58 protein-coding genes and 1 tRNA gene (2 of these 59 only partly in view) are annotated in these 56555 nt (G+C 67.5%); 22 read left to right on the top strand and 37 right to left on the bottom strand.

Annotated features, from left to right (window positions below):
* Window positions 1-454 carry the 5' portion of a VOC family protein gene (locus ACAG21_RS03695; RefSeq protein WP_370494650.1) on the bottom strand. It extends 5 nt beyond the left edge of the window, so the window shows 454 of its 459 coding nt (coding positions 1-454); the start codon lies at window positions 452-454; the stop codon falls past the left edge of the window.
* A gap of 54 nt (window positions 455-508) precedes the next feature.
* Between ACAG21_RS03695 and ACAG21_RS03690 the strand changes: the two genes are divergently transcribed.
* The 4 genes from ACAG21_RS03690 to ACAG21_RS03675 are packed head-to-tail and all read left to right on the top strand — an operon-like array spanning window position 509 to window position 5288.
* Complete coding sequence (locus ACAG21_RS03690; protein ID WP_370494649.1) at window positions 509-1480, top strand: alpha/beta fold hydrolase; 972 nt, start codon at window positions 509-511, stop codon at window positions 1478-1480.
* The gene (locus tag ACAG21_RS03685) at window positions 1477-2664 is read left to right on the top strand and encodes an LLM class flavin-dependent oxidoreductase (RefSeq protein WP_370494648.1); all 1188 of its coding nucleotides are present in this window, start codon (window positions 1477-1479) and stop codon (window positions 2662-2664) included. The genes ACAG21_RS03690 and ACAG21_RS03685 overlap by 4 nt, the downstream gene beginning before the upstream one ends.
* The gene (locus ACAG21_RS03680; protein ID WP_370494647.1) at window positions 2664-3677 is read left to right on the top strand and encodes a zinc-binding dehydrogenase; all 1014 of its coding nucleotides are present in this window, start codon (window positions 2664-2666) and stop codon (window positions 3675-3677) included. The genes ACAG21_RS03685 and ACAG21_RS03680 overlap by 1 nt, the downstream gene beginning before the upstream one ends.
* A 60-nt stretch (window positions 3678-3737) precedes the next feature.
* Complete coding sequence (locus ACAG21_RS03675; protein ID WP_370494646.1) at window positions 3738-5288, top strand: HNH endonuclease signature motif containing protein; 1551 nt, start codon at window positions 3738-3740, stop codon at window positions 5286-5288.
* A 19-nt stretch (window positions 5289-5307) separates the two neighbouring features.
* Here the strand turns inward: ACAG21_RS03675 and ACAG21_RS03670 are convergent, their stop codons facing one another.
* Entirely contained in the window at window positions 5308-6555 is a 1248-nt protein-coding gene (locus tag ACAG21_RS03670) for a PPE family protein (RefSeq protein WP_370494645.1), read from the bottom strand.
* A gap of 8 nt (window positions 6556-6563) precedes the next feature.
* A complete protein-coding gene (locus ACAG21_RS03665) occupies window positions 6564-6863 on the bottom strand; it encodes a PE family protein (protein ID WP_370494644.1) in 300 nt (99 codons plus the stop codon).
* Window positions 6864-7227: 364 nt separating this feature from the next.
* On the opposite strand from ACAG21_RS03665, the gene ACAG21_RS03660 reads away from it, so the two are divergent.
* Complete coding sequence (locus ACAG21_RS03660; protein ID WP_370494643.1) at window positions 7228-7968, top strand: SIMPL domain-containing protein; 741 nt, start codon at window positions 7228-7230, stop codon at window positions 7966-7968.
* On the opposite strand, the gene hpt is transcribed toward ACAG21_RS03660, so the two are convergent.
* The 4 genes from hpt to dacB are packed head-to-tail and all read right to left on the bottom strand — an operon-like array spanning window position 7969 to window position 12000.
* Window positions 7969-8622: a hypoxanthine phosphoribosyltransferase gene (gene hpt / locus ACAG21_RS03655; protein WP_096290360.1), complete on the bottom strand. Its 654-nt coding sequence runs from the start codon at window positions 8620-8622 to the stop codon at window positions 7969-7971.
* Window positions 8623-8633: 11 nt separating this feature from the next.
* Entirely contained in the window at window positions 8634-9593 is a 960-nt protein-coding gene (gene tilS / locus ACAG21_RS03650) for a tRNA lysidine(34) synthetase TilS (RefSeq protein ID WP_370494642.1), read from the bottom strand.
* Window positions 9572-10618, bottom strand: a complete 1047-nt coding sequence (locus tag ACAG21_RS03645; RefSeq protein ID WP_370494641.1) for a zinc-dependent metalloprotease — start codon at window positions 10616-10618, stop codon at window positions 9572-9574. The genes tilS and ACAG21_RS03645 overlap by 22 nt, the downstream gene beginning before the upstream one ends.
* The gene (gene dacB / locus ACAG21_RS03640) at window positions 10615-12000 is read right to left on the bottom strand and encodes a D-alanyl-D-alanine carboxypeptidase/D-alanyl-D-alanine-endopeptidase (protein ID WP_096290362.1); all 1386 of its coding nucleotides are present in this window, start codon (window positions 11998-12000) and stop codon (window positions 10615-10617) included. Before dacB ends, ACAG21_RS03645 begins: the two co-directional genes overlap by 4 nt.
* A gap of 126 nt (window positions 12001-12126) precedes the next feature.
* On the opposite strand from dacB, the gene ACAG21_RS03635 reads away from it, so the two are divergent.
* A complete protein-coding gene (locus tag ACAG21_RS03635) occupies window positions 12127-12615 on the top strand; it encodes an inorganic diphosphatase (RefSeq protein WP_370494640.1) in 489 nt (162 codons plus the stop codon).
* Window positions 12616-12673: 58 nt separating this feature from the next.
* On the top strand, window positions 12674-13366 hold the full coding sequence (locus ACAG21_RS03630; protein WP_370494639.1) for a hypothetical protein: 693 nt from the start codon (window positions 12674-12676) through the stop codon (window positions 13364-13366).
* 5 nt (window positions 13367-13371) lie between these two features.
* Here the strand turns inward: ACAG21_RS03630 and ACAG21_RS03625 are convergent, their stop codons facing one another.
* Window positions 13372-14445 (bottom strand): DUF475 domain-containing protein, encoded by a 1074-nt coding sequence (locus ACAG21_RS03625; RefSeq protein ID WP_096290365.1) that lies wholly within the window; start codon window positions 14443-14445, stop codon window positions 13372-13374.
* Window positions 14446-14582: 137 nt separating this feature from the next.
* On the opposite strand from ACAG21_RS03625, the gene ACAG21_RS03620 reads away from it, so the two are divergent.
* The 3 genes from ACAG21_RS03620 to ACAG21_RS03610 are packed head-to-tail and all read left to right on the top strand — an operon-like array spanning window position 14583 to window position 16931.
* Window positions 14583-15878: a hypothetical protein gene (locus ACAG21_RS03620; RefSeq protein ID WP_370494638.1), complete on the top strand. Its 1296-nt coding sequence runs from the start codon at window positions 14583-14585 to the stop codon at window positions 15876-15878.
* 13 nt (window positions 15879-15891) lie between these two features.
* A complete protein-coding gene (locus ACAG21_RS03615) occupies window positions 15892-16593 on the top strand; it encodes a glycosyltransferase family 2 protein (protein ID WP_370494637.1) in 702 nt (233 codons plus the stop codon).
* The gene (locus ACAG21_RS03610) at window positions 16590-16931 is read left to right on the top strand and encodes a DUF2304 domain-containing protein (RefSeq protein WP_370494636.1); all 342 of its coding nucleotides are present in this window, start codon (window positions 16590-16592) and stop codon (window positions 16929-16931) included. The genes ACAG21_RS03615 and ACAG21_RS03610 overlap by 4 nt, the downstream gene beginning before the upstream one ends.
* Here ACAG21_RS03610 and ACAG21_RS03605 read toward each other — a convergent pair.
* Entirely contained in the window at window positions 16928-17872 is a 945-nt protein-coding gene (locus tag ACAG21_RS03605; RefSeq protein WP_370494635.1) for a GDP-mannose 4,6-dehydratase, read from the bottom strand. The two genes, ACAG21_RS03610 and ACAG21_RS03605, sit on opposite strands and share 4 nt — an antisense overlap.
* 32 nt (window positions 17873-17904) lie before the next feature.
* Here ACAG21_RS03605 and ACAG21_RS03600 point away from each other — a divergent pair, with 32 nt between their 5' ends.
* Window positions 17905-19695 (top strand): hypothetical protein, encoded by a 1791-nt coding sequence (locus tag ACAG21_RS03600; RefSeq protein WP_370494634.1) that lies wholly within the window; start codon window positions 17905-17907, stop codon window positions 19693-19695.
* On the opposite strand, the gene ACAG21_RS03595 is transcribed toward ACAG21_RS03600, so the two are convergent.
* From ACAG21_RS03595 to ACAG21_RS03580, 4 genes are all read right to left on the bottom strand, one after another.
* Window positions 19696-20058: a DUF3060 domain-containing protein gene (locus ACAG21_RS03595; RefSeq protein ID WP_370494633.1), complete on the bottom strand. Its 363-nt coding sequence runs from the start codon at window positions 20056-20058 to the stop codon at window positions 19696-19698.
* 79 nt (window positions 20059-20137) lie between these two features.
* On the bottom strand, window positions 20138-20371 hold the full coding sequence (locus ACAG21_RS03590) for a hypothetical protein (protein ID WP_370494632.1): 234 nt from the start codon (window positions 20369-20371) through the stop codon (window positions 20138-20140).
* 120 nt (window positions 20372-20491) lie between these two features.
* A tRNA-Thr gene (locus ACAG21_RS03585) sits at window positions 20492-20567 on the bottom strand.
* 65 nt (window positions 20568-20632) lie between these two features.
* The gene (locus ACAG21_RS03580) at window positions 20633-21850 is read right to left on the bottom strand and encodes a DNA polymerase III subunit delta' (RefSeq protein WP_370494631.1); all 1218 of its coding nucleotides are present in this window, start codon (window positions 21848-21850) and stop codon (window positions 20633-20635) included.
* Window positions 21851-21939: 89 nt separating this feature from the next.
* Between ACAG21_RS03580 and ACAG21_RS03575 the strand changes: the two genes are divergently transcribed.
* Window positions 21940-23622 carry an adenylate/guanylate cyclase domain-containing protein gene (locus ACAG21_RS03575; RefSeq protein ID WP_370495026.1) on the top strand — a complete coding sequence of 561 codons (1683 nt, stop codon included), beginning with the start codon at window positions 21940-21942 and terminating at the stop codon, window positions 23620-23622.
* Between the two features lie 7 nt (window positions 23623-23629).
* Here ACAG21_RS03575 and topA read toward each other — a convergent pair whose 3' ends face one another.
* The 3 genes from topA to cspA form a co-directional block, all read right to left on the bottom strand.
* Entirely contained in the window at window positions 23630-26443 is a 2814-nt protein-coding gene (topA, locus tag ACAG21_RS03570) for a type I DNA topoisomerase (RefSeq protein WP_370494630.1), read from the bottom strand.
* A 215-nt stretch (window positions 26444-26658) separates the two neighbouring features.
* Window positions 26659-27258 carry a hypothetical protein gene (locus ACAG21_RS03565; protein ID WP_370494629.1) on the bottom strand — a complete coding sequence of 200 codons (600 nt, stop codon included), beginning with the start codon at window positions 27256-27258 and terminating at the stop codon, window positions 26659-26661.
* Between the two features lie 178 nt (window positions 27259-27436).
* Window positions 27437-27640, bottom strand: a complete 204-nt coding sequence (gene cspA, locus ACAG21_RS03560; RefSeq protein ID WP_007166602.1) for a cold shock protein CspA — start codon at window positions 27638-27640, stop codon at window positions 27437-27439.
* Between the two features lie 248 nt (window positions 27641-27888).
* On the opposite strand from cspA, the gene ACAG21_RS03555 reads away from it, so the two are divergent.
* On the top strand, window positions 27889-30216 hold the full coding sequence (locus ACAG21_RS03555; protein ID WP_370494628.1) for a DEAD/DEAH box helicase: 2328 nt from the start codon (window positions 27889-27891) through the stop codon (window positions 30214-30216).
* A 312-nt stretch (window positions 30217-30528) separates the two neighbouring features.
* Window positions 30529-31566: a PAS domain-containing protein gene (locus tag ACAG21_RS03550; protein ID WP_370494627.1), complete on the top strand. Its 1038-nt coding sequence runs from the start codon at window positions 30529-30531 to the stop codon at window positions 31564-31566.
* A 1-nt stretch (window position 31567) separates the two neighbouring features.
* Here ACAG21_RS03550 and ACAG21_RS03545 read toward each other — a convergent pair whose 3' ends face one another.
* Genes ACAG21_RS03545 through ssd form a run of 7 tightly spaced genes read right to left on the bottom strand, consistent with a single transcriptional unit; the run spans window position 31568 to window position 36046 of the window.
* Window positions 31568-31864, bottom strand: a complete 297-nt coding sequence (locus ACAG21_RS03545) for an Rv3654c family TadE-like protein (protein ID WP_370494626.1) — start codon at window positions 31862-31864, stop codon at window positions 31568-31570.
* A 31-nt stretch (window positions 31865-31895) separates the two neighbouring features.
* Window positions 31896-32198 carry a TadE family type IV pilus minor pilin gene (locus ACAG21_RS03540; RefSeq protein WP_370494625.1) on the bottom strand — a complete coding sequence of 101 codons (303 nt, stop codon included), beginning with the start codon at window positions 32196-32198 and terminating at the stop codon, window positions 31896-31898.
* A 23-nt stretch (window positions 32199-32221) separates the two neighbouring features.
* Window positions 32222-32413, bottom strand: a complete 192-nt coding sequence (locus ACAG21_RS03535) for a DUF4244 domain-containing protein (protein WP_370495025.1) — start codon at window positions 32411-32413, stop codon at window positions 32222-32224.
* Between the two features lie 36 nt (window positions 32414-32449).
* Window positions 32450-33043, bottom strand: a complete 594-nt coding sequence (locus ACAG21_RS03530) for a type II secretion system F family protein (RefSeq protein WP_370494624.1) — start codon at window positions 33041-33043, stop codon at window positions 32450-32452.
* Window positions 33040-33840, bottom strand: coding sequence for a type II secretion system F family protein (locus tag ACAG21_RS03525; RefSeq protein ID WP_370494623.1), 801 nt, complete (start codon window positions 33838-33840; stop codon window positions 33040-33042). The genes ACAG21_RS03530 and ACAG21_RS03525 overlap by 4 nt, the downstream gene beginning before the upstream one ends.
* The gene (locus ACAG21_RS03520) at window positions 33837-35000 is read right to left on the bottom strand and encodes a TadA family conjugal transfer-associated ATPase (protein ID WP_370494622.1); all 1164 of its coding nucleotides are present in this window, start codon (window positions 34998-35000) and stop codon (window positions 33837-33839) included. The genes ACAG21_RS03525 and ACAG21_RS03520 overlap by 4 nt, the downstream gene beginning before the upstream one ends.
* Window positions 34997-36046, bottom strand: a complete 1050-nt coding sequence (ssd, locus tag ACAG21_RS03515) for a septum site-determining protein Ssd (protein WP_370495024.1) — start codon at window positions 36044-36046, stop codon at window positions 34997-34999. Before ssd ends, ACAG21_RS03520 begins: the two co-directional genes overlap by 4 nt.
* A gap of 492 nt (window positions 36047-36538) precedes the next feature.
* On the opposite strand from ssd, the gene ACAG21_RS03510 reads away from it, so the two are divergent.
* Complete coding sequence (locus ACAG21_RS03510; protein ID WP_370494621.1) at window positions 36539-37396, top strand: HAD-IB family hydrolase; 858 nt, start codon at window positions 36539-36541, stop codon at window positions 37394-37396.
* Between the two features lie 431 nt (window positions 37397-37827).
* Here the strand turns inward: ACAG21_RS03510 and ACAG21_RS03505 are convergent, their stop codons facing one another.
* Genes ACAG21_RS03505 through ACAG21_RS03485 form a run of 5 tightly spaced genes read right to left on the bottom strand, consistent with a single transcriptional unit; the run spans window position 37828 to window position 43616 of the window.
* A complete protein-coding gene (locus ACAG21_RS03505) occupies window positions 37828-38589 on the bottom strand; it encodes an oxidoreductase (RefSeq protein WP_370494620.1) in 762 nt (253 codons plus the stop codon).
* 11 nt (window positions 38590-38600) lie between these two features.
* A complete protein-coding gene (locus ACAG21_RS03500) occupies window positions 38601-40217 on the bottom strand; it encodes a dipeptide ABC transporter ATP-binding protein (RefSeq protein ID WP_370494619.1) in 1617 nt (538 codons plus the stop codon).
* Window positions 40214-41077, bottom strand: coding sequence for an ABC transporter permease (locus tag ACAG21_RS03495; RefSeq protein ID WP_370494618.1), 864 nt, complete (start codon window positions 41075-41077; stop codon window positions 40214-40216). Before ACAG21_RS03495 ends, ACAG21_RS03500 begins: the two co-directional genes overlap by 4 nt.
* On the bottom strand, window positions 41070-41996 hold the full coding sequence (locus ACAG21_RS03490; protein WP_370494617.1) for an ABC transporter permease: 927 nt from the start codon (window positions 41994-41996) through the stop codon (window positions 41070-41072). The genes ACAG21_RS03495 and ACAG21_RS03490 overlap by 8 nt, the downstream gene beginning before the upstream one ends.
* A gap of 3 nt (window positions 41997-41999) precedes the next feature.
* Window positions 42000-43616: an ABC transporter substrate-binding protein gene (locus tag ACAG21_RS03485; RefSeq protein WP_370494616.1), complete on the bottom strand. Its 1617-nt coding sequence runs from the start codon at window positions 43614-43616 to the stop codon at window positions 42000-42002.
* 90 nt (window positions 43617-43706) lie between these two features.
* Here ACAG21_RS03485 and ACAG21_RS03480 point away from each other — a divergent pair, with 90 nt between their 5' ends.
* A complete protein-coding gene (locus tag ACAG21_RS03480; RefSeq protein ID WP_370494615.1) occupies window positions 43707-44477 on the top strand; it encodes a hypothetical protein in 771 nt (256 codons plus the stop codon).
* 3 nt (window positions 44478-44480) lie between these two features.
* Here ACAG21_RS03480 and ACAG21_RS03475 read toward each other — a convergent pair whose 3' ends face one another.
* Entirely contained in the window at window positions 44481-45026 is a 546-nt protein-coding gene (locus ACAG21_RS03475) for a DUF4232 domain-containing protein (protein WP_370494614.1), read from the bottom strand.
* 137 nt (window positions 45027-45163) lie between these two features.
* On the opposite strand from ACAG21_RS03475, the gene acs reads away from it, so the two are divergent.
* On the top strand, window positions 45164-47125 hold the full coding sequence (gene acs / locus ACAG21_RS03470) for an acetate--CoA ligase (protein ID WP_370494613.1): 1962 nt from the start codon (window positions 45164-45166) through the stop codon (window positions 47123-47125).
* Window position 47126: 1 nt separating this feature from the next.
* Here acs and ACAG21_RS03465 read toward each other — a convergent pair whose 3' ends face one another.
* Window positions 47127-47825: a S1 family peptidase gene (locus ACAG21_RS03465; RefSeq protein ID WP_370494612.1), complete on the bottom strand. Its 699-nt coding sequence runs from the start codon at window positions 47823-47825 to the stop codon at window positions 47127-47129.
* 257 nt (window positions 47826-48082) lie between these two features.
* On the opposite strand from ACAG21_RS03465, the gene ACAG21_RS03460 reads away from it, so the two are divergent.
* Both ACAG21_RS03460 and ACAG21_RS03455 read left to right on the top strand, forming a co-directional pair.
* Window positions 48083-48625, top strand: a complete 543-nt coding sequence (locus tag ACAG21_RS03460; protein WP_370494611.1) for a phage holin family protein — start codon at window positions 48083-48085, stop codon at window positions 48623-48625.
* Window positions 48626-49576 (top strand): alpha/beta fold hydrolase, encoded by a 951-nt coding sequence (locus tag ACAG21_RS03455; protein WP_370494610.1) that lies wholly within the window; start codon window positions 48626-48628, stop codon window positions 49574-49576.
* Here the strand turns inward: ACAG21_RS03455 and marP are convergent, their stop codons facing one another.
* From marP to nth, 4 genes are read right to left on the bottom strand one after another with little or no spacing between them, the layout of a single operon-like run.
* Window positions 49577-50770 (bottom strand): acid resistance serine protease MarP, encoded by a 1194-nt coding sequence (gene marP / locus ACAG21_RS03450; RefSeq protein WP_370495023.1) that lies wholly within the window; start codon window positions 50768-50770, stop codon window positions 49577-49579. It abuts the gene before it with no gap.
* Between the two features lie 5 nt (window positions 50771-50775).
* On the bottom strand, window positions 50776-51558 hold the full coding sequence (locus ACAG21_RS03445) for a CoA pyrophosphatase (RefSeq protein ID WP_370494609.1): 783 nt from the start codon (window positions 51556-51558) through the stop codon (window positions 50776-50778).
* A 55-nt stretch (window positions 51559-51613) separates the two neighbouring features.
* Window positions 51614-52252: a TlpA family protein disulfide reductase gene (locus tag ACAG21_RS03440; protein WP_370494608.1), complete on the bottom strand. Its 639-nt coding sequence runs from the start codon at window positions 52250-52252 to the stop codon at window positions 51614-51616.
* Between the two features lie 13 nt (window positions 52253-52265).
* Entirely contained in the window at window positions 52266-52946 is a 681-nt protein-coding gene (nth, locus tag ACAG21_RS03435) for an endonuclease III (protein WP_370494607.1), read from the bottom strand.
* A 173-nt stretch (window positions 52947-53119) separates the two neighbouring features.
* Between nth and ACAG21_RS03430 the strand changes: the two genes are divergently transcribed.
* Entirely contained in the window at window positions 53120-53506 is a 387-nt protein-coding gene (locus ACAG21_RS03430; RefSeq protein WP_370494606.1) for a hypothetical protein, read from the top strand.
* Between the two features lie 84 nt (window positions 53507-53590).
* Window positions 53591-54265 carry a cAMP-activated global transcriptional regulator CRP gene (crp, locus tag ACAG21_RS03425; protein ID WP_036465140.1) on the top strand — a complete coding sequence of 225 codons (675 nt, stop codon included), beginning with the start codon at window positions 53591-53593 and terminating at the stop codon, window positions 54263-54265.
* 151 nt (window positions 54266-54416) lie between these two features.
* On the opposite strand, the gene ACAG21_RS03420 is transcribed toward crp, so the two are convergent.
* Genes ACAG21_RS03420 through ACAG21_RS03410 form a run of 3 tightly spaced genes read right to left on the bottom strand, consistent with a single transcriptional unit; the run spans window position 54417 to window position 55849 of the window.
* Complete coding sequence (locus tag ACAG21_RS03420; protein WP_370494605.1) at window positions 54417-55211, bottom strand: MBL fold metallo-hydrolase; 795 nt, start codon at window positions 55209-55211, stop codon at window positions 54417-54419.
* 5 nt (window positions 55212-55216) lie between these two features.
* Window positions 55217-55672 (bottom strand): RidA family protein, encoded by a 456-nt coding sequence (locus tag ACAG21_RS03415; protein ID WP_370494604.1) that lies wholly within the window; start codon window positions 55670-55672, stop codon window positions 55217-55219.
* A 15-nt stretch (window positions 55673-55687) separates the two neighbouring features.
* Window positions 55688-55849: a DUF4177 domain-containing protein gene (locus ACAG21_RS03410; protein ID WP_090607515.1), complete on the bottom strand. Its 162-nt coding sequence runs from the start codon at window positions 55847-55849 to the stop codon at window positions 55688-55690.
* 109 nt (window positions 55850-55958) lie between these two features.
* Between ACAG21_RS03410 and ACAG21_RS03405 the strand changes: the two genes are divergently transcribed.
* Window positions 55959-56555, top strand: partial view of an ArsA-related P-loop ATPase gene (locus ACAG21_RS03405; RefSeq protein ID WP_370494603.1) — the 5' portion only. Its footprint extends 426 nt past the window's final position; only the first 597 of its 1023 coding nucleotides appear in the window; its start codon is at window positions 55959-55961; its stop codon lies beyond the right edge, outside the window.

The following is a 56555-nucleotide window of genomic DNA, read 5'->3' as shown; positions in this document are numbered from 1 at the left end:
CGTAATAGCGGGCCTCGATCACATTGCCGTCCGGATCGGAGAAGTAGTAGATGTGCGGCGCCCATCCCCGGGCTCCGTAGCTGCGGTCGAGGCGGGCGCCGGTGTCCACTCCGGCGGCCCGCAGCCGCCGATCCAGGGCCTCGTATTCCGGCAGCGACATCGCCAGGCAGAGGTGGTTGACCGGGTGACCGGCGCTGCCGGCGACCTTGGTCAGGACCTCGGTGGCTTCGATGCCGACCGCCGGCATCAGGTCGATGATCGAGTCCTCGCACACCCGCACGCTCGGAAACGGCGCTTCGCCGGCAGCGAACTCGTCGAAGCGCACCGGCGCCAGTCCGATCACGTTGGTGTAGAAGTCCATCGATGCGTGAACATTTTTCGTCCACAACACAATGTGGTCCAGCCGCCTCACGCCTATAAGGCAACCAGAACCGGCCGCGAAATGAACGGCCATTTTCAACCCCGCTGAATACTTCTCAGGCCAGAGGGGTTGTGATTTGGTGTGTTGGTGCCCACATCAACCGAACGGTTAGTAGAGACCAACGGGGTGCAGCTGCGAGTCGTCGAAGCCGGCGACCGCGGCGCGCCGGCAGTGGTCTTGGCTCACGGCTTCCCCGAACTGGCCTACTCCTGGCGACATCAGATTCCGGTGCTCGCCGAAGCCGGCTATCACGTGCTCGCACCCGACCAACGCGGGTATGGCGGCTCTTCTCGCCCCGATGCGATCGAGGCCTACAACATCCGTGAGCTGACGACCGACATCGTCGGCCTGCTCGACGACGTCGGTGCCGAGCGGGCCGTCTGGATCGGCCACGACTGGGGCGCCCCCGTGGTGTGGCATGCGCCGCTGCTGCACCCCGACCGGGTCGCGGCCGTCGCCGCGCTGAGCGTGCCGGCCACGCCGCGGTCGCACGTGGCGCCGACACAGGCCTGGCGCAAGATATTCGGCGAGAACTTCTTCTACATCCTCTACTTCCAGGAACCTGGCGTCGCCGACGCCGAACTCAACAGCGATCCCGCCCGCGTGATGCGCCGGATGATGGGCGGCGGCCTGCGCACCGACGGTGACAAGGCCGCGGGGATGCGGATGGTGGCACCGGGCCCGGAGGGCTTCATCGATCGCCTTCCCGAGCCCGATGAGTTGCCGGATTGGATCAGCCAGGACGAACTCGATCACTACATCGCCGAGTTTTCCCGCACGGGATTCACCGGTGGCTTGAACTGGTATCGCAATTTCGACCGCAACTGGGAGCTCACCGCCGACCTCGCCGACGCGAAGATCTCGGTGCCGTGCCTTTTCATCGGTGGCACAGCCGATCCCGTGCTCGCCTTCACCCGCGCCGACCGCGCGGCCGAGATCGTCTCCGGGCCCTACCAACAGCTGATGATCGAGGGCGCCGGACACTGGCTGCAACAAGAGCGGCCCGATGAGGTCAACACCGCATTGCTGGAATTTCTCACCGGATTGGAGCTGCGGTGAACGCACCCCTTCGTTTCGGCGTCTTCATCACGCCGTTTCACCCGATCGGCCAATCACCCACGGTCGCACTGGAATACGACATGGAGCGTGTCGTCGCCCTGGACCGCCTGGGATTCGACGAGGCCTGGTTCGGCGAACACCACTCGGGTGGCTACGAATTGATCGCCTGCCCAGAGGTGTTCATCGCGGCCGCCGCGGAGCGGACCAAGCACATCCGGCTGGGCACCGGTGTGGTCTCGCTGCCCTACCACCATCCGCTGATGGTGGCCGACCGCTGGGTGCTGCTGGATCACCTGACCCGCGGCCGGGTGATGTTCGGCACCGGGCCCGGGGCACTGCCGTCGGACGCCTACATGATGGGCATCGATCCGGTCGATCAGCGGCACATGATGCAGGAGTCGCTCGAGGCGATCCTGGCGCTGTTCCGTGCCGGGCCCACCGAGCGCATCGATCGTCACACCGACTGGTTCACGTTGCGAGACGCTCAGCTGCACATCCGTCCTTACACCTGGCCTTATCCCGAAATATCCACGGCGGCAATGATTTCGCCATCCGGCCCGCGCCTGGCCGGCGCGCTCGGCACATCACTGTTGTCGCTGTCAATGTCGGTGCCCGGCGGTTTCGCCGCCCTGGAGACCACCTGGGACGTGGTGCGCGAGCAGGCCGCCAAAGTCGGGCGGGACGAACCGAATCGGACCGATTGGCGGGTGCTGTCCATCATGCACATCGCGGACACCCGCGAACAGGCGATCAATGACTGCACTTATGGGCTACAGGATTTCGCGAACTACTTCGGCGCCGCGGGATTCGTGCCGCTGGCCAACACCGTGGAGGGTACGCAGACTCCCTACGAGTTCGTCGAAGACTATGCGGCCAAAGGGAATTGCTGCATCGGCACACCCGAAGATGCGATCGCGCACATCGAGGACCTGCTGGATCGATCGGGCGGCTTCGGGACGCTGCTGATGCTCGGTCATGACTGGGCCTCGCCCGAGGCGACCTACCACTGCTATGACCTGATGGCCCGCAAGGTGATTCCTCATTTCAAGGGGCAGCTGGCGGCATCGCGAGCCTCGCACGACTGGGCCAAAGACCATCGCGACCAATTGATCGGCCGTGCCGGTGAGGCCGTCGTGAAGGCCATCACCGAGCACGTCGGCGAGCACGAAGGCGCGGCGAACTGATGCGCGCCTCGGTGTTGCGCGACGGCCGGATGGTCTATCGAGACGACGTCGCCGACCCGATACCCGAATCCGGTCAGGTGCTGGTGGCGGTCAAGGCCTGCGGAATCTGCGGCTCAGACTTGCATTTCGCCAAGCACGGCGAGCGGGTCATGGAAATGACCGAGCGCGTCGCAGGCGGTGCCGGCGGCATGAACGTCGACCTCAAGCACGACGTCTTCATGGGCCACGAATTCAGCGCCGAGGTGCTCGAGGCCGGACCCGACACCGACACGCATCCACCCGGCACCCTTGTCACGTCGATTCCAGTGTTGTTGTCCGCCAGGGGTGTAGAACCCATCGTCTACAGCAACCACACCATTGGCGCTTACGCCGAACGGATGCTGCTCTCCGCTCCGCTGCTGCTGCCGATCCCCAACGGCCTGAACCTCAAACATGCCGCCCTGACCGAGCCGATGGCGGTGGGACTACACGCCGTCAACAAGTCGAATATCGAGCCGGGTGAGACCGCGCTGGTGCTGGGCTGCGGCCCGATCGGCATCGCGATCATCGCGTCCCTGCGGGCGCGCGGCGTGGAAAATATTGTGGCATCTGATTTTTCGGTGAAGCGGCGAGAGCTTGCCACCGCAATGGGTGCACATCAGACCCTGGACGCCGCGCAGGGTTCGCCATTCGACACGGTCAAAGCCGCGGTGGTGTTCGAGGCGATCGGTGTGCCCGGGATCATCGACGACGTCGTGTTGCGGTCGCGCCCGGGCACCCGGCTGGTCGTAGCCGGAGTGTGCATGGAGGCCGACACCTTCCATCCTTTCTTCGCTATCGCCAAAGAAATCAACGTGCAATTCTGTTTGGCCTATGGTCCCGAGGAATTCGCCGAGTCGCTGCGCTCACTGGCCGAGGGCGAAATCGATGTCAGCCCGTTGATCACCGGCGAGGTGGGCCTGGACGGGGTCGGCGCCGCCTTCGACGACCTCGCCGATCCCGAGCGGCATTGCAAGATTCTCGTCACGCCTTAGGCACTCGGGTGACGCGCCAACCCGGCTGATTTGTCGGACGTCACGGCTACGATCGAATGTATGTTCGAAACAATGGTCGATCCGGCCGCTTTGATCGAGGTCGTCGAGTCCGCGCACCGGCAGGAGTCCATGTTGGTGGCCCGCCGGCTGGCGGCCGTCGCTGCCTTACTGCGGCATCGGGTGGCCGGCACCGAACAAAGCGAGCCGCGCCCGGGTTATGCCGTGGTCGACGGGTTCGAGCAGACCGCGGCCGAGGTGGCCGCCGCTATGAACCTTTCTCCCATGGCGGCCAGTTACTTGGTGTCGGATGCCGACGCCCTGCACACCCGACTGCCCCAGATCGCAGCTCTACTGGCTGAAGGGCAAACCGATTGGCGCACTGTGCGATTGATCATCAGACGCACCGATCTGGTCACCGACGCTGAGCTGACCGCCCGGCTTGACCAGGCGCTGGCCACCCGTATCCGCAACTGGCACAGCTGGTCGAGGCAGCGCATCGTCAATGCGGTCGACGCCACGGTCCGGGCGGCGGATCCCGATGCCGCCCGGCAACGACGCGAGAACGCCGAAAAGGATCGCCACATCGCGATCGCGCCGCTGGCCAACGGGATGGCCGACATCTACGGCACCGTCGATGCGGCGGCCGCGACGGCCTTTGATCGCCGGCTGTCCCAACTCGCCGGGCAGGTGTGCACCGCCGATCCGCGCACACTCGATCAACGCCGCGCCGACGCGTTGGCCGCGCTGACCCAGGGACGCCCCCTGGCATGCCGCTGCGGGCAGCAGGGCTGCCCCGCCACCGGCAACGACAGCCAGCCGCAATCGGGTGGTGTGCGGCTGGTCATCAACGTCATCGCCAGCGAACACACCGTGTCGGCCGACGGTGATCAGCCGGGCTACCTCGAGGGGTACGGCATCATCGACGCCGAGCAGGTTCGTCAATTAGCCAGCGCCGCAGCACAACTGGTCGCCGACCCAGCCACCAGCCCACTGGAGGCGCTGCGCTATCAACCCAGCGCGGCATTGGAACGCTTTGTTCGGTGCCGGGATCTGACGTGCCGCTTCCCCGGATGTAGCCGTCCCGCGGTGGTCTGCGATCTCGACCACACCATTGCGTTCAACCACCGCGATCCAGCCGCCGGCGGGCCCACGGTAGCAGAAAATCTCAAATGCCTATGCCGCCAACACCATCGACTCAAAACCTTCCACACGGGCTGGCGTGACCGCCAACTCGCCGACGGCACCATCATCTGGACCTCGCCCACCGGACGCATCTACCGGACTTACCCCGCAGGCCAAGACCTCTTCCCACAACCACAACGACCCGCATGCGCCACACCCACGACACAACCGCGACGTGACAGACGCAAGCGCCGACGCGCCCGAATCAACCAGGCCCGCAGGCACAACCAGCGTCAAGCCGCCCGCAACGAGGAAATCGCCGCACGCAAATTCCGCAACCACATGCGCGACGCACTATTCGCATTCAAGGGCACACCCAGCACCAGCCCCTTCTGCACATGGATCAATGATCCTCACGAGCCAGAGGAATTACCCCCTGGGTGGACCACCACAGCCCCACCGCCCCTGCCCGATGACCCACCCTTCTAATAACCTTCTAGGCCCGGCATCACCCTCCGGCCGGAGGGTGAGCGATCACCATGGGCTTGAAACCGTAACGGGGAGGCGCAAAGTGGGCTGCCGCGGCCCGCCCGGCCCCGGTCCCCATCAGCGGCATCCCCCCGACGGCATTGGTCCCGGGTTGCACCGCCGCCGCGGCAGCACCAGCGCCGTTCAGCGTCACCACGGCGGGGTTTGCCACTGGCGTGGCTCCGACCCAAGAGGCCGGCACCGACATGCCCCCCACCGACGCCGCCCGACCCACCGATCCCGCAGCATTACCCAAGGCTCCTGAAAGCGCATGCGGTACAGCCTCAACAGCCCGCGCCGCACCCTCCGCCGCGTGGGCGGCCCCCTCGGTGGCAGCCTTGGCGGCCTGGGGCGCGAAGCCCTGAGCGAGACCCTGGATGTCCTTGAACGAGGTGGTGAACAGCCGCGTCGGCGAGATCAACCGGATGAACGCGTCGAACGGCGAGCTGGCATCCAGCACCTGCGACCCGGTCAGGCCCTCGAAAAGATCGCCCAGCGGGCCGCTCAGCTGCAGCCCATCCCCTTCGGAGTTCATGCCGATCCCGCCGAAATTGAATCCCGGAGCCGCCTGGGCATTACTCGGCGACCCGGCCAGCGCCGACAACGTCTGGGGCACCGCGTTGAGCCCCTGCGTGCTACTGCCCGCGCTGTTGCCCGCCGCTTGAGCCACCGCCGCGGACTGGCCGGCTTGCCCGGCCGGGTTGGTCGCGGGCGCTGCCGGCCGGGGCGGCGGCAGGGTCGACGCCGCGGCTGACGCTCCCGCATAGCCGTACATCGCGGCCGCATCCTGCGCCCACATCTCGCCGTACTGCGTCTCGGTGGCCGCAATCGCCGCAGTGTTCTGGCCGAGGAAGTTCGTCGCCAGCAATTCCATCAGCAACGTCCGGTTCGCCGCGACCACCGCCGGCGGCACCGTTTCGGCGAAAGCCGCCTCGAAGGCCCCGGCGGCCGCCACGGCCTGGCTGCCGGCCAGTTCGGCCTGTCCGGCCGTGTTCTGCAGCCACTCGACTTGCGGTACGGCCGCGGTCAGCATCGACGCGGCGGACGGACCCTCCCATGGCCCATCGGTCAGGCTGGTAATCAGCGACCCATAGCCGGCCGCTGCGGCATACAGCTCGGCCGCCAACCCTTCCCAGGCCGCCGCGGCGGCCAGCAGGGGCCCGGAACCGGGCCCCGCATACATCAGCGTGGAGTTGATCTCCGGCGGTAGCTGCGCGAAATCCAACATCTCTTCGCCTAACCGACCGCGGTGGCGTTGGCGATTTCGGTGGCGGCATACGAACCGGCGCTGATGCCCAGCGTCGTCGCCAACTGCTCCCGGACCACCGCAGCTTCGGCGCTCACGGCCTGGAAAAGCTGCGCGTGCGAAGCAAACTGTGCCGCAGTCAAAATCGACACCACATCGGCCGCCGCCGGGACCACGCCCGTCGTCGTTGTCCCCGCGGCCGAACTTCCTTCTCGCACCGCTGCATTGACGCTGTGCAGCTCAGCTGCAACCGCATCCAGCACATCCGGCTGCGCCCTCAGATAAAACACATCTCCCCCTCAAAAACCGTTGATTCTCAGTAACTTTCAGTAGCCGAAGGTCGGCCCCCTGAATCGGACGCCTGGAAACGCTAGACGCGGCACCTTCGGCAATGACAGCCCTGGACTAGCCAATTCATTACGGAGTCGAGGATTGTTCACAATGCCAACGTCATACGCAGGGCACATTTGTTTTTTGCATGAAAGGGTTTGCAAACCAATATGATTGGAGATCTGTATGAGTTTCTCCATACCCGCCCGGGCCGGGGTTATCCTTGCGCGAAAACGATTCGAGGGCCGCAGCTTCGTGCGCGGCGAAATCCCACGAGCCGGATAATTACCCGCAGCGAGCCGTCGAACAGCTAGGGTGCCAGGCATGGCGATCGAACACCGCGCTGAAAGTTTCGTCCGCTACCCGATTGCCGTGGCCACGGCCGCGTTGGCCATTGTCACGGTGTCGGCGTGTGATTCCCACAACGCGACACCCGCACCGGGAGCGAATCCCCGTCAGGTCACGGTGGTGGGGTCCGGGCAGGTGCAGGGTGTCCCGGACACGCTGACCGCCGACGTCGGCATCGAATTCAGCGCACCCGACGTCACCACGGCGATGAACCAGACCAACGACCGTCAGCAAGCCGTGATCAACGCGCTCGTCGGTGCCGGCCTCGACCGCAAGGACATCAGCACCACCCAGGTGACGCTGCAGCCGCAATACGGCAGTCCCGAGCCCACGATCACTGGTTACCGCGCCACCAACGCCATCCAGGTCAAGATCCACCCGACTGATGCCGCGTCACGAATGCTCGCGCTGATCGTCAGCACCGGCGGTGACGCCACCAGGATCAGTTCGGTCAGCTACTCGATCGCCGACGACTCACAGCTGGTCAAGGACGCCCGCGCGCGGGCCTTCAACGACGCCAAGAACCGGGCCGACCAGTACGCCCAGTTGTCCGGGCTGCGGCTGGGCAAGGTGCTGTCCATCTCGGAGTCGACCGGGGGTTCGCCGGTAGCCGGGGCACCACCGGCGCCGCCCAAAGCCATGGCCACCGCGGTGCCACTGGAGCCGGGTCAGCAGACGGTGAGCTTTTCGGTGACCGCGGCGTGGGAACTGGATTAGCTACTGCTCGTAGACCCTGGGGTCCAGGGTTCCGATATACGACAGGTCGCGGTAGCGCTCGTCGTAGTCCAGGCCGTAGCCGACAACGAAGTCGTTGGGAATGTCGAAGCCCACGTAGGCGATCTCGGCGTTGGCCCGGACCGCGTCGGGCTTGCGCAGCAGCGTGCACACCCGCAGCGAGCGGGGATGGCGGGTCTTGAGGTTGCGCAGCAACCAGGACAGGGTCAGGCCGGAATCGACGATGTCCTCGACGATCAGCACGTCGCGATCGTTGATATCGCGGTCCAGGTCCTTGAGGATGCGCACCACACCCGACGATGACGTCGAGGACCCGTAGGAGCTGACGGCCATGAACTCGAATTGCGTAGGCACCGGGATCGCGCGAGCCAGGTCGGTGACAAAGATCACGGCGCCCTTGAGGACCGTGATCAGCAGCAGGTCCTCACCCGTCTCGGCGACGGACTGGCGATAGTCGGTGCCGATCTGCCCGCCGAGCTCGCCGATGCGGGCCTGGATCTGCTCGGTCGTGAGCAGCACAGACTTGATATCCCCCGGGTACAGGTCCACGGGCTGCTCGGGCGTTATCGCCGAGGAGGTCTGGGCCACGCCCACAGCGTGCCATGCCAGCGGCCGAACAACCAACGGCGACGACAATTTGCGGTCATTTACACAGGCTTACGCCGCAACGTGAGCACGCCGTCGCGGCGTCCCGCGATCAACCGCTGGCCGCGCAAATCCGAGCCGACCGCCACCCCGCCCTGTCCGCGCCACGCGGTAACCAGTGCGTCCACCCCGCGGATCTGCTTGTCGGTCAGCCCGGACGCCCCACCGGCCAGCAGCCAGCCCCGGATCACCCGGCGCCGCACCGGGTCGGCCAGCGTGGCCAGCGCCTCGGCCCGCAGGCCGGGATCGGCCTGCACGCCGGGCAGCGCCTGGGCGGCCAGCGTGTCGATGAACTCGGTGTCCTCCCGCAGCGCCGTCGCGGTGCGGGCCAGCGCCTCGGCCACCCCGCCACCCAGCACGTCCTCGAGCAGCGGCATCACCTCGTGCCGCAGCCGGGACCGGGTGAAGCGGCGGTCGCTGTTGTGCGGGTCCTGCCACGCGGTCAGGCCGAGTTCGAGGCACGCGGCATGCGTGACGGCGCGCCGGACGCCCAGCAGCGGCCGGCACCACGGCGGGTCATACGGTCGCATCCCGGCGATCGAGCGCGCCCCGGAGCCGCGGCCCAGCCCGAGCAACACCGTCTCGGCCTGATCGTCGAGGGTATGCGCCAGCAGCACCGGGCCGAGCTGGTAAGCGCTCAGCGCGGCGTAGCGGGCCGCGCGGGCCGCGGCCTCCGGGCCTCCGTCATTGCCCACCCGTACCCGGATGACTTGGGCGTCAACACATCCCAACGCGATCGCCTGCTCGCGCGCGGTGTCGGCAACGTCGGCCGACTCGGGCTGCAGACCGTGGTCGACGATCAGCGCCGTGGTAGGCCGCAGCGGGGCCGCGACCGCGGTGAGGGCCAGCGAGTCCGGCCCGCCCGAGAGCGCCACGCCCCATTGGTCCCCGGTGGCCAGATAGGCCTTCGCGAACGCCTCGACAGCCGCGCGCAGCCGCCCTACAGGACCCTGTCGATCCATCGCTGGGGGTTTTCGATCTCGGCGGGCAGCGGCAGCGTTTCGGGGCCGGACCACACGGTGTTGAACCGCTGCATCCCGACCCGGTCCACCACGTGGTCGACGAACGCCTTGCCGCGGGTGTACTGGCTGAGCTTGGCGTCCAGGCCGAGCAGGGCGCGCATCAGGCGCTGCAGCGGCGGCGGCTTGCGGTGACGGCGATCGTCGAAGCGGCCGCGGATGGTCGCCACCGACGGCACTGCCTTGGGGCCGACCGCATCCATCACATGGTCGGCGTGGCCCTCCAGCAGGGTGCCCAGCACCAGGAGCTGATCCAGCGCCTGGCGCTGGGGCTCGGACTGGACGGCGCGCACCAGGCCGACGATCCCCGACGCGGAAGCGTCCGGGGCGCCGAGACCGCGGTTGCGCACGTACTCGGCCAGCCGGCCCGCCACCTGGCCGAAGTCATCACCGGTGTCGCGGGTCAACAACGCCAGCGCGTCCGACATGTAGTGGGGCAGCCAGGGGTTGGCGGTGAACTGCACCCGGTGCGTCACTTCATGCAGGCACACCCACAGCCGGAAATCGGCCGGATCGACCCGCAGCTGGCGCTCGACGGCGATCACGTTGGGATACACCAGCAGCAGGCAGCCCTCTTTGTCGGCGAAGAACGGGTCGTACTGGCCGAGGATCCCCGACGCCACAAACGCCAGCACGGCCCCGGTCTGCGCGCCGGTGAGCCGGCCGGTGACAAGCCCCCGCGGCTTGTCGGTTCCGTTCGTCATCACCCGCATCGAGTCCGCCGCGGCGCGGACCCACTCGCCGCGGTCGACGATGCGGGCCGCCGGCACCGCCCCGGCAGTGGCCAGGCCGGTCACGTCGCGCACGAGTGGTTCGGCTTTCGTCGCCGAACTCGCCAGCTCGTCGATCGCCTGACGACGGGTGTACTCGCTGGCGGGCGGGCCGGGCCGGGCCAGTCGGGCGCCGACCGTCGCCGCGAACCGCCAGTCGACGGCGGTACCGAGAGTCAGGTCGGGTTGGGCGGTCATGTGCACCCGCAGGTCCACAGCCGGGTGGCCAGGGCGTCCATCGCGTTGCGTCCGTTGGGGCCGGCGGCGTTGGAGATGAACGCGAAGGTGAGCACGCGGCCGGTGCGGTCGGTGACGACTCCGACCAGCGAGTTGATCGCGGTCAACGAGCCGGTCTTGGCGCGCAACCACCCGGCCGGTCCCTGATTCGTCGCCTGGTCGAGAAAACGGTCGGCCAGTGTCCCGCTGCCGCCGGCGATCGGCAGCAGATCCAGCAGCGCCCGCAGCGACGGCTGATCGGGGCCCGCGGCGGCCTGCACCGTGCCGTCGAGGGTCTTGGCGGTCAGCCGGTCGTCGACCGACAGCCCGCTGGAGTCCACCAGCATGGCGCCGGTGGTGTCGACGTGTGCGGTGCTCAATCGGTTGGTCACCGCGTCGACCGCGCCGGCGAAGCTGCGCGGCCGGTTGATCGCCGCAGCCACCTCACGGGCGATGCATTCGGCCAGCACGTTGTCGGAGTGATCCATCATCTCGCCGAGGCGCTGGACCAGCGGCGCCGATTGCACGACCGCCAGCTGCCGCGCCCCGGAGGGGGCCGACGCGATCGTCACCGCGGCGGGATCCAGGCCCAGGGCCTTGGCCAGCTCACGCCCGGCGTCCAGCGCCGGGGTCTTGGACCGCCGGGAGTTGACGGTGCTGGGCTGGATACGTCCGGCGTCGATCATCACCGATTCGATCGGCGCGATGTCGCCGTTGTCGATATCGGCGGGATCCCAGCCCTGCGCCATCGTCGGGCCGGTGAACGCCGAGGTGTCCACCTGCACGGTCGTCGGCGTCATGCCGCTGCGATGAATCTGCTCCACCAGATCGCTGATGCGTGGTGCGCCGCGGTACCAGGTCGGCACGTCCGGCGGTGCCGCCGACAGCGTCGGATCACCGGCACCCACCAACACGATCGGTCCCTGGGCGTTCTGACTGCCGGCCACCACCCGGGTGGTGATGCGGGCCTGGCGGTCCAGCGTGAGCAACGCCGCAGCCGCCGTCAGGACCTTGTTGGTCGACGCCGGCACCAGGGGCACGTCGGCGGCGACCTGCCAAAGCTCCTTGCCGGTGAGGGCATCGGTGATCCGGCCGCCAAGCCGGCCGAGGTTGGGGTCGGCGGCCACCGGGGCCAGCACGGCGGCCAGCGCACCGGCCGACGGTGTCTCGGCGGTGTCGGCGACGGGCACCATTCCCGGCTTCACGACCGGTGCCCGCGGCGGCGGTACCGCAACATGTGTGCCGCTGCTGCCGTGTCCACCCGAGGTGAAGAAGGTTGCCGCGGCCACCACGGCGGCGACGAACGCCAGCACGGCCAATCCGATGAACACCTGGGTGGATTTCCGCCAGCGAGTACGACCCATCACTCTCCTGACTGTTTGGTCCTATTCTGCCGAATCTGGGAAAACTCGCTCGACTAGGGTGATCCGCGACGAACCGATCTACTCGGGTCCACCCAGAATTACTTCTCTTCAAAGGAGCGTCAGACAGTGCAATTCGACGTGGTCATCGAGATCCCGAAAGGCCAGCGGAACAAGTACGAGGTCGATCACGAGACGGGGCGGGTGAAGCTGGACCGCTACCTCTACACGTCGATGGTCTACCCGACCGACTACGGCTTCATCGAGAACACCCTCGGTGAGGACGGCGACCCGCTGGACGTGCTGCTGTTGCTGCCCGAGTCGGTGTTCCCCGGCGTGCTGGTCGAGGCGCGGCCGGTGGGGATGTTCAAGATGGTCGACGAGGCCGGCGGTGACGACAAGGTGCTGTGTGTTCCGGCCGGCGACCACCGCTGGGATCACATCCAGGACATCGGCGATGTTCCGTCCTACCAGCTGGACGTCATCAAGCACTTCTTCTCGCAGTACAAAGCTCTGGAACCGGGCAAGTACGTCAAGGCGGCGGACTGGGTCGGTCGCGCCGAAGCCGAGGCAGAGGTCGAGCGCTCCATCGCCCGGTTCAAAAAGGGCGGGCACTAACGCTGCTGGCGTAATTGCGCCCACCCCGCACACCGATTCTCGGTGGCATCCTGGCGAGGTGACTCCGGTGCTGCATTTCGCCGCGAACTTCTGGTGGCTGATCTTCCCGTTCGCGGGTGCGGTCGGGACTGGCGTGCGGGCGGTGGCGGCCGCCAACGAGCGCCGGGCGGAGCGACGGCAGGAACGGTACCGGCTCAAACAGCAGGCCAAGATCGCCGTCGCCCAGGCTTCCGGCCGGGCGCGCGGCGACGAGGAAAGCTTTCGCCGGGACCTCACGAAACTGCTTGCCGCACATGACCGTACGGATGCGCGGTGGCTCGAGTACGAGGTCGACGTCGCCAAGCTGCTGGATTTCCCGCTGATGACGAACATGCGCGATCCGCTGACCGTCGCGTTCCACAAGGCCAAGCGGCATGCGGACCTGTTGCGGCCCGAGCGGCCTGAGGACTTGGCCGGCGATCGCTCGGCGTACCTGGACTACCGCGACGGGGTCCACGAGTACATCAGCGCCTTCGAGATCGCCGAGGCCGAGGCGATTCGCCGCCGTCGCAGCGATTTCTCCGAAGACGAACAACAGCGATTGGCGCGCGCCCAGGCCCTGCTGCACCTGGCGCAGGACGAGGGTGCCACTCGTGAGGAGCGCCAGATCGCCTACGCACGAGCCGGCCGGGAACTCGACGGGCTCATCGTGCTGCCGGCGCCCGCGCGGGCCAGTATCGAACGCCGCATCGCCGGACAAATCGAGGCGTAACCGCCCTAGGCGGCGCCTCGCCTGTTGCGCAGCACGCTCCATCCGAACGCCGCCCCGATGAAGATCACGCCGACCGAGGCGGTGGCGACCTCGGGGATTTCATAGCGCGGCTCGATCGACAGCAGCATGATCACCGACAATGCGCCGATCGCCCAGTGCGCTCCGTGTTCCAGGTACACGTAGCGGTCCAGCGTCTGCTGCTGGACCAGGTAGACCGTGATCGACCGGACGAACATCGAGCCGATCAACCCCAGACCGAGGGCGATGACGATGGGGTCCGACGTGATGGCAAACGCGCCGGTGACGCCGTCGAACGAGAAGGCGGCGTCGAGCACCTCGAGGTACACGAACAGCGTCAGGCCGGCCTTGCCCACCGCCGCCGGCGGCGCGGTGGCGGCGGCGTCCTCGACATCGGACGGCTGGAACGCCGTGCTCACACCGTTGACGATCAGATACGTCACCAGGCCCAGCAGCCCGGCGGTCAGCACCGTTGCGCACTCGTCGCCGGAGTGAGTCAATTGCGTGCCGGCCAGCACCAGCACGATGACGGTGGCCACCACCGAGACCTGGCCGAGCCGGCCGATTCTCGCGAATGGGACTTCAATCCACTTGAGCCACTTGATGTCTCGGTCGTAAACGATGAAATCCAGGAACAGCATCAGCAGAAATATGCCGCCGAAAGCCGCGATCTGGGGGTGGGCCGACAGCACCAGCTTTTCGTAACCGGGCGCGCCGTCCGGGAATTCCAGTGCGCCGTGCGGCGGCGGGTTGAGCGCCAGGTGCAGCGCGCGAACCGGGTCGAGGCCCGCGGTCGCCCACACGATGAGCAGCGGGAACACCAGCCGCATACCGAACACGGCGACCAGAATCCCGATCGTCAGGAACATCTGCTGCCAGAACGGGCTCATTCGCTTGAGCACCGCGGCGTTGATGATCGCGTTGTCGAAGGACAGCGACACCTCGAGGATGCCCAGGGCTACCAGAAGAAACAGGGCATTAAGCCCGCCGTGGGCATAGCCGAGTGCGAGGGCCGCCAACGTGACCAACAGCGAAATCCCGAAGATGCGAGCGGCGGCCATGGGTCCTTCCTAGACAGCCGCTCACAATAGGGCGAAGGTGGTCGCCACCGCCAGCCATGGCAATCGCGCACTTACTATTTTCAAATTGTGGCGAAACTGGCGGTGGCTGGGGGCGGCCGGCCGAAAGCGCCGCCCCGATGACCGAAGTGGGCGGGGCGGCGTCCCCACTGGGCGCCGCCGGGTCCGCGGGAGCATCCGCGGGACCGGTCACACGTAGCAGCATGGCCCGGGTCGGCGCCGCGACAGCCCTGACCGCGGTGTGCGGCTACGCGGTGATCTATCTGGCGGCTCGCGACCTGGCGCCCAGCGGCTTCTCGGTGTTCGGGGTGTTCTGGGGAGCGTTCGGCCTGGTCACCGGCGCCGCCTTCGGGCTGCTGCAAGAAACCACCCGCGAGGTCCGCGCCACCCGCTACGTCGAGGCATTGCCGGGGCCCGAATTCCGCAACCACCCGCTGCGCGTTGCCGCGATGGTCGGCGTCGCGGCGGCCATTCTGATCGCGGGCAGCTCGCCGCTGTGGGGTGGGTGGGTGTTCGCCGAGCAACGCTGGTTGTCGGTGGCGCTGTTGTCCGTCGGCCTGGCCGGGTTCTGCCTGCACGCCACGCTGCTGGGCATGCTGGCCGGCACCGACCAGTGGACCCAGTACGGGGCACTGATGGTCACCGATGCGGTCATGCGGGTGGCGATCGCGGTGGCCACGGTGCTGCTCGGGTGGGGGTTGACCGGCTTTCTGTGGGCGACAGTGGCCGGCGCGGTGGCCTGGCTGGTCATCCTGGTGACCTCACCCACCGCGCGCGCGGCGGCCCGGCTGCTGACACCCGGCAACACCGCGACGTTCCTGCGGGGCACCGCGCACTCGATCACCGCCGCCGGCGCCAGCGCGATCCTGGTGATGGGATTCCCGGTGCTGCTCAAGCTGACCTCGAATCACCTTGGGGCACAAGGCGGTGTAATCATCCTGGCCGTCACGCTGACCCGCGCGCCGCTGCTGGTGCCGTTGACGGCCATGCAGGGCAACCTGATCGCGCATTTCGTAGACGCGCGCAGCGACCGATTGCGGGCGCTGCTCGCACCGGCGGCGATCATCGGCGGAATCGGCGCCATCGGGGTGCTGGCGGCCGGCCTGGTGGGGCCATGGCTGTTGCGCGTCGCCTTCGGCGCCTCCTACGACGCCGGCAGCGCGCTGTTGGCGTGGCTGACCGGTGCGGCGTTGTCGATCGCGGTGCTGACGCTGACCGGCGCCGCGGCCGTGGCCGCCGCGCTGCACCGGGCCTACGCGCTGGGGTGGGTCGGGGCCACCGCGGCGTCGGGCCTGTTGTTGCTGCTGCCGCTGCCGCTGGAGACCCGGACCGTGGTCGCGCTGCTGTGCGGTCCGCTGGTGGGAATCGGCGTACACCTGGTGGCCCTGGCGCGCGCCGGGCGCCTAACCGGCTGATCCTGGCTACCCTGTGAACATCGAAACGGATTACCAGGGCGTCTGGATCGTGATTCCCGCCTTCAACGAAGCCACGGTCATCGGCGAGGTGGTCGCCGATGTCCGCTCCGTTTTCGACCACGTCGTCTGCGTCGACGACGGCAGCGCCGACGGTACCGGCGAAATCGCCCGCAAGGCCGGGGCTCATCTGGTGCGCCATCCGGTCAACCTCGGGCAGGGCGCGGCCATCCAGACCGGCGTCGAGTACGCCCGCCGCCAGCCCGGCGCGCGGATCTTCGCGACGTTCGACGCCGACGGACAGCATCGCGTCAAAGATGTGTGCGCGATGGTCGACCGGCTCGTCGCCGAAGACGTCGACATCGTCATCGGCACGCGGTTCGGCGGGTTGGAGAGCAGCCGGCCGCCGTTACTGAAGCGGATCGTGCTCCAGACGGCCGCCCGGTTGAGCCCGCGCGGACGCCGGCTCGGCCTGACCGACACCAACAACGGGCTGCGGGTGTTCAACAAGACAGTGGCCGACGGGCTGGACATCACCATGAGCGGGATGAGCCACGCCAACGAATTCATTTTCCTGATCGCCGAAAACCATTGGCGCGTAGTCGAACAGCCGGTTGAGGTGCTCTATACCGACTACTCGAAGTCGAAGGGCCAGCCGCTACTCAACGGCGTCAACATCATTTTCGATGGGTTCCTGCGAGGAAGGATTCCGAGATGAACTGGATCCAGGTGCTGCTGATCGGGTCGATCATCGCGCTGTTGATCTACCTGCTGTGGTCGCGGCGCAGCTCGCGGTCGAAGGCCTGGGTGAAGGTCGGCTACATCTTGTTTGTGCTGGGCGGCATCTACGCCGTGTTGCGGCCCGACGACACCACCGTGGTCGCGCACTGGTTCGGGGTGCGCCGCGGCACCGACCTGATGCTCTACGCGCTGATCATGGCGTTCAGTTTCACCACCCTGAGCACCTACATGCGGTTCAAGGACTTGGAGTTGCGTTATGCGCGCCTGGCCCGGGCCGTCGCCCTGGAGGGCGCCCAGGCGCCGGAGCCGCACTAGCCGGTGTGCGCCTGCCGGAAGAACTCGACCGTGCGGCGCACGCCTTCTTCGAGTTCGACCCGCGGATGCCAGCCCAAAACCCTTGCCGCTGAACTGATATCGAGGCACGACCGCCGCAGATCGCCGAGGCGATCCGGATGGAAGTCCGGATCATCCGGTCCGCCAACGGCTTTGGCGACCGCTGTGTGCAGCTGGCGGTCGGAGGTCTCAATTCCGGTGCCGATGTTGAACCGCTGCCCGCTGCCGGCCGTACCGGAGGCCTTGACGAAGGCGTCCACCACGTCGTCGACAAACACGTAGTCGCGGGTTTTGCTGCCGTCCCCGAACACCTTGGTGGGCTTACCGGATAGCAGCGCCTGCGCGAAGATCGCCACCACGCCCGCCTCCCCGTGCGGGTCCTGACGCGGGCCGTAGACGTTGGCCGGCGCGATGTGCGAGCAGTCCAGGCCGTACAGGTGCCGGAACGTGTTCAGGTAGATCTCGCCCGCCACCTTGCCCGCGGCGTAGGGCGACGCCGGGTCGGTGGGCGTGGTCTCGGGCGTCGGGTACTGCGGCGGGGTGCCGTAGATGGATCCCCCCGACGAGGTGTGCACGACTTTGCGGACGCCGGTGCGGCGCGCGGCCTCGGCCAACCGCACCGTGCCGATCACGTTGACCGAGGCATCGAACTGCGGCTCGGCCACCGAGCGGCGCACGTCGATCTGGGCGGCCAGGTGAAACACCACCTCGGGCCGGTGCTCGTCGAGAATCGCCTCGAGGTCGGCGGTCACGATGTCCGCCTCGATGAAGAAGTGCTCGGGATTGTCGGCCAGATGCTCGAGGTTGCGCGCCTTGCCCGACGCGAAATTGTCCAGGCTCACCACCGAATGGTCGTCCGCCAGCAGGCGGTCGACCAGCGTGGACCCGATGAATCCGGCTGCCCCGGTAACCAGTGCGCGCACCGGCCCACCATACCGACCGGTAAGAAATAACCATGCCCGCCGCCATCACCCGGATGCCGCGGGTCGCCCTCGCGGCGGCCGCGCTGATCGTGGTCGCGCTGGTGATCCGCGCGGTGCTGGCGTTCGAAGGCTACTTCTACTGGGACGATCTGATCCTGATCGGGAAGGCCGGAACCGAGGGCCTGCTGTCGCCGTCATACCTGTTCGACGACCACGACGGCCACGTGATGCCCGCGGCGTTTCTGACCGCGGGCGCGCTGATCCGGCTGGCCCCGCTGGATTGGACCGGGCCGGCGATCAGCCTGGTGCTGCTGCAGCTGCTGGCCTCGCTGGCACTGCTGCGCGCGCTGTTCGTGATCCTCGGCTGGCGCCGCGTGCTGCTGATCCCGCTGACGTTCGCGCTGTTCACCCCGCTGGGAGTGCCGGGCTTCGCATGGTGGGCGGCGGCGCTGAATTCGCTGCCGATGCTGGCGGCGCTGGCCTGGGTGTGCGCCGACGCGGTGCTGCTGGTGCGCACCGGCAACCAGCGCTACGCACTGACCGGCGTGCTGGTCTATCTGGGCGGGTTGCTGTTCTTCGAGAAGGCTGCGGTGATTCCGTTCGTCGCCTTCGCCGTGACGGCGCTGCTGTGCCATGTGCGCGGTGACCGGGCGGCGCTGCTGACGGCCTGGCGCGGGGCCGCAAGGCTGTGGATCGCGTCGCTGATCCTGACGGTCGCCTGGGTGGCGCTTTACCTCGCAGTGGTCAATCAGCAGCGCTGGAGTTCCGACCTCGCGATGACCGGGGACCTGCTGATGCGGTCCATCACCCACGGCATCGTGCCGGGGCTGGCCGGCGGGCCCTGGCACTGGGACCGTTGGGCGCCGGCCTCTCCGTGGGCCACTCCCCCGCCCCCGGCGATGGCGCTGGGCTGGCTGGTGCTGATCGCCGTGCTGGCGCTGTCGCTGGTCCGCAAGCAACGCCTCGGCCCGGTGTGGCTGACCGCGGCCGGTTACGCGGTGGCCTGCCAGGTGCCGATCTATCTGATGCGCTCGTCGCGGCTGACCGCGCTGGAACTCGCCCAAACCCTGCGCTATCTGCCGGATCTCGTCGTCGTGCTGGCGCTGCTGGCTGCCGTTGGGCTGTGCGCACCGAACCGGTCGCCGGGTGCGCGCTGGCTGGACGCATCGGCGCGACGGGCGGTGGTGACGACGGGCCTGGCCGCGCTGTTCGTGGCCAGCAGCCTGTACTCGACGGCGACGTTCCTGGCCAGTTGGCGCGACAACCCGACCCAGAGTTATCTGCGCAACGCACAAGCCAGTTTGGCTGCGGCCCACGCCGATTCGACCGCTCCATTGCTGGATCAGGAGGTCGATCCGCTGATCCTGCAGCGGGTCGCCTATCCGGAGAACATGGCCAGCCACATGTTCGCCCTACTTCGAGATAGACCGGAATTCGCCACGGCGACAACGCAATTGAGGATGTTCGACACTGCGGGCCGGCTGATCCCGGCACGGGTCACCTGGATCCGGACCATCAAACCCGGGCCGATGCCGCAGTGCGGCTATTTCGCCCAGCCCGACACCCCGGCGCGGATGATGCTCGACGGCCCGCTGCTGCCCGCGGACTGGACCGTCGAATTCAACTACCTGGCCAACAGCGACGGCTCGATGACGGTGTCGCTGCCGGAGGGGCCCGGCGTCAAGGTTCCGGTGCACCCCGGCCTCAACCGGGTCTACGCCCGGGTGCCGGGCGCCGGCGACGCGATCATGGTTCGCGCCAACACCACCGCGCTGGCGCTGTGCATTGCGTCGGGGCCGGTGGGTTTTCTGGCCCCGGCCTGACTATCCGGCCACCAAGCCGCCGGGTCCCCGGATGTCGTTGCTGCGGCCCGGGTTGCTGATTCGCGGGACGCCACCTCCCGGCCCTTTCTCCCAGGTGATGTGGTTTCCGGTGCCGGTGGCAACGATGGCGGCCACGGTTTGCAGGTTCACGGTGTTGGCGGCACCGCTAACGTCGACCTCGCCGCACGACCCGGTCAACGTGATCGTCGCGTCCTCGCCCACGATCCTGATCGGCGATTGATTCCCGCAGTCATAGGTCGCGGCCGAAAAGCTGATGTCGATCTTGGCCGGTGACCCACTCGTCAAGGCGATATCGCTTGGCGCAGAAGCAATTGCGGAAAACACCACACCCACGATCAGCACACGAAGCATGGTCAACACTGGCACCGGCCACCGGCGCGGACGAGGATTTAAAGCGCCGGGGTTTTAACGACTGCGGCGACTACGCGGCCTTGGGCCCCGGCCACGTCGCCGGGCGTAGCTGAGTCACCGGAGCCAAGTCGCCGTCGTGCTGCTCACGACGCACTTGGCGATAGCTCCAGACCGCGGCGATCGCGCCCGCGATCACCAAGGCAGCAGCGAGCACGACCAGAACATCACCGAAGGCCAGCAGCAGGATGATTCCCGCCACGCCCCACACCGCCTCACCGAAGGGGTAATGGAACTCGTTGTGCATCGCAGCCTCGCTCGAAGATAGTGCCGCTCTTTGATCGAACGACTGCAATACGCAACGCCGCAATGGCCGAGAGGCTGCCCCCGGTAGGGCTTAAGGTGACCTAACTCACGGGTGGGCCAATGGAGCCGCCTGGGGGAATCGAACCCCCGACCTATTCATTACGAGTGAATCGCTCTACCGACTGAGCTAAGGCGGCGCACCCTCAAGCTGGGCGGCACGAGTCTACGGCAGCCGGGCGCGCACGCCCAAAAACCGGCCCGTTCAGTCCCGCAGTTCCTGCCCGATGGTGGCCACCATCGCGTCGACGGCGAACTTGGGCTTGACGTTGACCGCCAGCGCTTCGCGGCAGGCAAGCACCGCCTCGATGCACCGCAACAACCGCTCGGGCGCGGCGTGAGCGGCCAGCGCCGCCACCCGTTCGGCCATGTCCGGATGGTTGGCCCGCACTCCACCCGCCCGGGCCGAGACCACCAGCGCGTCACGGAAGTAGGTGGCCAGGTCGATCAGCGCCCGGTCCAGCGCATCGCGCGAGGCCCGGGTCTGTCGGGACTTCTGCCGCCGCTCGAGATCCTTGATCGCGCCCGCGGCGCCGCGCATGGCCCCGGCGGTGCCCTTGCCGGTGCCCCCGGCCCCCAGCGCCGTCCGCAGCTCCTCGGTCTCGGCCTCGGCGCGGTCAGCGGTCAATACGACGGCCTCGGTTTCGGCGGCGGCCACCAATTCTTCGGCGGCGGCGTAGGCGCGTGCCGGGGTCGCCGCATCGCGCACCAGTCCCAACGCCCGCTCCCGCCGCTCGCGGGCCTGCGAGTCGGTCGCCAGCCGGCGCGCGCGCCCCACGTGGCCGCCGCTGACCGACGCCGCCCAGCTCGCCGTGTCGGCGGACAGGCCGTCGCTGTCGATCAGCACCTGCGCGATCGACTCGGTCGAGGGCGTCACCAGCGCGACGTGCCGGCATCTCGACCGCAGCGTGACCGCGATGTCCTCGGGATCGACCGACGGCGCGCACAACAGGAACACCGTCGACGGCGGTGGTTCCTCGACCACCTTCAGCAGCGCGTTGGCGGCACCCTCGGTCAGCCGATCGGCGTCCTCGACCACCACGATCTGCCAGTTCCCGGTCGTCGGCCGCCGTGACGCGGTCTGCACAATCGCGCGCATCTCGTCGACGCCGATGGAGAGACCTTCGGGGATCACCCGGCGAACGTCGGCGTGGGTGCCGGCCAGCGTCGTCGTGCAGGCCCGGCACCGCCCGCAGCCGGGGCCGCCGTCGTCAAACGGGGCAGTGCATTGCAGCGCCGCCGCAAAGCACAACGCGGCCACCGAACGCCCCGAACCGGGCGGGCCGGTGATCAGCCAGGCATGTGTCATAGTCCCGTGGTCCCCATCGCTGTGATCAGGATCACGTTGGGCGGCCCTCGCGGCGCTCAGCAGCGCGGCCTCGACCGCGTCTTGGCCTACCAGCCGCGTAAACACTCCGGACATCACCGGCAACACTAGTGAGACAGACCGACGTCCACCCGCCGGCTACCGTGTCGCGACAATTCCGTGATCTTTGCCGACGTTTCGCCAGGATCCGGCGACTTGCCGAAGCGATTGAGGGTTACCGACTAGTCCCTGCTGACCGATACGGTGGGTTGGTGGCAACACCGGGTGCACTGCCCGGGCGAATCAGCGCGTTCGTCCGGTGGGTAGTGCGCACTCCATGGCCACTGTTCTCGCTGAGCATGCTGCAGGCCGACATCATCGGCGCGCTGTTCGTGCTCGGCTTCCTGCGTTACGGACTCCCACCCCAGGACCGTATTCAACTGCAAGATCTGCCCACGCTCAACCTGGCGGTCTTCGCCAGCACGCTGGTCATCCTGTTTCTCGTCGGCGTGGTGGTCAACCTCCGACTGCTGATGCCGGTGTTCCGCTGGCAGCGTCGCGACAACATGCTCGCCGAGGCCGACCCGGCCGCCACCGAACTGGCCCGCAGCCGTGCCCTGCGGATGCCGTACTACCGCACCCTGAGCACAGTCGTCTACTGGTGCATCGGCGGTGTGGTGTTCGTCGTCGCCAGCTGGTCGGTGGCCCGGTTCGCCGCGCCCGTCGTCACAGTCGCGACCGCCCTGGGGGCGGCGGCCACCGCGATCATCGGCTACCTGCAATCCGAACGAGTACTGCGGCCGGTGGCCGTGGCCGCCCTGCGCAGCGGGGTGCCGGAGAACGTCAAGGCGCCGGGTGTCATCCTGCGCCAGATCCTGACCTGGATGCTGTCCACCGCGGTGCCGCTGCTGGCGATCGTGCTGGCTGTTGTCGCCGACAAGGTTTCGCTGCTCCGCGCGGCGCCGGAGAGCCTGTTCAATCCGATCTTGTTGCTGGCCCTGACCGCGTTGGGCGTCGGGCTGATCAGCACACTGCTGGTGGCCATGTCGATCGCCGACCCGCTGCGCCAGCTGCGCTGGGCGCTCTCGGAGGTGCAGCGCGGAAACTACAACGCGCACATGCAGATTTACGACGCCAGTGAGCTGGGCCTGCTGCAGGCCGGCTTCAACGACATGGTCCGCGATCTGTCCGAGCGGCAGCGGCTGCGGGACCTGTTCGGCCGCTATGTCGGTGAGGACGTGGCCCGCCGGGCGCTGGAACGCGGCACCGAGTTGGGTGGCCAGGAACGCGACGTCGCGGTGCTGTTCGTCGACCTGGTCGGCTCGACGCAGCTCGCCGCGACCCGGCCGCCGGCCGAAGTGGTCCACCTGCTCAACGAGTTCTTCCGGGTGGTGGTCGACACCGTCGGGCGCCACGGCGGCTTCGTCAACAAGTTCCAGGGCGACGCCGCGCTGGCCATCTTCGGCGCACCCATCGAGCACCCGGACGCCCCCGGTGGCGCGCTGGCGGCCGCCCGGGAGCTGCACGACGAACTCCTGCCGGTGATCGGGGCGGCCGAGTTCGGTATCGGCGTGTCCTCCGGGCGGGCCATCGCCGGCCATATCGGCGCGCAGGCCCGCTTCGAGTACACCGTGATCGGCGACCCGGTGAACGAGGCGGCCCGGCTGACCGAGCTGGCCAAGCTTGAGCCCGGCCATGTGCTGGCGTCGGCGATCGCCGTCAGCGGCGCGCTGGACGCCGAAGCGTTGTGTTGGGACGTCGGCGAGGTGGTCGAATTGCGGGGGCGCGCGGCGCCCACTCAGCTGGCGCGGCCACTGAATCTTGCCGCGCCGCGGACTGTTTCGGCCCGGCGGGCTAAGGTCGAAGAAGTCACCACCGAAATCATGTGACTCCGCGCTAACTGCGCTTGGCGGCCTTTTTCGCCGGGGCCTTACGCGTGCTCTTCTTCGCGGGACGTTTCGCCGGGCCCCGGGCCCGCCGGTCGGCCAGCAACTCGGCAGCGCGCTCGTCGGTGATCGACAACACGTCGTCGCCCTTGCGCAGGCTGGCGTTGGTCTCGCCGTCGGTGACGTACGGCCCAAATCGCCCGTCCTTTACCACCATTGGCTTACCCGACACCGGGTCGTTGCCCAACTCGCGCAGCGGCGGGGCCGAAGCAGCTTGCCGGCCACGACGTTTCGGCTCGGCGTAGATCTTCAGCGCCTCGTCCAGGGTGATCGTGAACATCTGCTCTTCGGTCGCCAGCGAACGAGAATCCGTGCCGCGCTTCAGGTATGGGCCATAGCGCCCGTTCTGCGCGGTGATCTCCTCACCCGAGGCGGGGTCGACACCGACCACCCGGGGCAGCGACAGCAGTTTCAGCGCGTCCTCGAGTGTGACGGTCTGCAGATCCATGGTGCGCAGCAGCGAGCCGGTGCGCGGCTTGGGACCTGTGGGCTTCTTGCCCTTCTTCGCCGGGGCCGCGTCACCGTCCTCCGGCGGCGGCTCGGGCAGGACCTCGGTGACGTACGGCCCGTAACGGCCGTCCTTGGCCAGGATTTCGTGTCCGGTTTCCGGGTCCACACCCAGTGAGCGACCCTCTTGCGGGGTGGCGAAAAGCTCTTCGGCCACCTCCAGCGTCAGCTCGTCGGGAGTCAGCGAGTCGTTGAGGTTGGCCCGCTGGGGCTTCGTCTCACCGTCGTCGCCGGTGACCGTGCGCTCCAGGTACGGCCCGTTCTTGCCGACCCGGACGTAGACCGGACGGCCTTCCGAATCATCAAACAGCTTGATGGAGTTGACTTCTCGAGCGTCGATTCCCTCGAGATTGACACCGACGAGCTTCTTGAGCCCTCCGGCGCGCGCCACCGAATCCTGCACGCCGTGGTCGCCGCCGAAGTAGAAGTTGTTGAGCCAGTTGGTGCGTTGCTCACTGCCGGAGGCGATCGCGTCGAGCTCGTCTTCCATCGCCGCGGTGAAGTCGTAATCGACCAGACGGCCGAAATGCTGTTCCAGCAAACCGGTTACGGCGAATGCGACCCACGAGGGCACCAGCGCGCTGCCCTTCTTGTGCACGTAGCCGCGGTCCTGGATGGTCTTGATGATCGACGAATACGTCGACGGGCGCCCGATGCCCAGCTCCTCGAGCGCCTTGACCAGCGAGGCCTCCGTGTAGCGTGCCGGCGGGCTGGTGGCGTGCCCGTCGGGGGTGAGCTCGAGCGCCGCCAGCCGCTGGCCCTCGGTGAGCTGGGGCAACCGGCGCTCGGCATCGTCGGCCTCGCCGCCGGCCAATTCGTCGACGGTTTCCACGTAGGCCTTCAGGAAGCCGGCGAACGTGATGGTGCGACCGCTGGCCGAGAACACGACGGGCTGGTCGCCGTCCGGGCCCGCCCCCTGGTTTCGCGAGGTCCCGGCGATCCGCAAACTCAGCGTGGTCCCGCGTGCGTCGGCCATCTGCGAGGCCACCGTGCGCTGCCAGATCAGCTCGTAGAGACGGAACTCGTCGCCGTCGAGCTCACGGCGCACCGCATCCGGGGTGGCGAACGTCTCGCCCGCCGGGCGGATCGCCTCGTGGGCCTCCTGGGCGTTCTTGACCTTGCGGGTGTACTGCCGCGGCGACGGGGACACATACTCGTCGCCGTAGAGCTGGCTGGCCTGGGTGCGCGCCGCGTTGATCGCCGACTGCGACAGCGTCGTCGAGTCGGTACGCATATAGGTGATGTAGCCGTTTTCGTAGAGCCGCTGGGCGATGCTCATCGTCCGCTCGGACGAGAACCGCAGCTTGCGGCCGGCCTCCTGCTGGAGCGTCGACGTCATGAACGGCGCGTAGGGGCGGCGGGTGTACGGCTTCTCCTCGACCGAGGCGACCGACAGCTGCGCTCCCCGCAAACCGGTGGCCAGCTCCGTGGCCCGCGCCTCGTCGAGCACTGTGACTTCGTCGGCCTTACGCAGCACACCCAGGGAGTCGAAGTCACGTCCGGTGGCGACCCGCAGGCCGTTCACAGAGGTCAGGCGGGCGGTGAAGGTGGGTGGTTGCGCGTTGGCGTCGGACACGCTGGCGTCCAGCTGGGCGACGATGTCCCAGTACGCCGCGCTGCGAAACGCCATGCGGTCGCGTTCGCGCTGCACGATGATGCGGGTGGCCACGGACTGCACGCGGCCCGCCGACAGCCTGGGCGCGACCTTCTTCCACAGCACCGGACTGACTTCGTAGCCGTACAACCGGTCCAGGATGCGACGGGTTTCCTGCGCGTCGACCAGGTCGATGTCGAGGTCGCGGGGATTCTGCGCGGCTTCGAGGATGGCCGGCTCGGTGATCTCGTGGAACACCATCCGCTTGACCGGGATGCGCGGCTTCAGGGTTTCCATCAAGTGCCAGGCGATGGCCTCACCCTCGCGGTCACCATCCGTGGCCAGGTAGAGCTCGTCGACGTCCTTCAACAGGCCCTTGAGCTCGGTGACCGTGCTCTTCTTTTCCGGGCTGATGATGTGGAGCGGTTCGAAGTCGGCGTCGACGTTGACCCCGAGCCGGGCCCAGGGTTCCGATTTGAATTTGGCGGGCACGTCGGCGGCGGCTCGTGGCAGGTCGCGGATGTGTCCTCGCGACGACTCGACGATGTAGGTGGAGCCCAGGTAGCCCGCGAGTTTGCGCGCTTTAGTCGGCGACTCGACGATGACAAGTCGCCTCCGGCTGCCATTGCCGCTGCTGTCGCGGCTTGTTGTGGGGTCAGCCACCTGCGCTTACGCTCCATCTCTTCTCCCGGCCTCGGTTCGAGGCCGCCCTGCAGGAAGAATGACAGGCAGACGTCTGAAATTCCGCTGAAATTCAGATACGCCGACGTTCCTTCCCTTCGGGCACCTGACAATTTCGCACCCTGAGGCAGGCGGACGCAAACCGACTCCCCGAAAACACAGGTCTCAGCGACCGCCGGATATCCCGGGCCGCACGGCTAGACCCGCGGCCACAGAGCCAACGCCTCGGCGCCGTCAGGATGTTCCCCTACGTTCTCTACCAGGCGCGATAGCCTGCGTCGGCCGCTGATCCGCAGTGCCGGGCGCCCGCCGCGGGTACCGATCAGGGTGGGCGCGATCCCGACCCGCATCAGCGCGGATGCGAGCGGCGAATGGGTGTCGGGGGCGTGCGGATCCAGACCGAGCTGGTAGTGCTCGCCCTCGGGCGTGCCCGCGGCGATGGTCCACGCCCGCAATTCGCGCGGACCGGGCAGCCACCGCGGCGGCACCGTCTTGACCGCGCCGCGGGTCCATTCCGCCGCGATCGCGCTCAGCGACGGATCGATCGCCGTCCGCACCAAAGGCGTGTCTTCGTCCGTGCGACCGATCTCGGGGACCAGGCCGGCCTCGGAGATCATCTCGGCCAGCGCCGTCGCGCGCCAGAGCTGATCCACGACGACCGACAGCCGGGCACCACGGCCCTCGGAGCCGTCGGGGGTGCCCACCGTCACGATTTGGCCAGAGGCCGCCAGCACCCCGCACAGATCGGCGACGGCGGGCGGCACCGCCTCCGCCGTGAAGAAGGAAAGCTGGCTCACCACACCGACAGTAAGCCAGGCCGTCCGTCCCCGCTTTGAGGCCTTCGGCGCGGCGAGACACGCGGCGTGTCGCCCGCTTCCAGCCCAAGGTTGCGCGGGAGTGAATAGATAGTGAAAACCCCCCGGCGACACCCGCAAAGCGGGTTGCACGGGGGGTTTTCGTCAGAATCTGCTCGATTTAGACGGAGCGGACTCCGGTGGCCTGGGGGCCCTTAGGGCTGTGGCCGATCTCAAACTCGACCTTCTGATTTTCTTCGAGGGTGCGGAAGCCCGAACCCTGGATCTCCGTGTAGTGGACAAAAACATCCGCGGAACCATCCTCGGGGGCGATGAAACCGAACCCCTTCTCCGCGTTGAACCACTTCACAGTTCCCTGTGGCATTTCTCGATCTTTCCTTTTCTTCAAGGTTCGGAGCACCGCTTTTCGGTGCCCCGGGCCCGTTGTCACCGCCATACCTCGCGGAGTCGTCGGAACTTCACCCGACCGCTAACCTCGCAGGAACCGCGGGTCGCAACGTCGATCCTGCGAAGTTTTGACACGAACACAGAAGCTACGACCGCAAACAGTCAACCATGTTCATGGTCTCGGCGACAGACTTGTGTCCCCGACTGATTCTTGGAGGGCGTGACGTGGCGAGTTTCGGCAGCGACCTGCTGGCCGTCGCGCTCGCCGGAACCGCGCCGGACGAGCACCCGCTGCGCCACGTCGCGGAGCTGCCCGCCCGTAGCGGCCGGCCCCATCTTTGGCCGCAATGGGCCGAATCCGACGTCATCGCGGCCTTCACCGACCGCGGCATCACAGCGCCGTGGTCACACCAGGCGCAGGCCGCCGAATTGGCCCACGTCGGTCGCCATGTCGTGGTCAGCACCGGTACCGCCTCGGGCAAGTCGCTTGCCTATCAACTGCCGGTACTCAACGCGCTGGCGACCGATCCGCTGGCCCGGGTGCTGTATTTGTCGCCGACGAAAGCGCTCGGACACGACCAGTTGCGCGCTGCGCACGCACTGACCGCCGCGGTGCCGCGATTGGCCTCCCCGGATCTCGCCGTCGCACCCGTCGCATACGACGGCGACAGCCCCGCCGAGGTTCGCCGGTTCGCGCGCGAGCGTTCCCGCTGGCTGTTCTCCAACCCGGACATGATCCATTTGTCCATCTTGCGAAACCATCCGCGCTGGGCCGTGTTGCTGCGCGGGCTGCGCTTCGTGATCGTCGACGAATGTCATTACTACCGCGGTGTCTTCGGCTCGAACGTGGCAATGGTGTTGCGCCGGCTGCTGCGGCTCTGTGCGCGCTACTCGGCTCGGCCCGGCTTTCAGCCGACCTTCATCTTCGCCAGCGCGACCACCGATTCGCCCGGCGCGACGGCGGCCGAACTCATCGGTCTGCCGGTCGAGGAGGTCACCGAAGACGGCTCTCCGCAGGGCGAGCGCACCGTCGCGTTGTGGGAACCCGCGCTGCGCACCGACGTCACCGGCGAGCATGGCGCCCCGGTGCGACGGTCGGCCGGTGTCGAGGCGGCACGGGTGATGGCCGACCTGATCGCCGAGGGCGCGCAGACCCTGACGTTCGTGCGTTCCCGGCGGGCCGCCGAACTGACCGCCCTGGGCGCCCGGGCGCGGCTGGACGATATTGCCGCGGACCTGTCTCAGCAGGTGGCGTCGTACCGGGCCGGCTACCTCGCCGAGGACCGCAATGCGCTGGAGCGCGCCCTGGCGGAGGGCCGATTGCGCGGTCTAGCCACCACCAACGCGCTGGAATTGGGGGTAGACATCGCCGGGTTGGATGCGGTGGTGCTGGCCGGTTTTCCCGGGACGGTTGCCTCGTTCTGGCAGCAGGCCGGCCGGTCGGGGCGCCGCGGGCAGGGCGCCCTGGTGGTGTTGATCGCCCGCGACGATCCGCTGGACACCTATCTGGTGCACAATCCCGCAGCGCTGCTGGACAAACCGGTCGAACGGGTGGTGATCGACCCGGCCAACCCCTATCTCCTCGGGCCCCAACTACTCTGTGCTGCAACCGAATTGCCCCTTGAAGACGCCGAGGTTCGAGAATTCGGTGCCGTGCAGGTGGCCGAGGGACTGGTCGACGACGGGTTGTTGCGCCGGCGCGGTGGCAAGTACTTTCCCGCGCCCGGCCTAGAACCGCATGGCGCGGTGGATATCCGGGGCTCGGCGGGCGGCCAGATCGTCATCGTGGAGGCCGACACCGGGCGACTGCTGGGCAGCACCGGACTGGGTCAGGCTCCCGCGTCGGTGCACCCGGGCGCGGTGTACCTGCACCAGGGCGAAACGTACGTCGTCGATTCGCTGGATCTCGAGGAGGCAATCGCGTTCGTGCACGCCGAGGATCCCGGTTATGCGACGTTCGCCCGCGAGATCACCGACATCAAGGTCACCGGCAGCGGCGAGCAGTCGACGTTCGGCCCGGTGACCCTGGGCGTGCTGCCGGTCCGGGTCACCCACCAGGTCGTGGGGTATCTACGTCGGCGCCTGTCCGGGGAGGTGATCGATTTCATCGAGCTGGACATGCCTGAACACGTCCTGGACACCACCGCGGTCATGTACACCATCACGCCGGAAGCATTGGCCGGCAAGGGAATTGACGCAGCGCGGATTCCCGGCTCGTTGCACGCCGCCGAACACGCCGCAATTGGGTTGCTGCCACTGGTCGCCAGCTGCGATCGCGGCGATATCGGCGGAATGTCCACTGCCCTTGGTCCGCTGGGTGAGCCCAGCGTGTTCGTCTATGACGGGTATCCGGGCGGGGCGGGCTTCGCCGAACGTGGTTTTCGGCAGGCGCGGACCTGGTTGAGTGCCACTGCTGCGGCCATCGAAGCCTGTGAATGCCCGATGGGCTGTCCGTCCTGCGTCCAGTCCCCCAAGTGCGGCAATGGGAACGACCCGCTGGATAAGGCGGGGGCTGTACAAGTGTTGAGACTGGTTCTCGCGGAATTGCCGTAGCGATCGCGCTGAGCAATCCAGGAACGGCGACCGACCCCTCGACGGTCGACCTCCACGGAAACTGCATACGACAACCGCCGAATGTGTTTCCTCTTTGCTAAGGAAACACCGACGTGCTGTCTCAAAGCGCGACCAACGGCCGGAGCAGAAAACCTACCAAGGCTGTGATGGCGTTTGCAAACTTACCAGTAACTTAGCGAAGGCGAAGTCGATTCGAAATATCGCTGAACTGGTGTCACGACGGATTTGCTGAGGCGATGACGTCGCGCCCGGGGATCCTCAGACGCGGCTACGCGCCCTAAAATCGAGCTCATGGCCCACGACTGGTTGCTCGTGGAGACACTGGGGGAAGAGCCTGCCGTGGTTGCACAGGGGCGGCAGCTCAAGAACCTTGTCCCGATCACGACCTTCCTCCGCCGCAGTCCCCATCTCGCCGCCGTGCGGACCGCGATCGCCGAGTCGATGCGCACCGGCCAGAGCCTGACCAGCATCACTCCCAAGCATGACCGCGTGATCCGCACCGAACCGGTGGTGATGTCCGACGGCTGCATTCACGGTGTGCATGTGTGGACCGGCCCCGCCGACATCGACCCGCCCGAGCGGCCCACCGCGGGCCCGCTGAAGTGGGATCTGACCCTTGGGGTGGCCACGGACACCCGGGAATCGCTGGCCATCAGCGGCAAGAACCCCGACGTCGAAGTCACCTTCGGCAGAGCCTTTGCCGAAGACCTTCCTTCGCGCGAGCTCAACCCGAACGAAACCAAAGTGCTTGCCATGGCGGTCAAGGCAGAGCCCGGCCAAACCATCTGCAGCACATGGGATCTCACCGACTGGCAGGGCAATCCTATCCGGATCGGCTTCGTCGGCCGCAGCGCGCTCGAGCCCGGGCCCAACGGCAAGGACCACCTCGTCGCACGTGCGATGAACTGGCGCGCCGAACTCAAAGGCCCGAACGTTTCCACCGACGATCTGGCGCTGCGGATCCTCGACGGGCTGCGGCAGGCCGGCGTTCACCGCGCACTCGTCGACCTCAACACCTGGACCCTGCTGAAATGGCTCGACGAGCCGTGCACCTTCTACGACTGGCGCGGGTCCGACAAGGACAGGCCGAAGGTCCATCCCGACGACGTGCACCAAATGTCAGCCATGACACAAGAATTCGACAAGGGATCGACCAACCGGGTGCTGCGGATGCGCGGCTTCGACGGCGACTGGGTGCCCGTGCACGTGACCGCCAACCGAGTGGAACTGGAACCGGAGACCTTCGTGGGGCTGCTCTCATTGCGCTTGCCCAGCGACGAAGAGCTCGCTAAGGCCGGGCTATTTAAAGCCCCGGACGACAGCAGCTGAGCTACGCCGCGTCGACCGGCCCCGCCCGAGCGGCGGCCTGAGCCACACCGCCGAAAACCACCGCCACCCGCACGGTGACGACGACGTCGAGATCGTCCACCCGGCAGCCGATGTCGTCGACTCGCATCGTGCGGGCTATCGCGCCCGCCCGGGCGCAGGCCGCCTCGGCTCCGGAAGGAAGCCGTCCAGCGGCGGCCAGCGCGGCCAGATCGGCAGCCGCCTGCGCACGATGGCGTGCCACCACCACCGAGCCGAGGTATGCGCCGACGCCCGTGATGCACAACAACACCGCGACCATTGCCGCCGCGAGGACGGTCGCCGCGCCGCGCTCATCGCGACGGCTCCGCTGCGGAGACCGCCTTAGCGCTGATATCCAAGTTGGGCAGCAACTTTGAATGCGCGATAACCGTGGCCACAATGAAATCGCCATCGCGGCGCACCTGGATTCGCGATCCGTGCGGCGCGATGCCACGCGCGGCGTCGACAGCGGAACTTTCGTCACCGCGCGCGGCCAGACGGGCCGCCTCGCGGGCGGCATCGACACAGCGAACCTGCATCGACACGGCCGCAACGCCGGCCAGGCACAGCGCCAGCACCACCACCAGTGCGGCGATCGCCAAAGCCGCTTCCACGGTGCTCGCGCCGGCGCAGCCGATCAGACCTTGGTGTTGAGCGCACGACCGATGATGTTGGTCAACGCCGACACGATCGAATCGCCGGTGACGACGGTGTAGAGAATCGCGCCGAAGGCGGCCGCCGCAATAGTGCCGATCGCGTATTCGACCGTGGACATTCCCGACTCGTCGGCGGCAAGGACCGCCATCCGCGCCACCATCACGCGAAACATGTTGATCACCAATGTATCCCCTCTGTTGTAATCCCTTCACAGCAAGCCCGACTGCAGCACATCTCCGGCCAGACCCGCGACCACCGGGACAATGCCCAGGCAGACAAACGCCGGCAGGAAGCACAGCCCGAGCGGGCCCGCGATCAGCACGCCCGCGCGCTCGGCGGCCGCAGCGGCGGTATGCGCGGCGTCGTGCCGAGACTGCTCGGCCAGCTCGGCGACCCCGCCGGCCAGTGCCGCGCCCGAGGACGCCGAACGTCGGGCCAGCCGCAGTAGCGCATCGGTCTGCACGTCGACCGGCTGCTGGGGCGAGATTGACCATGCCACAGCGGGATCGGAGCCCAAGGCCAACAGATCGGCGGCCCGCCGCAATATCCGGGCCAGCCTCGGCGGGGCGGACGCTGCGGTCGCGGCGGCCGCGGTCGACACGGCCATCCCGGCCTCCAGACACACGGCCAGCACGTCGAAGCTGGATGCGACGGCCAGCGGGTCCGTTCCGCGGGCCGTCTCGTCGGTCCGGGTGATCCGAAACCGTGGTGCGCGAGGCCTTGTGCCCGCCCGCGCCCGTACCACCGACGGGCCGGGCCCGATCAACAGTGCCACGGCCAGCAATACCGCCGCGACGCTCACGGCTCGGCTCCCGCATGCGCGATGATTCGGTCCGACCACAGCAGCCCGGCGCACGTCAGCGCCGACCCGACAACCAGTAGCCAACCGCCCACGTGCCCACTCAGCAGGAACGTCAACGGACGCGCCCCGATCAGTTGACCTAGCAACACTCCCAGCACCGGCAGTCCCGCCAGTATCGCTGCGGTGGCCCGCGCCCCGGCCATGGCGGAGTCAACCCGCGACGAGAATCGCTGCCGCTCAACGATATCGCGCTGGGCGGTACGCATCAGGGTGGCGATCGCGAGGCCGTGCTCGGCGGCCAGCTGCCAGCACGCGGCCAGTCGATGCCACTGCGTGGACTGAGCCGAGGAGCATGCCGCGGCGCGCAAGCCGGCCACGACGTCGGCGCCCAGTCGCGCCCGCGCCGCGACGCCCCGCAGCGAGACCGACACCGCGCCAGCGGTTTCGTCGGCAGCAACACCAAAAGCCTGCACCGGATGCACGCCCACCCGCAGCTCGCCGACCAGCACATCCAGCGCGGCCTCCAATGTCCGGCCCTCCTCGGCGGCGCGTAGGCGCTGCCGACGCCGGCGATAGCGCAGGCTCGCCGTGGCGGTCACCGCCGCGCCGGCCAGGACAGTCGTCAGCGGCAGCAGCATCACGCCCGCAACGGCGGCGCAAGCCGCCAGACAGCCCACCCCGCGTCCGTCGACGACCCGCCAGCGCGCTGGCGTCGGCCTGAGCCGCCGTCGCGGTGACGGCGGAAGAGCCAAGAGCGCCAACGCCACCAGTAATGCACCGGCCGGGATGCCGTTCATGCCGACAACCGGCTGTGCAGCAAGAAATGCAGTTCGCCGGCATCGTCGGTCATCCCCCGCTGGGCATGCCACGCCGTCACCGCCCGAACCCGTCCCCCGACGTGGCGCAGCACCGCAATCTCAGCGAGGCGGCGCCGCCCGCTGCGATCCCGGGCGACGTGCAGCAGTACCTGGACCGCCGCCGCGAGCTGACTGTGCAACGCGGCACGGTCCAAACCGCCGAGTGCGCCCAGCGCCTCCAGCCGGGCCGGAACCTCGCCCGGATTGTTGGCATGCACCGTCCCGGCCCCGCCGTCGTGGCCGGTGTTCAGCGCGGCGAGCAGGTCGACCACTTCGGCACCCCTGACTTCTCCGACCACGATGCGGTCAGGCCGCATCCGCAGCGCCTGCCGAACGAGTTGGCGCACCGAAACCTCGCCTACGCCTTCGACATTGGCGCACCGGGCGACCAGCTTGACCAGATGCGGATGCCGGGGAGCTAATTCGGCCGCGTCCTCGACGCACACGATCCGCTCGGCCGGCGATACCGCACCCAGCATGGCCGCCAACAACGTCGTCTTACCGGCGCCGGTGCCGCCGCTGACCAGGAAGGCCAACCGGGCCGCGATGATGTCGGCCACCAGCGCCGCAGCCGCCGGTTCGATCGCGCCTGAGGCGGTCAGCGCCGCCAGATCCTGGGTGGCCGGCCGCAAGACCCGCAGCGACAAGCACGTGCCGCCGGCAGCCACGGGCGGCAACACCGCATGCAACCGGACCGCAAATCCACCGGCACCGACACCGGTCAGCTGGCCGTCGACCCATGGCTGTGCGTCATCGAGACGACGCCCGGCCGCCATCGCCAACCGCTGCGCGAGCCGCCGCACCGCAGCCTCGTCGGCAAACCGGATGTGGCTGCGACGCAGACCGTTTCCATCGTCGACCCACACCGCGTCCGGGGCGGTGACCAGGACGTCGGTGGTCCCGTCCGCACACAGCAGTGCGTCGAGGATCCCGGCGCCGGTCAGTTCGGTCTGCAGCGCCCGGAGGCTGGCCAGCACCTCGGTATCGCCGAGCATCCCGCCGGATTCGGCCCGGATCGCGGCGGCCACCACGTTGGGCCGCAACGGAGCCGATTCGGTCGCCAACCGCTCGCGTACCCGCTCAATGAGCGATTCGCTCATGCCGCACTGGCTTTCGGGCGAGATCCCGTCCGTGGCAGTACCGCGAGTACCCGGCGAGCCGCCACGGTCAGGGCCGATCGCCGCCCCAACCGCAAACCGCGGTGTTCGAGTTGCTCGGCCAGGTGCGGCTGAGCCTTCGTCGACGCCAGCAGCGGCAGGCCGCAGATATCGGCGACCTCCGCCGCCCGCAATCCACCCGGCGACGGGCCGCGGACCACCAGCCCGAGATTGGGATTGATCGTGGCCAGCGCCGGGGTCATCGCGGCCGTCGCCGCGCAGGACCGCACATCGCACGGGCTGATGACGACGACGAGGTCGGCGGCATCGACTGCGGCCCGGGTGGCGTCGGTCAGTCGTCGGGGCAGATCACACACCACCGTGACGCCGCCGCGACGGCCCGCATCGATGACCGCGTCTACCGGCCCCGCGTCCAGCTCGTGGTCACGCCGCGTGCCGGACAGCAAGCTGATGCCGTGCAGGCGCGGCAGGGCGTCGCGCACGGCCGGCCAGTGCAGCCGTCCGCCGTGCAATGCCAAGTCAGGCCACCGCAGGCCGGGGGTGCTCTCACCGCCCAGCAACAAATCGAGGCCGCCGCCCCACGGATCAAGATCAACCAGCAGTGCATCATTGGCGACCCGCGCCAGTGCGGCCGCGAACAACGACGCGCCCGCCCCGCCGCACCCGCCGATCACCGCGACGACGTGGCCGCGCAGCTCGTCGTCCCGGACGGCTTCAGCGGACTCCGCGAGCTCGCGGATCAATTCGTGCTCCTGCGCTGGCATGCTCAGCACGTGCTGGGCGCCGACCGCGATCGCGGCCGACCAGGTGACCGTCGCGGGTTCGGCGGCGCACAACACGCTGACGTGAGCGCGACGCGGTAGACCAGCGCGCCGGCAGCGGTCGGCTCCCGCCGCGTCGAGCACCACCGCCGCGGCCGCCGACCACGTCTTGCGTCCCACCGCCGCACCGCCGGCATGCACCACTCGAACGCCGACCGCGGCGGCCACCCGGTCCAGCTCGTCGCGCAAAATCGGGTCGGTCAGCACCGCGAGTACACCCGAGGCACCTCTCGCCTCGGCACCGGTCGCGATAGTCACCCCACCACCATGCGGGCAGCTCAGGATGGCACACCAGTGCCAGATCGGGATTTGTGGAGAGATACGGGGGTGTGCACAAAGTTCGGGGCACGACGCTTGCCTGCCCGAGGGATAACGCTGTGCCCGCAACGCACCGGAGGCGGCATTAGAACGCGTGTTTTTCGGGAAAATTACCCCAGAAAAGGGACGACCCCCGCCAGGGGGGGAGGAGGCGGAGGTCGTCGTGCATCAGCCCCGGGGGGTCGGGCTGATACACCCTCGGCTCAGGCCGAGTAATGCTTACTATACACACGACAGTGGGCGGTGCCGCAAGTGGTTGTTTTTTGCACAGACACAATTCGAGCCGCAAAAACACCGCTGGCCTCGTCTGTTACTCCCAGATCAGGCCCCATTTTGCCGGCAGCCCCCGGATGCGCCGGCTGACGGACCTATGCTGTGTCGGTGACCGTCGCCGACTCGGACGCGCATCAGCAAACCTCGCCGCAGACCGCCGCAACCGGCACTACGCACGCCCGCACCGCGGCCTTTTTCGACCTGGACAAGACGATCATCGCCAAGTCCAGCACCCTGGCGTTCAGCAAACCGTTCTTCAACCAGGGACTGCTCAATCGGCGCGCCGTGCTGAAGTCCAGCTACGCCCAATTCATCTTCCTGCTCTCCGGTGCTGATCATGACCAGATGGACCGAATGCGCACTCACATGACCAACATGTGCACCGGCTGGGACGTCGCTCAGGTCAAGTCGATCGTCAACGAGACGCTGCACGACATCGTGACTCCGCTGGTGTTCGCCGAGGCCGCGGACCTGATCGCGGCGCACAAATTGTGCGGTCGCGACGTCGTCGTGGTGTCTGCCTCGGGCGAGGAAATCGTCGCGCCGATCGCCCGCGCACTGGGTGCCACGCATGCGATGGCGACCCGGATGGTCGTCGAGGACGGCAAGTACACCGGCGACGTCGCGTTCTACTGCTACGGCGAGGGCAAGGTCCAAGCCATCCGCGAGCTGGCGGCCCGCGAGGGCTACCCGCTGGAACACTGCTACGCCTACTCGGACTCGATCACCGACTTGCCGATGCTCGAATCAGTGGGACATCCCAGCGTGGTCAACCCCGACCGCGGATTGCGCAAAGAAGCGACCGAACGTGGTTGGCCCGTACTGAGTTTCTCGCGACCGGTCTCGCTGCGCGACCGGATTCCGGCGCCCTCAGGTGCTGCGATCGCCACCACGGCCGCGGTGAGTCTCACCGCGCTGGCCGCCGGCGCGGTCACCTACTCGCTGCTGCGGCGCCTCGCGTTCTAGCAGCGAGTCGCAGCAAATTCGGAGCGCGCGCGGCTCCCGATGAATTCGCAACGTTCGCAGAATTGGGCCTTGCTGTGCTAAGGCTCCAGTAGTACAAAGGAACCACGGAAGCCCGGTAAGGCCAAGGTCGATCCGGAAGAGAAGGTTCGTTCTCCCGAACCGGGCGCCCAGCACGGTGCTCGGCACCCACGCGGAGTCATAGCCGCGAAGATGGCAGAAGTGTTGCGGGCCTGCGTAATTGCGAAAATGCAGAGAGTGTCAACAGCCCTTTGGGTGGGGTGGTAGCTCGAAGCGTCGCAAGATCGCCGAGGCCACCCACGCAGCCCATACATGCACGCTTGGTAACCGAGTTCCGTGCTAGCGGGCGGCGGACCGAAATATTCGGAACGCCGCCCGCTCTGCATGTCCGGACCCTTCTCGCTGGACGCGGCTCAGCTCTTGCCCGGCAACGATTCGGCAATCGACACCGCCTCCTGGGCGCCGGCCTGCATCGCCCGGCAACACAGCACCAACCAAGCTCCGACGCCGGCCGGGGTACCTTCGGCGAATCCGCTTGCGGCGCTGCGATAGTCACCGGGTTTGCGCATCCAGCTCACCTCCGGCACGCCCAGACCGTGCGGATCCAACCCGCTGGCGATCGTCACCAACCGAGACACCGCCCGCGCGACGACGCCGTCCGCGCTGCCAAAGGGCTTGAGCGTGAGCAATTCTCCGTGCGCGACCGCGGCGAGGACCGGTGCCGGTACCTGCGTGCGACCGGTCACCAATTCGCCGAGCAACTCCAGACGAGGCCCGATCTCGGGGTCGGCCCGTGGCCGGCCCAACTGTTCGTCGTCGACCTGGTCGGCCGCCGCCAGCATGTGCAACCGGGCCAGCGCCTGCAACGGCGATCGCTGCCACACGCCGATCAATGCGCCGCCACCACCCTCCAGCGCCTGAGCCACCCGCAGCGCTCCGCCGAAGACCGGATCGCTCACCCCTGAGCTGTCCGCTAAGTCCTCGAATCGCACCGGCCCACCATCAAGCACCGAGGAAGCGCGGGCCGCCCGAAGCGCGGCCTCGGCCGCGGTTACCGGCCAACCGCGCAGATTTGCGCGATGGCGGTGCGCGCGGCCCAACGCGTCGCGGGCCCGGTCACTGGCCTCGGCGACGCCGGGGAGCTCCATCAGCGGAGCCAGCGGGTCTGCCGTCACAGGTTGCCAACCTAGCGGTGCGGCATGGACGCCCCGGGAATGGCCTCCAGCAATTGGCGGGTGTATTCGTGGCGTGGCCTGGTGAACAGCTCTTCGGTCGCCGCGCGCTCAACGACCCGCCCGGCGCGCATCACCAGAACGTCGTCGGCGATCTGCCGGACCACCGCCAGGTCATGGCTGATGAACAGATAGGCCAGGCCCAGTTCGGCCTGCAACGAAGCCAGCAGGTCCAATATCTGCGCCTGCACCAGCACGTCGAGCGCCGAGACCGCCTCGTCGCAGACCAGCACCTCGGGCCGCAGCGCCAATGCCCGCGCGATCGCGACCCGTTGACGTTGGCCACCGGAGAGCTCGCGCGGCAACCTGCCGAGCACCGATGACGGCAAGGCCACCTGATCGACGAGTTCGCGCACCGCCTTCTCGCGCTGCCGGCGGTCACCGACGCGGTGGACCCGCAACGGCTCCTCGATCGCGCGGAATACCGTGTACATCGGGTCCAGGCTGCTGTAGGGGTTCTGGAACACCGGCTGGACGCGCCGGCGAAAGGCCATCATCGCGTCGCCGTTGCGCGCATCAGAAATCTCGGTACCGTCGAAAACAACTGTCCCCGAAGTCGGTTGGAGCAAGCCCAACGCCATTCGGGCGACCGTCGATTTGCCCGAGCCCGATTCGCCGACGATGGCCAGGGTGCTGGCCCGCTTGAGCCCGAACGACACCGCGTCGACGGCACAGAACTGAGCCCGGCGCCACGGTACGCCGTGCGACTCACGGAAGACCTTGGTCAGCTCGGAGGCGACCAGGAGGTCGCCCGCCCCGGTGTCGGCCGCCGGGCGCGGCGGCGCCGAACTCCGCACCTTCAGCGACGGAGCCGCGGCCACCAGCCGGCGCGTGTACTCGTGCTGCGGATCGACCAGGATCGACTGTGCGGCACCAGCTTCCACCACCATTCCGCGGTGCACGACGACGACCCGCTCGGCCCGTTCGGCGGCCAGCGCCAGATCGTGCGTGATCAGCAACAGCGCGGTATCGAGTTCGTCGGTGAGACGCTGCAGATGGTCGAGCACCTGCCGTTGCACCGTGACATCGAGCGCGGACGTCGGTTCGTCGGCGATCAGCAGCTGCGGGTGACCCGCGAGCCCGATGGCGATCAGCGCGCGCTGACACATGCCGCCCGACAACTGGTGCGGATACTTGCCCGCCTGCTTCTCCGGATCAGGCATGCCGGCCTGGGCAAGCAATTCGACGGCCCGCCGGCGGGACTGTCTGCCATCGGTGTTGGCCCGCAACGCTTCTCGAATCTGGAAGCCGACCTTCCAGACGGGGTTGAGGTTGGTCATCGGGTCCTGGGGCACGTAGCCGATGCGTCGGCCCCGGATCGAACGGAGCAGCTTGCGATCAGCCGAGGTAATGTCCTGTCCGTCAAAAACGATGCGGCCGGCCGTGATTCGCCCGCCGGGTGGCAGCAGACCCAGCACCGCGGCGGCGGTGGTCGATTTGCCTGATCCCGATTCGCCGACCACGGCGACGGTCTGCCCGCGCATGACGCTCAGGTCGACGCCGCTGACCGCGGGGTCGTGGTCGCCGAACCTGACTTCCAGGCCCTCGACGTTCAACAACGGGTCGGTCATGCGCGCTGCGCCCGCGAGGCCGGATCCAGGGCATCGCGCAGGGCGTCGCCCATCATCATGAACGCCAGCACCGTCAATGCCAGTGCGCCGGCCGGATAGAACAGAATCGGCGAGCCGGCCCGCAGCCGCGTCTGCGCCAGGTTGATGTCGCCACCCCACGACACCACCGAGCTCGGCAGTCCGACGCCGAGATACGACAGCGTGGCCTCGGTGACGATGAACGCGCCCAGCGCGATCGTGGACATCGCGATCACCGGGCCGGCGGCGTTGGGCAACGCGTGCCGCAGCAGGGTTTGAAACCTGCTCAACCCCAATGCTTTAGCCGCGAGCACATAGTCGCTGGCCCGTACCTCGAGCACCGAGCCGCGAGCGATCCTGGCCACCTGCGGCCAGCCGAACAAGGCCAGGATGATGATCACCGTCCACACCGTGCGGTGGTGCAGGACCTGCATCAGGACGATCGCGGCCAGCAACAGCGGCAGTCCGAAGAACACGTCGGTGACGCGTGAGACCACCGCGTCGATCCAGCCGCCGTAGAAGCCGGCCAGCGCGCCGAGCGCCCCGCCGACGACGAACACCAGCAGCGTGGCACCCAACCCGACCGTCACCGAGGCCCGCGCCCCGTAGACCGTGCGCGCGTAGATGTCGTGACCCTGCAGATCCGTACCGAACCAGTGTGCCGCCGAGGGACCGAGCAGACTCTGGCTGGGATCGGCGTAGGCGGGGTCGGCGCCGGTGAACAAGGCCGGAAACAGCGCCACCAGCACGATGATCAGAATCATCAGGCCCGCGACGATGAACTTCGGGCGCCGGTGCAGTTTGCGCCAGGTCTCGCCCCAAAAGCCGGAGTGCTCAGCCATAGCGGATCCTCGGGTCCAGCGCCGCATAGAGCAGGTCGACCAGCAGGTTGGTGATCAGATAGATCAGCACCAGCACCGTCACGATCGACACCACCGTCGGCGCCTCCTGCCGGGTGACGGCCTGATACAGCACACCGCCGACGCCGTGAATGTTGAAGATGCCTTCGGTGACGATGGCGCCACCCATCAGCGCACCCACATCGGCACCCAGGAACGTCACCACCGGGATCAGCGAGTTACGCAGAATGTGCACGGTCACGACCCGCGGCCGCGACAGCCCCTTGGCGGTGGCGGTGCGGACATAGTCGGCATGCGCATTGGCGGCCACCGCCGAGCGGGTCAACCGCACGATATAGGCGAATGAGACCGAGCCCAGCACGATTCCGGGTAGCAGCAGGCGCGCGAAGCTCGCCCGTTCACCGACAGTGACCGGCGCGATGCCCAGCCGGACCCCGAACACGAACTGTGCCAGAAAGCCCAGCACGAAGATCGGGATCGCGATGATGACCAGTCCGGCGATCAGCACGGTCGAATCGAAAAGGCCACCCTGTCGCAGGCCCGATATCACGCCGAACCCGATGCCCAACGCCGCCTCCACGACGAGCGCGATCGACGCCAGCCGGATGGTGACCGGAAACGCGTGCGCCAGAACAGCACTGACCGACAAGCCGGAATAGGCCCGGCCCAGGTCGCCGTGCAGCACGCCGCCGAGGTAGCGCAGGTATTGCAGCAGGAACGGATCGTCGAGGTGGTAGCGCGCCCGCAGCTGCGCCGCGACCGCGGGTGTCAGCGGCCGGTCCCCGGCGATCGCGGCCAGGGGGTCACCGGGCAACAGGAAGACCATGCCGTAGATCAGCAACGTGGCGCCCAGGAAGACGGGCACCATCACCGCGAGCCTTCGTGCGATATACCAACCCATGTTTTAGGCCTTGACGATGTTCTCGTAGTCGGGCAGCCCGTTCCAGGTGACCTTGACGTTGCCGACCTGCGGCGACCACCCGACCACGGCAATGTAGTACCACAACGGTACAGCGGGCATGTCGTGCAACAGAATTCGTTGCGCCACGTTGACCAGGACGTCGGCCTGCTGCAGGTTGGGCGCGGCCTCGGCGGCCGCGAGCCCGGCGTCGAACTCCCGGCTGGAATATCCGACATCGTTGGACCCCGCACCGGTGGCGTACAGCGGGGCGAGGAATTCGATCATCGACGGATAGTCGCCGATCCATCCGGCGCGGAAGGCGGTGTCGATGGTGCGGTTGGTGATCTGGGTGCGGAACCCGGCAAACGTCGGGTGCGGAGCGCCGACGGCGTCGATGCCCAGCACGTTCTTGATGCTGTTGGCCACCGCGTCGACCCACTCCTGGTGGCCGCTGTCGGCGTTGTAAGCGATGGCATACCGCCCGCTCCAGGGTGAGATCGCGTCGGCCTGCGCCCAAAGTTGGCGCGCCCGTTCAGGATTGAAGTCCAGCGCCTCGTTGCCCGGGATGTTCGGATCGAACCCCGGCAGGGAGCGAGCGGTGAAATCGCGGGCCGGGCTGCGGGTGTCGTTGAAGATCTGCCGGCAGATCTGCGGGCGGTTGACCGCGGCCGACAAGGCCAATCGCCGCAACCGGCCCTCCTCGCCGCCGAAATGCGGCAGCCGCAATGGCGTGTCGAGTGATTGGCTGACCGCGACGGGCCCGCTGGCGGCGTTGTCACCCAGGTCGCGGCGGTAGATCGTCAGCGCGCTGGACGGAATCGTGTCCAGGACATCGAGATTGCCGGACAGCAGGTCAGCATAGGCGGTATCCAGGTTGCCGTAGAATTCGAACCTCAGGCCCTTGTTGTGAGGTTTGCGGTTGCCGTGGTAATCGGGGTTGGGCTTCAAATCAATCTTGACGTTGTGTTCCCAGGCGGGTCCGTCGGGACTGTCGGCCAGCCGATACGGCCCGTCGCCCACCGGGTTGCGCCCGAATTCCGCCATGTCACGAAATGCCCGGTCGGGCAACGGATAGAACGCGCTGTGACCCAGGCGCAACGTGAAGTCGACGGTCGGCGCCCGCAGGCGCACCGTGAACTCGAGGTCGTTGACCACCGCAAGCCCGGACATCGTGGTCGGCTTGCCGTCACCCGGTGGGCCGGCTACGTCGTCGAATCCGGCGATCGGACTGAAAAAGTCTTGCTGCAGCTGGGCATTGGTGCTCAGCGCACCGTAATTCCACGCGTCGACGAACGAATGTGCCGTCACCGCAGAGCCATCGGTGAACTTCCAGCCCGGTTTGAGAACGATACGGTAGTTGACGTTGTCGGTGGTCTCGATCGACTGCGCCACTTCCGGCGACGGTTTGCCGTCGGCGTCGTAGGAGACCAAGCCGGCGAACAGCCGATCCAGAATTCGCCCGCCGAGGCTGTCGTTGGTCCCGGTCGGTATCAGCGGGTTCGGCGGTTCACCGCCGTTCACCACTACCAGTTCAGGGCTCAACACGCCGCCACCGCAGCCGGCCAGGGAGGCGGCGGCCGCCAGCAGGACGACGGCAGTCACAGCCCGCATCCAACGCATGACAGCGACCCTAGGGCCTGCGAGCGCATCGGCCACGGAAGGACCGCCGGTGAAGTGCACCACCCGGCGTCGACAACCTAGGATTTCGGCATGGGGGTCACGCTTCTCGCCTCGGAGCACGACGTGGGTGTGGCGCTGGGCGAGGCGGCGTTCGCTGTGGGCTTTCCCCTCGTCGGATTGATCTGTCTGATCGTCGGCCTGTGGGAGCGTTCCCGCAGCCGCCGACGGCAGCGCCCCGGCTACCCCTACCCGCCGCCGATGGGATATCCCGGCCCGCAGCAGCCCTACCCCGGTTACCCGTCGTATGGCGTGCCGCCGCGTCGCACGAGCGGGGCATCCACTGCGCTGATCACGATCGGCGCAGTCGTGCTGGTGCTCGGAATCGTGGCGGACTTTGTCAACGCGACATCGCGGCTCGCCAAGTCTCAAGAACGCACGTCGATGCAGGTTGGCGAGTGCATTACCCAAATGTCTTATCGCTCAGAGGCATTCAATTCCAGTCCGGGCAACGACTGTGCCGATCCGGTGAATACCTACTTGCTTGCCGCCAAGGGCGGACCGTCGGCACAGTGCCCGGACGGAAAGCGCGAGGGCTCCATCTATGACCGCTACACCGACAGCTCGACCATCCTGTGTTTCGCTCTGAACCTCAAACAGGGCCAGTGTTATCTCGTATCCGGCGAGCGCGACCGTCCCAAACTGACCCTGGGTGACTGCAATGACCACGAGTCGGGCGTGATGCGAGTCGTCCAGCGCATCGACGGCACCGCGAACAGTTCGGACTGCCCGTCGGGGCTCAACGGAGTCAGCTACCCCACTCCCCCGGTTGTCTATTGCCTGGAGAGGGCGAGCCCGTACTAGTTCCTACTGCTGCGCGGCGGTGACCGGGTGCACCTGCAATTCGCAGGCGTCGATGGTAACCGGCACCGTGAGCACGATGATCGTGTTCGGCGGGTTGACCTGCAGCGCGGTGTAATTGGGGCACGGGTTGCCCTTGCGGTCCACGGCGAGGCCCTCCACGATCGCCTGCCCCTGTGAGGCCAGCGACAGGGTGACGGTGGGCGGCTCATCGACATCGCTCGGCAAGCCGCCCATGTAGCCGCGCAGCGTGGGCTTGGCGTGAATATCCGGGCCGCCCTCGCCCGTCTCGACCGCCGGGTAACCGGTCAGCGTGCACGGTTCCGCACCACCGGCGAGGCTGAACGTCAGAGTCACCGAGCGGTGGCCCACGGCGGCCTGCGTCGGGGAAGCGGCGACGTCGACCTGCTCGGAGCGACACGGCACCGCCTGATCGCCGACCGGCACCGCCAACGCGTGCGGCCCCAGCACGCCGGCCACCGCGTAACTCGTTGCGGCCGCGGCAATGCTGAGGAATAGACAACGGGCACGCTGCCCGCGAGATTCCGGCACAACCGTGATTATGCGGGATGACAACGAGGTTTACCCCCGGATTGGCGTCCACAGATTCGGCTGGCGGGTCTAGGCTCACAGACGGTTGACCAGCTCGAAGCCCGGCCCTCGACATACTCGACATAGGAGCGAAGCCAGTGACCGCCACACACACCGAAGGCCCTTCGTCGTACCCGCCGCCGGCGCAGTTCGCCGAGCAGGCCAACGCTCGCGAGGATCTCTACCGGGAGGCCGAAGCGGACCGGCTGGCGTTCTGGGCCAAGCAGGCCAACCGGCTGACGTGGACCAAACCTTTCACCGAGGTGCTGGACTGGTCGCAGGCGCCATTCGCCAAGTGGTTTTCCGACGGCACGCTCAACGTCGCCTACAACTGCGTGGACCGCCACGTCGAGGCCGGCCTCGGCGACCGGGTGGCGATTCACTGGGAGGGCGAGCCGGTCGGCGACAGCCGCAGCCTGACCTACTCCGACCTGCAAGACGAGGTGTGCAAAGCGGCCAACGCGCTGACCGATCTCGGTCTGGTCGCCGGCGACCGCGCCGCCATCTATATGCCGTTGATCCCGGAAGCCGTGATCGCGATGCTGGCCTGCGCGCGACTGGGTGTCATGCATAGCGTCGTGTTCGCCGGTTTCACCGCCAAGGCGTTGCGCGCCCGCATCGCCGACGCCCAGGCCAAGGTGCTGATCACCGCCGACGGGCAGTTCCGGCGCGGCAAGCCCGCGCCGCTGAAGGATGCCGCCGACGAGGCCGTGGCGTCAGGACCGGACGGCGACAGTCCCGTCGAGAAGGTTCTAGTGGTGCGGCGCACCGGAATTGACGTGTCCTGGAACGACGACCGCGACGTGTGGTGGCACGACGTGGTGGATTCCGCGTCGGCCCAGCACACCGCGGTGCCTTTCGACGCCGAGCACCCGCTGTTCCTGCTGTACACCTCGGGCACCACCGGAAAGCCCAAGGGCATCGTGCACACCAGCGGCGGCTACTTAACGCAGTCGTCGTACACGCACTACAACATCTTCGACATCAAGCCCGACCGCGACGTGTTTTGGTGCACGGCCGACATCGGCTGGGTCACCGGGCACACCTACGGCGTCTACGGTCCGCTCTCCAACGGCGTCACCGAGGTCCTCTACGAGGGCACCCCCGATTCGCCCAGCCAGCACCGGCATTTCGAAATCATCGAAAAGTACGGCGTCACAATCTATTACACCGCGCCCACACTGATCCGGACGTTCATGAAGTGGGGCCACGAGATCCCCGATGCACACGACCTGTCCAGCCTTCGACTGCTGGGCACGGTGGGCGAGCCGATCAACCCCGAGGCCTGGCGCTGGTACCGCAGGGTGATCGGCGCCGACCGCCTCCCGATCGTGGACACCTGGTGGCAGACCGAAACGGGTTCGGCGATGATCTCCCCGCTGCCCGGAGTCGCTGCGGCCAAACCCGGTTCGGCGATGAGGGCGCTGCCGGGGATCTCGGCCAGCATCGTCGACGACCACGGCGAGCAACTGACGCCGACCGTCCACCATGGCGAACACGTCACCGGCTACCTGGTCTTGGACCAGCCGTGGCCGTCGATGCTGCGCGGCATCTGGGGCGACCCGGACAGATACGTCGAGACCTACTGGTCCAGGTTCGCCGAGCAGGGCTGGTATTTCGCCGGCGACAGCGCCTATTACGACCGCGACGGCGCCATCTGGGTGGTGGGCCGCATCGACGACGTGATGAACGTGTCCGGGCATCGGCTTTCGAGCGCTGAGCTGGAGTCGGCGCTGGTCGGCCACTCCGGAGTGGCCGAGGCCGCGGTGGTCGCAAAGAAGGACGAGACCACGGGGCAAGCCATCTGCGCGTTCGTTGTGATGTGCGCCGAATACGACATGCATGAGGGCATCGTCGAGGAGCTGCGTAACGAGGTGGCCCGGGAGATCTCGCCGATCGCCAAGCCGCGCGAGATCCACGTGGTGCCCGAACTGCCCAAGACCCGCAGCGGCAAGATCATGCGCCGGCTGTTGCGCGACATCGCCGAAAATCGCGACCTCGGGGATACGTCGACACTGCTTGACCCGGGCGTCTTCGACGCGATCAGAGAGGCCAAGTAGCTCAGGCCGGTATCGGGACGAAGCCCGCGCCGGGCCGGTGCTTGGCGTTGATGTCGGCCAGGATCGCGTTGAACGACATCACCACCGCCGGAGTGTGCAGCGGGATGTACTTGATGATGCAGGTCGGCAGGTTGTCGCTGAACGCGCCGTGGATCATCCCGACCAGCAGGTTGTCGACCGTCACTGGCCCGCCGGAGTCACCCGGGCGGCCACACACCTGCATGACGATGGTTCCCGGGTCCTGGCCCGGCCCCCAGGTGACACCACACGAATTGCCGGTCGTCCGGCCCTGCTTGCAGGCGATCTGCCCGAACACCGGTTCCGGACCGACGCCGTTGATGATGAACCCGCCGTAGTTGGCCACCGGCGCCACCTTGGCCTGATCGAACTTGATCACCGCGTAGTCCAGGGCGTCGTTGCCCGCGACCATGACGCCCAGGACGCCTCTGCCTTCGGCGGCCTCGGCGGCGACCTGCGCGCCCGGTCCACCGCAGTGCGCGGAGGTGAAACCGATCAGTTCACCGGCGGCATCACCGCCGATCGTGGTCAGCGTGCACATGGTGTCTCCGTTGATGACGATGCCCGCACCGCCACCCATCGGGACCCGGTCGTCAGCGGCCGCGACGTTTGCAGGCAAAGCGGGCTGGACGAGGAGCACGGCCACCAGCGCCGCCACAAAGCACCGATGCGCCGTCTGCAATGCGTAGCTCCCATCAGCGGGCCGGATGTCGGAGAACAGCTGCGCCAGTCTAGATGATCACCCCGGTGCCCCTCTTGCTGTGCGAATAGCGGCGGCCGGGCCCGCCGGGCGCCGGGTCCCGCGGACTTCGGCTGGCCTCGTCTGGCATCGCGGCGCATGGCAACATAAACCGCGACGACAGCGAACGGGCTCGGCGACTATGCGAGCCAAGCAGCGGCTTTATCAGGAGCCGGGCAGTTCAACGGAGAGGACCGTTTGTGAGCAAGGTCGATCGCAACAATGGTGTGCCGAGCACGCTGACCACGATTCCGTTGGCCGACCCGCACGCCAGGCCCGGCGAACCGTCGATCGGTGACCTGATCAAAGACGCGACCACTCAAGCGTCCACGCTGGTGCGGGCCGAGGTCGAGCTGGCCCGCGCGGAGATCACCCGCGACATCAAGAAGGGCCTCACCGGCAGCGTCTTCTTCATCGCCGCGCTGGTGGTGCTGTTCTACTCCACCTTCTTTTTCTTCTTCTTCCTCGCCGAGCTGCTCGACAACTGGCTGTGGCGCTGGGTGGCTTTCCTGATCGTGTTCGCGCTCATGGTCGTGGTCGGTGCCGTGTTGGCGCTGCTGGGCTATTTGAAGGTGCGCCGGATCCGCGGACCACAGGAGACCATCGAATCGGTCAAGGAGACGCGCACCGCGCTCACCCCGGGCCACGACAAGCACGCCGCCGCGACCAAGCAGCTCACCGACGCGCCCGGCAAGCACGCCAAGCCCGAGAACGGCAACCCCGGCGACCCCTCAGGTTGGTAAATGGCAGTACCTGATCCGTCGATGGTCCGCATCGACGGGCCGTGGCGCCATTTGGACGTGCACGCCAACGGTATTCGATTCCACGTCGTCGAGGCGCTACCGACCGGACCGGGCGCACCGGCGGCGGCAGCCGCACGGCCGCTGGTGATACTGCTGCATGGCTTCGGCTCGTTCTGGTGGTCCTGGCGTCATCAGCTGCGTGGGCTGACCGATGCCCGGGTGGTCGCGGTCGACCTGCGCGGCTACGGCGGAAGCGACAAGCCGCCACGTGGTTACGACGGCTGGACGCTCGCCGGTGACACCGCCGGACTTATTCGCGCGCTTGGGCATTCGTCGGCGACGCTCGTCGGCCACGCCGACGGCGGGCTGTGCTGCTGGACTACCGCGCTGCTGCATTCGCGGCTGGTGCGCGCAATCGCGCTGGTCAGCTCGCCACACCCGGCGGCGCTGCGCCGATCGGCGTTGACGCGCCGCGACCAGAGTTCCGCACTGCTGCCGACCCTGCTGCGCTATCAGCTGCCGCTCTGGCCCGAGCGGCTGCTGACCCGCGACAACGGCGCCGAGATCGAACGTCTGGTCAAGTACCGTAGCTCCGCCAAATGGGCTGCCTCCGAGGACTTCTCGCAGACGATCGGGTATCTGCGCACGGCGATACAGATTCCCGGTGCGGCGCACTGCGCCCTGGAATACCAGCGCTGGGCGGTGCGCAGCCAGCTACGCGGTGAAGGCCGCCGATTCATGAAGTCGATGTCGCGCCAGCTCGGGGTTCCGCTGCTACATCTGCGCGGCGACGCCGACCCCTACGTGCTGGCCGATCCGGTCGACCACAGTCAGCGCTATGCAACGCAGGGCCGCTACGTATCCGTAACCGGCGCAGGGCATTACAGCCATGAAGAGATGCCCGAGGAGATCAACAGACACCTGATGAGGTTTTTCGAGCAGGTGCACTGATCAGCTGACGCAGGTCCCGGTGCCCACCTGTTGGGTGTCACCGATCTTGGCCATCTGGCCGGCCACCTCACCGGCGGTCAACACGAACCCGGTGTCGGGATCGTCGACGGCAGCGCCGAACACCACGCCCAGCACGTGACCGCTGAGGTCGATCAGCGGCCCACCCGAATTGCCTTGCTCCACATTGGCTCTGATGGTGTAGACGTCGCGGGTCACCGGCTGCGGATCGCGGTAGATGTCGGGGCCGCTGAGTTTGATGGCCTCGCGAATCCTGGCCGGAGTCGCGGTGAAGTTGCCGCCGCCGGGGTAACCCAGCACCACCACGTTGGTGCCGGTCTTCGCTTCGGTATCACTGAAAGCCAGTGGCGGTGGCGGCAGGTTCGGAATGGCAAGAATGGCAATGTCGACCGAGGGGTCGTAGGAAACGACGGTGGCATCCAACGGATTACCGCTGGCGTAGATCTGGACGCTGCTGGATCCGGCGACCACGTGCGCGTTTGTCATCACGCGATCGGGAGCGATCACAAATCCCGTGCCCTCCAACACTTTCTGGCAGCTGGGCGCCAGGCTGCGTACCTTCACCACGCTGGGCGCCGCGGCGGTGACCACCGGATTGGTGGCCAGCGACGGATCCGGTGATTCGACCGGGATCACCGGCGTGCGGCTGAACGGCTCGAGCACCGCGGGCAGCCCCGAGGTGTTCAACAATGCCGAAAGGCGTTTGGGCACAGTCTTCAACCACGGCGGTGCGATGGTGTTGACCTCGGCGAGCACCCGCGAACCGCGGACCGCGGCCGCCAGCTCGGGCTGGTCTTTCGACTGGGTCAGCGGCGTCGCCAGCAGCCACGCGGCGGTGAGCACGACGACGAGCTGCACCCCCACCCCGATGACCGAGTCCACTGTTCGGAATGTGCGGCTGCGGATTGCACCGCGCACGGCTCGTCCCAGCACTACGCCGGCGACCTCACCGACGACGACCAGCGCGAGAATCAGGAACAGCGCGCCGAACAACTTGGCGCGCGGGGCGGCGATGTGGCTGACGATGTGGGGCGCCAGCAGCACCCCCGCGATCGCGCCCAGCAGCACACCGACAAACGAGAAGAGCGAACCCACCGCGCCGGAACGCCAGCCCGAGATGGCCGCGATGAAAGCGACGGCAAGCACGGCGATATCCAGCCACTGCGACGGGGTCATCGAATTCATCGCGCGCCACCCTGCCGGCCGACCAGCACCATCGCGTCGTCGAGTTCACGGACGTCGTTGGTGTCCCACGGCTTTGCCCAGCCGGCGACGTCGAGAACCGCGGAGATCACCTGGCCAGTGAATCCCCAAACCAGCATTTGGTTCAGCAGAAACGCCGGGCCTGCCCAACGATTGCCGAGGTCGCCGCGGTAAACCATCAGCCGGTTGTCCGGATTGATGAACGCGCGCACCGGAACCCGCGACACGATCGCCGTCTCGCCCTCGTTGACCACCGCGACCGGTCCGGGGTCCGGCGAGTAGGCCAGCACCGGGACGACGTGAAACTGCGACGGGGCGATGAACGTCTTCTCCATCGTGATCAGGGGATGCAGCCGGGTGACGTCGATCCCGGTCTCCTCGTGGGCTTCTCGCAGCGCGGTGGCAACCGGCCCGCGATCGCCGGGGTCGGCCGCGCCGCCGGGGAACGCCGCCTGGCCCGCATGGTGTCGCAGCGACGACGCCCGCACGGTGAGCAACAGGTCGGCGTCGTCGGGCACGCCGCCGTCACCCGGCCCGGAGTCGGGACCCGAAAACAGAACCAGCACAGCGGCCTCGCGGTCGTCGTTGGCCGATGCCGCCCGGGCCGCGGTCACCATCGCCAGCACATCGGGAGGCAACCGGCGGCGGTAGGCCTCCGGGATCTGGCCCACGTTGTCGACCAGCGGGCGTAACCAGGACGGGCAGACGTCGGGCGTCAGGGGAACCGTCCCCTGCGCGCGGGCGGCACCCCCACCACTCACCGGCGCCTCCTTGTCGGGTCCACCTGCCCAGCCATTGTCGGACCGCCGAACTCGGTCATCCGTTGTTTCCAACCGCGGCCTCGATCTCGTCGGCACTCGCGAAATCGCGCAGCAGCGTCTGCGCAACGCTACCGTCCGGTCGGAGCACCACGGTCGCGGGCACCACATTTGCGACCTTGAGTGCTGCGGCAATCAGCCGCCGCCCATCCTGCAAGGTCGGGAGCCGAACGCCCAGCTCGGCCAGCCGCAACAATGCGGCCGTCTCGTTCTCGTCCTGATGCACGGTCACCACCATGACGTCGGAGGCGACCCGGCGCTGATATTCGGCCATCGCGGGCAATTCGGCCGCGCACGGCGCACACCAGTACGCCCATATATTGATGACCACCCGGCGGCCGGCCAGCGCACGGGCGACGTCAACGGCGGATCCGTCGGCCGCGCATTCGACCACTACGCCCCGCAGGACGTCGGGGCCGGCGCCGTTGCCCGGCGCCGGGCAGGGCGACAGGTTTGCCCGCGCGCGGGGGCCGGCCAGCGCGGCCGGTGTGTCGGCGTCGCGGTGTTCCCGATTCGGCCCCGAGATTGCGGGCGAGGTCGTCGCGGCGGAGTCGTCGCGCAGTTGCACAACGAACGCCGCCACCAGCGCGACCACCACCGCCAAGATCGCGATGGTCCAGCGAGTTCTCGGGGTCAACGTCCCGGCCGTGTTACAGCCCGACCAGAGAGAGCAGGTGTTCGGCCTCGGGGCCCTGCACCAGGGGCGCGGCCAGCGCCGGTTCGGTGGGGCCGAGCCCGAACGACGGGCAGTCTTTGGCGAGCACGCAAACCCCGCAGGCCGGCTTGCGCGCGTGGCACACCCGGCGGCCGTGGAAGATCACGCGGTGGCTCAGCAGGGTCCATTCCTTGCGTTCGACCAATTCGCCCACCGCGTGCTCGATCTTGACCGGGTCCTTTTCCTCGGTCCAACGCCATCTGGCCACCAGCCGCTGAAAGTGCGTGTCGACAGTGATCCCGGGAATGTCGAAGGCGTTCCCCAAGACGACGTTGGCGGTCTTGCGCCCGACCCCGGGCAGAGTCACCAACTCCTCCATCGTCGAGGGCACCTCGCCGTCGAACTTCTCGACCAGGGCCTGCCCGAGCCCGATCAGCGAGCTCGCCTTGTTGCGGAAGAAGCCAGTGGGGCGGATGAGGTTTTCCAGCTCGTCGCGATCGGCTTTCGCATAATCCACTGCCGACTTATATCTGGCGAACAACGCCGGGGTCGTGAGGTTCACCCTTTTGTCGGTGCTCTGCGCCGAAAGAATGGTGGCCACCACCAGTTCCAGCGGCGATCTGAAATCCAGCTCGCAATGTGCGTCCGGAAATGCTTGTGCCAGTGTGCGATTCATCCTGCGCGCGCGACGCACCAAACCGACTCGAGTTTCGGAGGCCCAACGCCGGGCAAGGGCGGAATCAGGCTTGGAATCAGGGGTAGCCGCCGTGGTTTTCGAACGCCCGGACGGCCTTGCCACTGTCACCTACGACAGAGTACTGATTTCGTAATCTCTCTGAGACCTTGGCCATGTTTACTCTCCTTGTGTCATGGTTGCTGGTGGCGTGCGTGCCGGGGCTGCTAATGCTCGCCGCGCTGGGCCTGGGGCGGCTCGAAAGAGAGCTCGGCCGGGAGTCGATAACGTCGACCGACGTCGACGAGTTTCTCGACCGGGCGCAGGCCATGGATATGCACACGCTGGCGACCGAAGGGATGCCCGAAGCGCTGGAATACCTGCATCGACGCCAGGCCCAGCAACTCGCGCTGTCCCCGCCGCCCAGCGGTCGCCATCGCGCCGAATCGCTGCTCGCAACCGCATTCACCGATCCCCCCGCACGCGCTTTACCGATGCGGATACACGCGCATTCAGGCGGAAATCCGCAATATGAGGCGACTAGACACGTCAATCGTGTGTAGCGTTGGCACGTTGGCCTACCTCTAGACTCGTAACCCGGGCTAGGTAGGTACCCATATCACTTCGTTGGAAAGCTGAAGGTCAAAGTGGACGAGATCCTGGCAAGGGCAGGAATCTTCCAAGGGGTTGAACCCGGCGCAGTCACCGCACTGACCAAGCAATTACAACCCGTCGACTTCCCGCGTGGACACACCGTTTTCGCGGAAGGGGAACCAGGCGATCGGCTGTACATCATCGTCTCGGGGAAGGTCAAGATCGGTCGCCGGTCACCCGATGGCCGGGAGAATCTGCTGACGATCATGGGCCCGTCGGACATGTTCGGCGAACTGTCGATCTTCGACCCGGGCCCCCGGACGTCGAGCGCCACGACAATCACCGAGGTACGCGCGGTTTCGATGGACCGCGATGCGCTGCGCGCGTGGATCGCCGATCGGCCCGAAATCGCCGAGCAATTGCTGCGGGTGCTCGCCCGACGGTTGCGTCGCACCAACAACAACCTCGCCGACCTCATCTTCACCGACGTGCCCGGTCGGGTGGCCAAGCAACTGCTGCAGCTCGCTCAGCGTTTCGGCACCCAGGAGGGTGGCGCGATGCGGGTCACCCACGACCTGACCCAAGAGGAGATCGCCCAGCTGGTGGGCGCTTCCCGGGAGACGGTCAACAAGGCCCTCGCCGATTTCGCGCACCGTGGGTGGATCCGGCTGGAGGGCAAAAGCGTGCTGATCTCGGACTCCGAAAGACTGGCCCGCCGCGCGCGGTAGCGGTACGCAACTGGCGTTGCGCCTGGGCTTTCAGTGTTGCGCCTGGGCTTTCAGTGTTGCGCCTGGGCTTTCAGTGTTGCGCCTGGGCGGGAATGTCGCGACTTCCTCGCCCTGGCCGCACACTCGACGCCGCCGCCGCACACTCGCTGAATTACTCGCGCCGCAGATAGTCCAATTGCGCCTGCACAGACCATTCGGCGGCGTCCCACAGCTTCTCGTCGACGTCGACATAGACGTATTCGACGATCTCGCGGGCGGTCGCTTCGCCGCCGAGGTCCCACAGCGCCGCGCGCACCTGCTCGAGACGCTCATGGCGGTGCGTCAGGTATCCGCTGGTGACGGATTCCAAGTCGGCCAGGTCGGGGCCATGGCCGGGCAACACCGTGCGACGGCCCAGACCGCGCAGGCGCCGCAGTGACTCCAGGTAGTCCGCGAGGCTGCCGTCTTCGCTGTCGATGACGGTGGTTCCGCGGCCCAGCACGCTGTCGGCGGTCAGTACCGCGTCGTCGAGCAGAAACGACAACGAGTCCGCGGTGTGGCCCGGCGTTGCCATCACCTTGATCTTCAGGTTGGCGGCGTCGATGATCTCGCCGTCGACCAGCTCGCCGCCGAGGCCACGCAGAAATCCGCTGCCGGCCGAGCGCACGGTCGCGCCGGTGAGCTCGACCAACTTGTCGATGGCGTCGGTGTGATCGCTGTGCCGGTGGCTGATCAGGACCAGCGCGATGCGCCCGAGCGATGCGATTCGGGCGATGTGCTCGTTGTCGTCGGGCCCCGGGTCCACGATGACCAGCTCGTCGCTGCGGGGTCCACGCAACACCCAGGTGTTGGTGCCCTCGAGCGTCAGCAGGCCCGGGTTCTCGGCCAGCAGGACCGAGGCAGTGTCGGTGACCGCCCGCAAACTGCCGTATGCGGGATGAGTCAGCGGCTCAACTGTCTCGGTCACGGCCGTTAGCCGACCTCCACGATCAACTCGACTTCGACCGGCGCATCCAGCGGTAGCTCGGATACGCCCACCGCAGAACGCGCATGCGCACCTTGGTCGCCGAACACCTCACCGAGCAGTTCCGAGGCCCCGTTGACGACGCCGGGCTGACCGTTGAAACCCGGCGCCGAGGCGACGAATCCGACGACCTTGACCACCCGGGTCACCGCGTCGATACCCGCCAGGGAATTCACCGCCGCCAGAGCGTTGAGCGCACACAGCCGCGCCATCGCCTTGGCGTCATCGGGATCCACGTCGGCGCCCACCTTGCCGGTGCCCGTCAACTTTCCCGCCACGATCGGCAGCTGGCCCGAGGTGTAGACCAGGTTGCCGGTGCGCACCGCGGGCACGTAAGAGGCCAGCGGCGCAACCAAGTCCGGAAGCGCGATGCCGAGCTGCTCAAGCCGGGCCGAAGCAGTCATCTGCGAGGGTCCTCTTTACTTAGGGCGCTTCAGATAGGCGACGTGTTGCTCACCGGTCGGCCCGGGCAGCACGGCGACCAACTCCCAGCCGTCGGCGCCCCATTGGTCGAGGATCTGTTTGGTGGCGTGCGTCAGCAGCGGGACCGTGGCGTATTCCCACGGGGTCGGTTGGCTCATGACGCGAGCTTATCGGTCGGGTGTGAACCCCACCGGTCAGCCCGGTGGACCGCGATCCGATGTAGCTACCCGATTTGCCAGGGCCGCGCAGAGCTCGGGCTAGCATGCGATGGTGGCAACCTCTTCTAGCGGCAACGCTGCCGTCGGCTGGCCGACGCGACTGTCGAAGGCCCGCCTGCACTTCGTCACCGGCAAAGGCGGGACGGGCAAATCGACGATCGCGGCCGCGCTGGCGCTGACCCTGGCGGCCGGCGGACGCAAAGTCCTCCTGGTCGAAGTAGAGGGCCGCCAAGGGATTGCGCAACTCTTCGACGTGCCGCCGCTGCCCTACCAGGAAGTCAAGATCGCCACCGCCGAGCGCGGCGGTCAGGTCAACGCCCTGGCGATCGACATCGAGGCCGCGTTCCTGGAATACCTCGACATGTTCTACAACCTCGGGATCGCCGGACGGGCGATGCGCCGGATCGGTGCGATCGAGTTCGCGACGACGATCGCGCCCGGCCTGCGCGACGTGCTGCTCACCGGCAAGATCAAGGAGACGGTCGTCCGCAGGGACAAGAACAAGCTGCCGGTTTACGACGCGATCGTCGTCGACGCACCACCGACCGGGCGCATCGCGCGCTTTCTGGACGTCACCAAAGCGGTGTCCGATCTGGCCAAGGGCGGCCCGGTGCACTCGCAAAGCGAGGGCGTGGTCAAGCTGCTG

Source organism: Mycobacterium sp. pR1184 (genome assembly GCF_041287235.1).
GTDB lineage: Bacteria > Actinomycetota > Actinomycetes > Mycobacteriales > Mycobacteriaceae > Mycobacterium.
The sequence above is the reverse complement of the archived record's forward strand: the minus strand, read 5'-3'. Positions and strand labels throughout refer to the sequence as shown.

Excerpts from the sequence above, each read along its gene's own strand:
- ACAG21_RS03680 (WP_370494647.1), top strand. The coding sequence starts at position 2,664 with ATGCGCGCCTCGGTGTTGCGCGACGGCCGGATGGTCTATCGAGACGAC.
- ACAG21_RS03675 (WP_370494646.1), top strand. The coding sequence starts at position 3,738 with ATGTTCGAAACAATGGTCGATCCGGCCGCTTTGATCGAGGTCGTCGAG.
- ACAG21_RS03670 (WP_370494645.1), bottom strand. The coding sequence starts at position 6,555 with ATGTTGGATTTCGCGCAGCTACCGCCGGAGATCAACTCCACGCTGATG.
- ACAG21_RS03660 (WP_370494643.1), top strand. The coding sequence starts at position 7,228 with ATGGCGATCGAACACCGCGCTGAAAGTTTCGTCCGCTACCCGATTGCC.
- tilS (WP_370494642.1), bottom strand. The coding sequence starts at position 9,593 with ATGGATCGACAGGGTCCTGTAGGGCGGCTGCGCGCGGCTGTCGAGGCG.
- ACAG21_RS03645 (WP_370494641.1), bottom strand. The coding sequence starts at position 10,618 with ATGACCGCCCAACCCGACCTGACTCTCGGTACCGCCGTCGACTGGCGG.
- dacB (WP_096290362.1), bottom strand. The coding sequence starts at position 12,000 with ATGGGTCGTACTCGCTGGCGGAAATCCACCCAGGTGTTCATCGGATTG.
- ACAG21_RS03625 (WP_096290365.1), bottom strand. The coding sequence starts at position 14,445 with ATGGCCGCCGCTCGCATCTTCGGGATTTCGCTGTTGGTCACGTTGGCG.
- ACAG21_RS03620 (WP_370494638.1), top strand. The coding sequence starts at position 14,583 with ATGACCGAAGTGGGCGGGGCGGCGTCCCCACTGGGCGCCGCCGGGTCC.
- ACAG21_RS03610 (WP_370494636.1), top strand. The coding sequence starts at position 16,590 with ATGAACTGGATCCAGGTGCTGCTGATCGGGTCGATCATCGCGCTGTTG.
- ACAG21_RS03600 (WP_370494634.1), top strand. The coding sequence starts at position 17,905 with ATGCCCGCCGCCATCACCCGGATGCCGCGGGTCGCCCTCGCGGCGGCC.
- ACAG21_RS03590 (WP_370494632.1), bottom strand. The coding sequence starts at position 20,371 with ATGCACAACGAGTTCCATTACCCCTTCGGTGAGGCGGTGTGGGGCGTG.
- ACAG21_RS03580 (WP_370494631.1), bottom strand. The coding sequence starts at position 21,850 with ATGTCCGGAGTGTTTACGCGGCTGGTAGGCCAAGACGCGGTCGAGGCC.
- cspA (WP_007166602.1), bottom strand. The coding sequence starts at position 27,640 with ATGCCACAGGGAACTGTGAAGTGGTTCAACGCGGAGAAGGGGTTCGGT.
- ACAG21_RS03550 (WP_370494627.1), top strand. The coding sequence starts at position 30,529 with ATGGCCCACGACTGGTTGCTCGTGGAGACACTGGGGGAAGAGCCTGCC.
- ACAG21_RS03545 (WP_370494626.1), bottom strand. The coding sequence starts at position 31,864 with ATGGTCGCGGTGTTGTTGTGCATCACGGGCGTCGGCGCATACCTCGGC.
- ACAG21_RS03535 (WP_370495025.1), bottom strand. The coding sequence starts at position 32,413 with ATGTTTCGCGTGATGGTGGCGCGGATGGCGGTCCTTGCCGCCGACGAG.
- ACAG21_RS03525 (WP_370494623.1), bottom strand. The coding sequence starts at position 33,840 with ATGAACGGCATCCCGGCCGGTGCATTACTGGTGGCGTTGGCGCTCTTG.
- ACAG21_RS03520 (WP_370494622.1), bottom strand. The coding sequence starts at position 35,000 with ATGAGCGAATCGCTCATTGAGCGGGTACGCGAGCGGTTGGCGACCGAA.
- ACAG21_RS03500 (WP_370494619.1), bottom strand. The coding sequence starts at position 40,217 with ATGACCGACCCGTTGTTGAACGTCGAGGGCCTGGAAGTCAGGTTCGGC.
- ACAG21_RS03495 (WP_370494618.1), bottom strand. The coding sequence starts at position 41,077 with ATGGCTGAGCACTCCGGCTTTTGGGGCGAGACCTGGCGCAAACTGCAC.
- ACAG21_RS03490 (WP_370494617.1), bottom strand. The coding sequence starts at position 41,996 with ATGGGTTGGTATATCGCACGAAGGCTCGCGGTGATGGTGCCCGTCTTC.
- ACAG21_RS03485 (WP_370494616.1), bottom strand. The coding sequence starts at position 43,616 with ATGCGTTGGATGCGGGCTGTGACTGCCGTCGTCCTGCTGGCGGCCGCC.
- ACAG21_RS03480 (WP_370494615.1), top strand. The coding sequence starts at position 43,707 with ATGGGGGTCACGCTTCTCGCCTCGGAGCACGACGTGGGTGTGGCGCTG.
- ACAG21_RS03455 (WP_370494610.1), top strand. The coding sequence starts at position 48,626 with ATGGCAGTACCTGATCCGTCGATGGTCCGCATCGACGGGCCGTGGCGC.
- marP (WP_370495023.1), bottom strand. The coding sequence starts at position 50,770 with ATGACCCCGTCGCAGTGGCTGGATATCGCCGTGCTTGCCGTCGCTTTC.
- nth (WP_370494607.1), bottom strand. The coding sequence starts at position 52,946 with ATGAATCGCACACTGGCACAAGCATTTCCGGACGCACATTGCGAGCTG.
- ACAG21_RS03430 (WP_370494606.1), top strand. The coding sequence starts at position 53,120 with ATGTTTACTCTCCTTGTGTCATGGTTGCTGGTGGCGTGCGTGCCGGGG.
- ACAG21_RS03415 (WP_370494604.1), bottom strand. The coding sequence starts at position 55,672 with ATGACTGCTTCGGCCCGGCTTGAGCAGCTCGGCATCGCGCTTCCGGAC.
- ACAG21_RS03410 (WP_090607515.1), bottom strand. The coding sequence starts at position 55,849 with ATGAGCCAACCGACCCCGTGGGAATACGCCACGGTCCCGCTGCTGACG.